We start from the raw sequence: 56358 nt of genomic DNA on the forward strand, positions 1-56358 counted from the left end.
AACCCACCCCGCCCGGCCAAGCGCGGCTTTTGCTTCTGGCTTCAGCGACCAACCCACAGCCACGAGGGGCTGTGCCGTTGGCTGAAAACTCAGTACCGCTTGATCCCCGGCACCGTGCAACCTTCAATCTGCGCATGCGCCGACACCGCATTCTCCTTCTCGCCCCGCGCCAGGCGTGACTGTTCGATCGTCGCCCAGTGCCGGCGGCACAGCGGCCCCGTCTTCGAGCCCAGATCCACCGCCTTGCGCGCGAACGTCTCCGCCTGTTCCCACTGCCCCTGCAGCAGTGCCAGTTCGGCACGCTCCTGCAGCACCGCCGGGTCGCTGGCCACGATTTCCAGCGCATGGTCCAAGCTGCTGGCGGCACCGGCCAGGTCGTTCGCCTGCCGCTGCGCCTGCGCGGTCACCCGCAGGTCTTCCACCTGCGAATCACGCAGCGGCTGCACCGACAGCTCCTTGTCGTCAGGACCTGCGGCCGCATCGACTGCCGCCAGGCGCTGTGCCGGCGTAGTGGTATCGACTGGCTTGACCACCGGCGGCGCGCTGGTCACACAGGCGGCCAGGGCCAGGCTGAGGCCGGTCAGGGCCAGGGGCTGCAGCAGGGATCGCATGTTCATCGGCTTCATCGGCTCGGGGGAGGAGTAGCGGCGGCGGGCGCTGCGGCAGGTTCGGCGGGCGCTTCCGGCTTGCGGTCCAGGCCGAACCAGCTACGCCAGCCACCGCCCTCCCCTTCAGCTTCGCCCGGCTCGCCCGGCGGCACTGCCGGCGCGCACGGCGCATACGCCGGTGCATAGCCCACCACGAACGGGAAGCGGCGTGCGCCCGGGCAGCCTTCATCGGTTGTGTTCAGACCCGTGGCCGCGACCGACTGCCAGTCCAGGCCTTTGTTGCTGACCCGCAATGGCGCACTCGGCAGGCGCTGGAAGATGCCCGACCAGACCCGCATCGCGCCGGTAGCGCCATACAGGCCGGCCTGCTGGTTCTGGTCGTTGCCGATCCAGATCACCGCCAGATGATCGCCGGTGTAGCCGGCATACCAGCTGTCACGGCCATCGTTGGTGGTGCCGGTCTTGCCGGCCGGCTGCAGGCGGCCGAGGCCATCGGCATTGAGCCGCTGCGCGGTACCACTGGAGACCACCTGCTGCAGGCCGACGCTGATCAGGTTGGCGGCAATTGAATCGCCTTCCTGTGCCGGCGCCGGGGTCTTGTCGTAGCGCTTGAGCAGCTTGCCCTGCGGATCGAGCACGCCACGCACCGCGTGCAGCGGCTGGATCTCACCGCCCGAGGCGAGGAACTGGTACAGCTGTGCCATCGCGTACGGGCTCTGGTCGGTCGAGCCAAGGATCACCGCCGGATTGGCCTCGGCCTTGATGCCCGCCAACACATGGATCAGCTGGGTCACGCGCTCGGGACCGACCTGCATGCCCACGCGCACCGTGGCCTGGTTGTAGGAGTGTGCCAGCGCGTCGATCAGGCGCACCGTGCCGTGGCTGCGGTTGTCCGCATTGCCCGGGCTCCAGTTGCGGCCGCGGCCGAGCTGCACCGTCACCGGTGAATCGTCGACCCAGCTGGCCAGCGAGTAACGGTCCGGCTGCGCCAGCGCGAGCAGGTACACGAATGGCTTGAGCAGCGAACCGACCGGACGCTGCGCCTCGATCGCGCGGTTGAAGCCGACCTCGGACACTTCACGGCTGCCGATCACCGCCAGCACGTCACCGTTGTGCACGTCGGTCAGCACCATGCCGGCCTGCAGTTCGGGCCGGCGCTTGCTTTCCAGCGACTTGATGGTGCGGGTCACCGCGCCTTCGGCATAGGCCTGCGCGGACGGCGACATGCCGGTCATGACGCTCAGGCCAGCGCCCTGCAGGGCAGATTCCGGGTAGTCATGGCCGAGCTGGCGACGGACCAGGTCAACATAGGCGGGGAAGCGGTTGGCCGCCACCAGTCCCGGCGTCTTCGGCACGCCCAGCGGGGCCTTCAGTGCGCGCTGGTACTCGGCGTCGTCGATCAGCGTGGCTTCGTGCAGTTTGCCCAGCACGAAGTTGCGACGGTCCAACGCACGTTCCGGATTACGCCGCGGGTCGTAGAAGGACGGGCCCTTGACCAGGCCGATCAGCAGCGCGATCTGCTCGGTCTCCAGCGACTGCAGGTCACGGCCGAACCAGAACTCGGCACCGGACGACATGCCATGGATCGCCTGGCTGCCGCGCTGGCCCAGGTACACCTGGTTGAGATAGGCCTCGAAGATGGTGCGCTTGTCATAGCGCGCTTCCATGATCAGGGCGTAGAGCACTTCGTTGAATTTGCGGGTGAGCGTCTGTTCCTTGCCGATGCCGAGCAGGCCGCTGCGGGCCAGCTGCTGGGTCAGCGTGGAAGCGCCCTGACGGCTCTGGCCACCGGAGCGGATGGTCACCCACACCGCGCGCGCGATACCGGACAGGTCGATGCCGTGGTGGCGGTTGAAGTCCTTGTCCTCCACTGCCTGCAGGCCGGTCACCAGCAGGTCCGGCGCCTCGTCCATGCGGATCAGGCGGCGTTCTTCCTGCTTCTGGCCGTACAGGGTGGCGATACGCGCCGGATCCAGCCGCGCCGCCTTCAGGGCCTTGCGGCTGTCGGCATCGCGCAGCGAGGCGACCGCACCATCGGCCAGCGACAACTCGAGCCGACGCGGGGCAACCCGGCCATCGACGTCGTTGTAGCCGCGGCTGGAGATGACAAAGCGCCCGCCATTCACCGCATAGGTGGCCGGCTCCTTGCCCTGGCCATCATCGCGGTAGGCGGAGGCGGCCAGCTCGGTCTTCAGCGTGGACGCATCCATCGCCTTGCCGGGAGTGAGCACCAGCGGCCGCGCATACACCCGCGTCGGGATCTGCCAGCGCAGTTCGCCGAAACGTTGGGTCACCTGCTGGTTCAGGTACAGCGTATAGGGAATGAGGAAACCCAATCCCAACGCGACCGCAGCCATGCTCCAGGTGATCAGCCGGCGCCGCCACAGCGGGCCGTTGTCCTGCTGGTCGTCGTCGTCGAAATCGTCGATGTCGTCGGAATCGTAGCGTCGGGGCACGGGAATGCGAGAATGTAGAGTCTGGCGAGTCTACCCCAGCCGCTGCGGCTGGCGAATTCTCCCGGGTTCCCCTGCTTAAGCTGGAGTTGCAACCGGATGGCGATGTCCCTGGCCGAGATCCGATACCTGATCAACCGCCTGTCGGGCCTGGCCCGCCGGAGCCTGGCCAGCCTGCGTACCCGTGGCTGGCGGGCGACCTGGCAGCGCATCCGCGTGCATGCCCAGCGCGCCGTGCCCGCGCCACGCACGCCGCTGTTCCTGCCGCCGGCACAGGCGTTCGCTCCCTTCACGGTGCCGTTCAGCGAAACACCGGAAGCGAGCATTGTCATCCCCGTCTACAACCACGTCGATCACACCCTGGCCTGCCTGCGCGCCTTGGCGGCGCATCCACCGCAGGCCACGTGCGAGATCCTGGTAGTGGATGACGGCAGCACCGACGCCACCGTGCAGTGGATGCCGCAGGTTGCCGGACTGCGCTATGAAGTGCGCGAGTACAACGGCGGCTTCATCGAGGCCTGCAACGATGGCGTATCGCGCGCACGCGGTCGCTACGTGGTGCTGCTCAACAACGATACGGTGCCGCAGCCGGGCTGGCTCGACGCGCTGCTGGACACGTTCTCCAGCACGCCCGGCGCCGGCCTGGTCGGTAGCCAGCTGCTCTACCCGGACGGCCGGCTGCAGGAATCGGGCGGGGTGATTTTCGCTGATGGCAGTGGCTGGAGTTACGGCCGTTTCGAGGCAGCGGACGACCCGCGTTTTGCCAGCCTGCGCGACGTCGACTACTGCTCCGGCGCAGCGCTGATGCTGCCGCGCGACCTCTGGCGACAGCTGGGCGGCTTCGATACCCGCTACAAGCCGGCCTACTACGAGGACACCGACCTGGCCTTCCGCGTGCGTGCGCAGGGCCTGCGCGTCCTGGTTCAGCCGGCCAGCCGGGTGGTCCATGACGAAGGCACCAGTAACGGCACCGACACCGGCAGCGGCGTGAAGGCCTACCAGGTGCGCAACCAGGCCATCTTCGCCGACCGCTGGGCCACCGAGCTGGCCCGCCGCCCGGCGGTGGGCGAAGTGCCGTCACCGGCGCTGCTGCTGCGTGGCCGGCGCCAGGTGCTGATCCTGGACGAGGCAGTGCCGCAGCCGGATCGCGATTCCGCGTCGCTGCGCCAGGTGAACCTGATCCGCCTCCTGCTGCAGGGCGGGGCCCATGTGGTGTTCGTTCCCACCCGCCGCGAACACGGCGGCGCCGCCACCGACGCGCTGCAGCGGATGGGTGTGGAAGTCTGGTATGCACCGTTCCTCGATGGCGTCGCCAGCTGGCTGCGCACGCATGGTGGACGCTTCCACGTAGCGCTGCTGGTCCGCCACCATGTTGCCCACGAGTGCCTGCCGCTGCTGAAGCGCTATGCGCCGCAGGCGCGCACCGTGTTCGACACGGTGGACCTGCACTACCTGCGCGAACGTCGTGGTGCCGAAGTGGCCGGCGATGCGGGACTGCTGCGCGCTGCCGAGCGTACCCGCGCCAGCGAACTGGCGGTGATGGAGCAGTGCGACGTCACCGTGCTGGTCAGTTCCGCCGAGCGCGAGCAGCTGCAGGCCGACGCGCCAACGGTGCGGGTGGAGCTGATCTCCAACCTCCATGACATCGCCGGTGCCGGCAAACCGTTCGAGCAGCGTCATGACCTGGTGTTCGTCGGCGGCTTCCGCCACCCGCCGAACCTGGACGCGATGGAATGGTTCATCGGCGAAGTCTTCGCCGGCATCCGCGCCCGCCTGCCCGATGTGCGCCTGCACTGCATCGGCGCTGCCGCGCCGGAATCCCTGCTGGCCCTGGCCGCGCGCCAGCCCGGCGTGCAGATGCACGGCTTCGTCGAGGACATCACTCCCTACATGGATGGCGCACGCATTTCCATCGCGCCACTACGTTTCGGTGCCGGCGTGAAAGGCAAGATCAACCTGAGCATGGCCCATGGCCAGCCGGTGGTAGGTACCCCCTGCGCGGTGGAAGGGATGCACCTGCGCCCGGGCGAGGACGTGCTGGTGGCCGATGATGCGGCCGGCTTCGCCGATGCGGTGGTCCGCCTGTACCAGGATCCGCAGCTGTGGCGGCAACTGTCCGAAGCCGGCCTGGCCAACATCGCAGAGCACTTCTCCCTCGACGCTGCGCGCGCAACCGTGCAGCGGGTGTTTTTCACCTAATCAGGGAGACCGCCGGCACGGCGCAGGCGCTCTTCGAACGCCGGCAGCTCGGCCAGGTCCGGTTGCAGCAAGCGGGCTTGTTCGGCGGCATGCGCTGCGAAAGCCAGGTCGCCGCTGCCGAGTCGCTCGCTGCCGATGGCCAGCCAGCGCTGGGCCAGGCGCAGGCGTGCCGAGGGGAGCCCGGCCGCAGTCGGCGACAGGGTCTGCCACGCCTGCAGGCAGGCCCCTGCCGCCTGTACGCGGTTCTGCCGGAGGTTGTCGTCGAAGCAGCCGCGACTGGCGGGCAGCAGCCGCGCCGCAGCAGCCTTCACCCGAGCATCGCGCGGCGCCAGTGACTGCGCTTCGCGCAATGCGTCGAATGCACTGTGGCCGGGGGGACTGATCCATTGCCCGGAACGTTCGGCGCGCTCGATGCTGCGCAGGTGGTCGCGCAGTTGGCGCTCGCGCTGCGTGTTGCTGGCCGCCGGCTGCTGCAGCGCCTTCTGCGCCTGTTGTGCGCGCTGCAGGCGTTGCGCGAGCTGCTGTTGCGCGGCCGGCGAAGCGCCCAGCTCCTCCGCCAGCGCGGCATCGGCCCGCGCCGCCTCGAACCGGAAGTCGTCGGCCTGCGTCTGGCTGCGTGCCAGCACCGCCTGCAACGTCTGTTCACGGCCGCGCTGGGCGCTGGCATCATCGGCCGCCACTGCCAGAACGGCGAGAAATCCCTTTGCTGCGGACTCCAGCTGCCCGCGCTGCAGGGCGCGCTGGGCCTGGCGCAGGCGCCGCTCGACGGCCTGCGCCAATGCTTCCTGGCTGGCGGGCAGATCAGCATGGCCGGCATCGAACTGGCGCGCACGCTGCAGTAGTGCGGCGGCCTCGGCCAGCTCGCCGCGTCCCGCCAGCGCGCGCGCCTGCTGCAGCAGATCGCTCAGTGCATCTTCGCGACCTTCCAGCGCGGGCAGATTGTCCGGCTGCAGCGACAGGATGCGCTGGAACAGGGGCAGCGCGCTGCTGTCACCTTCATCCAGCCGGCCCGCAGCGAAGGCGTTGCGTGCCTGCGCCAGCAGTGCACCGATGCCGGCACCTGCGCTGCGCCGGGCCCGCAGCTGGCGCGCCACGGCGTCCGCCTCGCCCTGTGGTACCTGCAGTTCCCGGGCCAGCGCCAGCGCCTGCGCGCTGCCGTCGAGATCGTTGGCCTGCATCTTTTCGCGGGCCTGCTGCAGGGCCGCCGCGCCGGTACGGGCCAGGCCTTCGCGGGCCTGCGGACGATCTCCATCCAGCGCCAGCACGGCCTGGTAGCGCTCGCGCGCACCACTGCCATCGGCGGCACTCAGCCGCCCGGCCGCCAGTGCGCCATCACCTTCGGCCAGCAGCTGCTCGATCCGAGGCTCATCCCAGAACCAGTCGGCCAGCGGCTTGCGCAGCAGCACCAGCAGCACAAACACCGCCAGCGCCGCGACCAGCGCCCAGCGCCACACCCGGCGCGCGTGGCGTGCCTGCAGCCACCACCAACGGCCTTCGCGGCGGACGCGGTCCAGCGCAGGAAGTTCAGCGCCATGCGGGCGATGCGGGGGCTCGCGTTCCATGCGTGCAGGGTAGCCGGGGCAGCGTGAAGCTCAGCCGAGGCGACGCGCCTCGCTCACGCCGGGCAGCGCGTCCAGCTTGCCCAGCAGGGTCGACAGCTGGCCGTAGTCACTCACCTTCAGCCGCAGGCGCAGGTGGGCACGGCCACTGTTGCGCACGTTGTCACTGTGGATGTCCAGCACGTAGGCGTCTTCCTGGGCGATCAGGTTGGTGATGTCCTTCAGCAGCCAGCGGCGATCGACCGCATCGACCACGACGTCCACCTCGTAGCCGCCCCCGGCCTGGCCCCACTCCACCGGCAGGATGCGCTGCGGGCTGGTGGCCGCCAGACGGGCCAGCGCAGCGCAGTCTGCACGATGCACGGTGACACCGCGGCTACGGGTCAGGTAGCCGACGATGGGTTCGCCGGCCACCGGCTGGCAGCAGCGCGCCAGTTGCACCAGCAGGTTGCCCACGCCCTGTACGGTGAACTTGGACTTGCCCAGGTTCTCGCGGCGCGCGGTCGGCCGCGGCAGGCTCGGCGCGGGCGCCGGTTGGCTTGCTGCACGTTCGGCTTCCAGCAGGGCACGGCTGACCTGGTTCGGCCCGGTATCGCCCAGCGCCACCTGGATGTAGAGGTCGTCAACGCTGTCGGCATGGAACTTCTTCGCCGCGATGGCCAGGTCCGAGTGCTGCAGCCCCAGGCGCTTCAGCTCGCGCTCGAGCAGTTCGCGCCCGGCCTGCACGTTGCGCGCGCGGTCCAGCTTGTGGAACCAGCTGCGCACCTTCTCGCGCGAACGGTTGCTGGCCAGGAAGCCGTTGGCCGGCATCAGCCAGTCGCGGCGCGGGTCGGCCTCCTTGCCGGTCAGTATCTCGACCCGGTCGCCACTGCGCAGACGGTAAGTCAGCGGTACGATGCGGCCATTGACCTTCGCGCCACGGCAGCGGTGGCCAACCATGGTGTGCACCTGATAGGCGAAATCGAGCGGCGTGGCGCCCTGCGGCAGGTCCAGCACCTCGTCCTTCGGGCTCAGCGCATAGACCCGGTCCTCGGTCAGTTCGGCATCGAGCGCCCCGGCCAGTTCGTTGCCCTGCCCGTCCTGGGCCTGCTCCAGCAGCTGGCGCATCCAGGTGATCTTGCGGTCGAAGGACTTCTCCGCGCCCTTGCCGCCTTCCTTGTACTTCCAGTGCGCGGCCACGCCCAGCTCGGCCTGCGAATGCATCTCGTGGGTACGGATCTGCACTTCAATGGTGCGCCCTTCCGGACCAACCACGGCGGTATGCAGCGAGCGATAGTCGTTGGCCTTGGGCCGGGCGATGTAATCGTCGAACTCGCTCGGCACCGGTGCCCACAGTGCATGCACCACGCCCAGCGCGGCATAGCAGGCGGCGACATCGTCGACCATTACCCGCACCGCACGGATGTCGTACAGCTGGTCGAACGCCAGCCGCTTCTTCTGCATCTTCCGCCAGATGCTGTAGATGTGCTTCGGGCGGCCACTGACCTCGGCCTTGATGCCCTGCGCAACCAGCTCGCGCGACAGCACCTTCTTGACATTCTCGACGTAGCGCTCGCGGGCGATGCGGGTTTCGTCGACTTCCCGCGCAATGCGCCGGTAGGTCTCCGGCTCCAGGTGGCGGAACGCCAGGTCCTCCAGCTCCCACTTCAGCTGCCAGATGCCCAGGCGGTTGGCCAGGGGCGCGTGAATGTCGCGTGTCAGCTGGGCCAGCGCGCGGCGCTGCTCGTCGTCCAGCTTGTCGGCCGCGCGCATCCTCGCGAGCTGGCGCGCCAGCAGGATCGGCACCACGCGCAGGTCGCGGATGATCGCCAGCAGCAGCCGGCGCAGGCCCTCGCTGTTGCGTCCGGCCTCACGGCCGGCGTGCAGTGCCCACACCGGGTCGGCCGCATCCTGGCCGTCGAGCAGGCCGATCACCGCCGCCTTGTGGTTGCCCAGCGGCAGCTGGTCCAGGCTGGTACGCAGGCCCGGCAGGTCAAACAGCAATGCTGCCACCACCGCGCCTTCGTCGGCCGAGAGCATCGCCAGCGCATCGAGGGTATCGCCCAGCACCGACCAGGTGGTACGCATCTGGTGGTCGCAATCCGGCGCTTCCCAGTGCTCGCGCAGGGCCTGGCGCAGCGGGGCAGGCAGCACCGCTGCCGAGGGACGGTTCAACAAGGCATCCAGGCCGGGGACGGAAGCGCGGTTCACAGCATCAAGCAGGCAAGACAGAGGCCTCTACACTAGCGCCGGCGCCGTTCAGGGACAATGACCGTGGCCACCATCCCCCGGCATGAAGACATGCCGCTACACTCGCGGGCAAACCCAGGAGAGTCCCGTCATGTCCCCGATCGTCCCGCGTTTCCGCCTACGGCTGCTGGCTTGTGCCGCACTGTTGCTGTCCCTGTCGGCGCCTGCGCTGGCCCAGCGCGTGGTGGAGGGTGACCTGCAGCAGCAGATGTCACCGGCCGAATTCAAGGCTGCTGGCCTGGACAAGCTCAGTGCGCAGGAACTGGCCACGCTCAACCGCTGGCTGCAGGGCAAGGTCGAGGCGGCCACGACCCAGGCAGTTGCAGCGGTACGGGAATCGGCGCGCGAGGAAGGCCGCCAGGAAGTGATCGTGAAGAATCGCGGCTTCTTCGATTTCGGCAGCAGTGAGCCGATCGTCGGCGTGCTGCAGGGTGAGTTCCGCGGGTTCGGCAAGGGCCGCGTCTACGTGCTGGACAACGGCCAGGAATGGGAGCAGATCGATGCAACCACCCTGGCAGGCGTGCGCAGGCAGTCGCCCGCCGTCAGCATCAAGCCCGGTGTGATGGGCGTCTGGTACCTGAAGGTCGACGGTGTGAACACCCAGCCGAAGGTGCGTCGTACCAAGTAACGACGCCCATCGTGTAGAGCCGAGCCCACGCTCGGCTGCGATCTGCACGGGAAGATGACGAGGCATCAAAAAAGCAGCCGAGCATGGGCTCGGCTCTACGTCATCACATCATCGGAGTCACGCCTGGCGCAGTGCGGCTACCCGCTGCGCCAGCTTCTTCGCCGAGATGCCGGTCCGCGCGCCCAGCTCCTGCGCGAACAGCGACACCCGCAGCTCTTCCAGATCCCAGCGCAGCGCCTGCCATTGCGGGTGCTCGCGCAGGCCCTGCTGCTCAGCCACTTCCAGCGCTTCCAGGAACGGATGCAGTTCCAGCATGCGCGCCTGATCGCGCGGCGGATCACGCTTGGCGCGCTCGGTACGCAGGATCATCGCTTTCAGATAGCGCGGATACTGCGCCAATGCGTCGGCCGGTGTATCGCGCAGGAAGCCTGGATGGATCAGCCCGGCCAGCTGCGCCTCCATGTCGTCCAGGTTGCCGCGCGCCCAGCCCATCAGCGGCGCTTCCAGCATCGGCTTCAATTCGGCCACCAGCGCCAGGATGGTCTCGGCCAGCTTCAGCCGCGACATGGCCTCACCGAACAGCGCCTTGGCCGCATGCTCGCGGCGCTGCTCGAAGGCCGCCGCATCGCGTATGTCTTCCAGGCCTTCAGCCAGTACGGCGTTCATCGCCGCATCAACCAGGTCGCCACGAAGGCGTTCCTGCGATTCGATCGCCGCATACAGCAGGCCCGTCTTGGCACCCACCGGCAACTGCTTGCGTGCCTGCTTCATCTTCTCGGCTAGCGCGATCTCCAGCAGGCGGCGCACACCCAGCGGATGAGCCGCCTGCGCCTGCTGCCGATCAGCGAAGATGCGCAGCGCCACGCTGTCGCCCTCGTCCAGCAGCGCCGGATAGGCCGGCACGCCGGCTTCGCCGGGCACCTGCAGCGGAATCGGCGTGGCCGGGAAGGTACGCAGGCCATCAGCCGCCATTTCACGTCCGGCGCGTGCAGCGAAGGCGTCGCCCGCGCGCCCACCGAACTTCGCGCGCAATGCGTCCAGGTCGCGCGAGGTGGCCAGCACCCTGCCCTGCTCGTCGCGCAGGCGCAGGTTCATGTGCAGGTGCGGTTCGATCGAGCCGGGCTCGAAATCGAGCGCGGTCACCGTGGCGCCTGTCGCGCGTGAGAGGAAACGCGCCAGTTCGCCGGTGATGGCATCGGCACTGGGTTGCGGGAACGCCTCGTAGAACGCGCGACCAAAGTCCGGCGCCGGCACGTAGTTGCGGCGCATCGCCTTGGGCAGGCTGCGAATCAGCGCCGCAGCCTTGTCGGCAACGAAGCCGGGCGCCAGCCAGCCCAGCTGCACCGGATCCAATGCGTTGAGCAGGTGCAGCGGTACGTCAAGGGTTACGCCGTCATCCTCGGCACCCGGCTCGAAGCGGTAATGCAGCGGCAATCGTGCCTGGCCCAGCGCGAGGTACTTCGGGTAGCGCTCCTGCTCACTGCCTTCGCCCGGCAACAGGTCGGCCAGCGACCAGTGCAGGGTCTTGCGCTGTTCCGGCGCAAGACCCTTCCACCAGGCATCCAGGCCGGAGGCCGAATGGATCTGCGGCGGCACCCGGTCCAGGTACCAGCGTGCCTGCCAGTCTTCGTCGGCAACGATGCCGGCGCGGCGCAGCTTGGCTTCTTCCTCGCGCGCGACCTCCAGCACCTTCTGGTTGTCGGCGACGAAACTGGCGCGGGTATTGATCTCGCCGGTCACCAGTGCCTGGCGCACGAAGATGTCATGCGCCTCGCCGGGCGCGATGCGGCCGTAGTGGACCGGTTTCTTCGGTGCCAGCACCAGGCCGAACAGGCTGATCTGCTCGGACGCCAGCACCTGGCCCTGCGCGCGCGACCAGTGCGGGTCGAAGTGCTTGCGCAGCAGCAGGTGCGGCAGTTCGGCGATCACCCAGTCCGGCTCGATCGCGGCCAGGGTCATGCCCCATACCTTCTGCGTATCCAGCAGGTTGGCCACCAGCAGCCACGGCGGTGGCCGCTTGGCCAGCGCCGAACCGGGGAACGGCAGGAAGCGGCGCTGGCGCGGCGCCTGGAAATCGCCCTTCTCGGTGCGGTGGCCGATCTGCGTCGGCAGGCCCGCCACCAGCGCCCGGTGCAGGGTCTGGTAGGCAGCAGCGCGCACACGTTCGCTGAAACCGCCGCCAACCGGCGCCTGTTCCTTCTGCGCGCGCACGGCCACCGGCGCCGGTGCGGCCTCCGCCTTGCCTTCGCGGGCCAGGCGTGCAGCCCGGTGCAGCTGGCCCCGGGTCGCCTTCACCGCCGCCGCGTCATCGCGCGCCGGGGCCGGTGCAGTGCTGCCCGCCAGCAGCGGCGCCATCGATGCCTCGCTGGGCTCTTCCTTCCAGCCCAGTTCCTCGCACAGCAGGCGCAGCTGCCGGTGCAGCTCGCGCCATTCGCGCATGCGCAGGAAACCGAGGAAATGACGGCCACACCAGTCGCGCAGCTTGGACTGGGTCAGGTCTTCATGTGCCTGCCGGTAGGCATCCCACAGGCGCAGCACGCCGACGAACTCGGAGCGGCCGTCGGCAAACTGCGCATGCGCGCTGTCGGCCGCACCGCGCGCCTCGGGCGGGCGTTCGCGCGGATCCTGGATGCCCAGGAACGAGGCGATCACCAGCATCGGCCGCAGGCAGCCGGCGGCCTGCGCGGCCACCAGCATGCGCGCCAGCTTCACGTCCACCGGCAGGCGCGCCATCTGCTTGCCGATGGTGGTCAGGCGCCGTTCGGCATCGATCGCCCCCAGTTCGGTCAGCTGCTGCCAGCCATCGGCAACCGCGCGCTCGTCCGGTGCTTCCAGGAACGGGAACTCCTCGATGCGGCCCAGGCCCAGCTGCAGCATGCGCAGGATCACGCCGGCCAGGCTGGAACGGCGGATTTCCGGATCGGTGAACTCCGGCCGCGCCTGGAAATCCGCCTCGGCGTACAGGCGGTAGCAGATGCCTTCGGCGATACGGCCGCAGCGACCCTTGCGCTGGTTGGCGCTGGCCTGCGAGATCGGCTCGATGTGCAGGCGATCCAGCTTGTTGCGCGGGCTGTAGCGCTTGACGCGGGCGAAGCCCGGATCGACCACGTAGCGGATGCGTGGCACCGTCAGCGAGGTCTCGGCCACGTTGGTGGCCAGCACGATGCGCCGGTTCGGCCCGGGGTTGAACACCCGGTCCTGGTCCTGGTTGGACAGCCGCGCATACAGTGGCAGTACCTCGGTGTTGCGGTACTTTCGCCGTTCCAGCGACTGGTGCGCATCGCGGATCTCGCGCTCGCCCGGCAGGAAGATCAGCACGTCGCCGCGTGCATCCAAGCGGGTAATCTCGTCGACAGCCGACACGATGGCATCGTTGACGGTACGTTCGCCCTGGTCTTCACCCTCGCCTTCCAGCGCGCGGTAGCGCACCTCCACCGGGTAGGTGCGGCCCTCAACGCTGATCACCGGCGCATTGTCGAAATGCTGGGCGAAGCGTCCGGTGTCGATGGTGGCCGAAGTGACGATCAGCTTCAGGTCGGGGCGCTTGCGCAGCAGCTGCTTCAGGTAGCCCAGCAGGAAGTCGATGTTGAGGCTGCGCTCGTGCGCCTCGTCGACGATGATCGTGTCGTAGTTCGACAACCAGCGGTCGCTGGCAATCTCCGCCAGCAGGATGCCGTCGGTCATGAACTTGATGCGGCTGTCTTCGCTGACCTTGTCGTTGAAGCGCACCTGGTAGCCCACCAGCTGGCCCAGTTCACTCTGCAGTTCCTGTGCGACACGGCTGGCTACCGCACGTGCGGCAATCCGTCGCGGCTGGGTGCAGCCGATCATGCCGGCCTGGCCACGGCCGGCGGCCAGGCACAGTTTCGGCAGCTGGGTGGTCTTGCCCGAACCGGTTTCACCAGCGATCACCACGACCTGGTGGTCGCGGATCAGCCCGATGATGGCGTCGGCTTCACGCGCAATCGGCAGCTGCGGGTCCAGAGTAATGGACGGCTGCTGCTGCGCCCGCACCTGCCGGCGCTGCACCGACGCCTGCAAGGCCTGCTCGAAGGTGGCGGCCAGTGCCGCATCCTGTGGCTTGGCCTGGCAACGCGAGAGCATCCCCAGCAAACGGCCCCGGTCGCGGCTCATGGCGCCGTCGATGGCGGCGCGCTGTTGGCGCAGGCGGGGCGATGGATTTTTATCGATAGAGTTCATCAATCGGTTCGTTCAAAACTTTGAAAGCGACCAGTCATCACGACCGGTTTATTGTGAAGGCCAACGATTCCACAAGGAGGAACCCCATGGCGAAGACCAAGAGCACGACCAAGGCCAAGACCGGCAAGCAGAAGCTTGCGGCGGCGGCACCGTCGGCGCCGAACATCGATATCGGGATCACCCAAGGCGACCGCAAGAAGATCGCCGACGGTCTGTCGCGCTTCCAGGCCGATGCGTTCACGCTCTACCTGAAGACGCACAACTTCCACTGGAACGTGACCGGGTCGATGTTCAACTCGCTGCACACCATGTTCGAGACGCAGTACACCGAGCAGTGGGCGGCACTGGACGATGTGGCCGAGCGCATCCGCGCGCTGGGCTTCAATGCCCCGGGCTCCTACCGGGAATTCGCTGCGCTGACCTCGATCGTCGAGGAACCGGGCCTGACCGACAGTGCGGACTGGCGTGAAATGGTACGCCAGTTGGTGGTCGCCAACGAAGCGGTCTGCCGTACGGCGCGTGAAGTGCTGGAGGTGGCGGCCAAGGGTGACGATGCCCCGACCGAGGATCTGATGACCCAGCGGCTGCAGACCCACGAGAAGTACGCCTGGATGCTGCGCTCGCTGTTGCAGTAAGGGTTGGGGGTGTTCGGCAGGGCTTGCAGCCCTGCACCCGCCGAAGCCTTCAAGCCAGAGCCAGAGCAAAAGCCAGTTTCCTGAAGGTTGGCGGGGTGGGTCCGGTTGAGGGGGACGCCGTAAACCCGTCCATGGGGGCTTGGTCGCGGCATCCATGCCGCTCACACCCCCTCAACCGGACCCACCCCGCCTTCGACAGATTCCCGCGATCTGCCAAGGCATTGCTTGGGGTCAGATCCGTTTTCCGCAGGAAAACGGGTCTGACCCCATTTTGTTTGTCGATATCTGACAGATGTGTCGACCAAGGTCGACACCCACCAACGGCCGCGGGAAACTGTCGAAGGTGGGGCGGTGTCGGATTGCGGGGTGTCAGCCGCATGGATGCGGCTGCCAAGCCTACAGGGACGTACTTGCGGCGTCCCCGCAATCCGACACCGCCCCACCAAACCACGAATCACCCCAGAGCCGGCTGTTGCCTTTGACGTTGCACTGGCTTGCAGCGGGTGCAGGGCGCAGCCCTGCCGACTCCCCCGCCGGGGTAAACTAGCCGGATGGCTTCCCGTCCCGCGCACGACCTGCTCCAACGCGTCTTTGGTTACGACGATTTCCGTGGTCCGCAGCAGGACATCGTGGAGCATGTCGCTGCCGGTCACGATGCCCTGGTGCTGATGCCCACCGGCGGTGGCAAGTCGCTGTGCTACCAGGTGCCCGCCCTGCTGCGTGACGGATGTGGCATCGTCATCTCGCCACTGATCGCGCTGATGCAGGACCAGGTCGAAGCCCTGCGCCAGCTCGGCGTTCGTGCCGAGTACCTGAATTCCACCCTGGATGCCGAGACCGCCGGCCGCGTCGAACGCGAGCTGCTGGCCGGCGAGCTGGACATGCTCTATGTCGCCCCCGAGCGGCTGCTGACCGGCCGCTTCCTGTCGCTGCTGTCACGCAGTCGGATTGCCCTGTTCGCCATCGACGAAGCACACTGCGTGTCGCAGTGGGGCCACGACTTCCGCCCGGAATACCGCCAGCTGACCGTGCTGCACGAGCGCTGGCCGCAGATTCCGCGGATCGCGCTCACCGCCACCGCCGACCCGCCGACCCAGCGCGAGATCGCCGAGCGTCTGGATCTGCAGGAAGCGCGCCACTTCGTCAGCTCCTTCGACCGCCCCAACATCCGCTACACCGTGGTGCAGAAGGACAACGCCCGCAAGCAGCTGACCGATTTCCTGCGCGGCCACCGTGGCGAGGCCGGCATCGTCTACTGCATGTCGCGGCGCAAGGTCGAGGAGACCGCTGAATTCCTGTGCGGCCAGGGCTTCAACGCCCTGCCCTACCACGCCGGCCTGCCGCCGGAGGTGCGCGCTAACAACCAGCGCCGCTTCCTGCGCGAGGACGGCATCGTCATGTGCGCCACCATCGCCTTCGGCATGGGCATCGACAAGCCGGACGTGCGCTTCGTGGCGCATACCGACCTGCCCAAGTCGATGGAAGGCTACTACCAGGAAACCGGCCGCGCTGGTCGAGATGGCGAAGCTGCCGAAGCCTGGCTGTGCTACGGCCTGGGCGACGTGGTACTGCTCAAGCAGATGATCGAACAATCCGAGGCGGGCGAAGAACGCAAGCAGCTGGAACGGGGCAAGCTCGACCACCTGCTGGGCTACTGCGAATCCATGCAATGCCGCCGCCAGGTGCTGCTGGCCGGTTTCGGCGAGACCTATCCCCAGCCCTGCGGCAACTGCGACAACTGCCTGACGCCGCCGGCCTCGTGGGATGCGACCATTCCGGCGCAGAAGGCGCTGAGCTGTGTCTACCGCAGTGGCCAGCGCTTCGGCGTTGGCCACCTGATCGACATTCTGCGCGGCAGCGAGAACGAGAAGGTGAAGCAGCAGGGCCACGACAAGCTCAGTACCTATGCGATCGGCCGCGACCTGGATGCGCGCACCTGGCGCAGCGTGTTCCGCCAGCTGGTGGCCGCCAGCCTGCTGGAAGTGGACAGCGAGGGCCACGGTGGCCTGCGCCTGACCGATGCCAGCCGCGACGTGCTGACCGGTCGCCGCCAGATCAGCATGCGCCGCGACCCGGCCAGCAGCGCCAGCGGGCGCGAGCGCAGCGCGCAGCGCACCGGCCTGTCTGTGCTGCCGCAGGATCTGGCGCTGTTCAACGCGCTGCGCGGTCTGCGCGCCGAACTGGCCCGCGAACAGAACGTGCCGGCCTTCGTGATCTTCCACGACAGCACCCTGCGCAACATCGCCGAGCAGCGCCCGACCAGCCTGGATGAACTGGCACGGGTCGGCGGCATCGGCGGCACCAAGCTGAGCCGCTACGGCCCGCGCCTGGTCGAGATCGTGCGCGAAGAGGGGTAGCGCCGGGCGCCTGGCCAGGCGCCTCCCCATCGCCAACCGTGCGCTCGTCCCCCTGTAGAGCCGAGCCCACGCTCGGCTGCTTCTGCGTGAACGGCAGCCGAGCGTGGGCCGGCTCTACACTGGTGCAGGTCCAACCTTGAACCGCCCATTCAGCCGGAGGTGCATCCACGGCCGCTTGCGGCTAGATTAGCGCCATGTCCCTCGCCTCGACCCTGCTCCGTGTCGTGCTCATGCTCAGCCTGCTGCTCAACGGGCTGAACGCGGCCATGGCCAGTGGTCACGAGGAAATGGGCCGGATGGCCCACGCGGTAGCCGCCTTTGATGGCGGCGATGCCGACTGCCACCGCCACGCCGCCATGCAGGCCGACGAGGCCCCGCAGGCCAAGGCCCCCGCCCACGACGCCCACTGCCAGATCAAGGACTGCGTGCGCAGTTGCGCCCAGCACCCGCTGCTGGTGGTGCAGCCGTTGCCGTACCTGGCGGGCCCGGCACTGTCGCTGGCGCCGCAGCCGATGCCGACCACTGGCCGGCCGGCGCCGCCGCTGCCGCCCATCTCACGCCCTCCCATCGGCTGATTCCACACGCATCGTGCGCCCTGCGCACCGTAGCCGGCCACCTGCCGGCGTCTTTACGTGTCTGGAGTCACCACCATGAATACCCGCATTCCCCCCGGCCCGGGCGCTGTGCCCATGCCGTCGCGCCGCCTGTTCGTGCAGGGCCTGGCCGCCGGTGGCGTGGTTGCCGGCATCGCCGCTGTCGGCGTGCCGCAGCGCGCGCTCGCCGCCGCCACGGCCGCCCCGCGCCTGGCCGGCGCCCCGGCCGTGCTCAGCGATACCCGCATCGAACTGGCCATCGGCGAATCGCTGGCCAACTTCACCGGCCGCACCCGCCCGGCGATCACCGTCAACGGCTCGCTGCCGGCACCGATTCTGCGCTGGCGCGAAGGCCAGACCGTGGACCTGTTCGTGCGCAACACGCTGGAGCGCCACCCGACCTCGATCCACTGGCACGGCATCCTGCTGCCGGCCAACATGGACGGCGTGCCCGGCCTGAGCTTCAACGGCATCGGCCCCGGCGACACCTACCACTACCACTTCCAGCTGAAGCAGTCGGGCACCTACTGGTACCACAGCCATTCGATGTTCCAGGAGCAGGCCGGCCTGTACGGTGCACTGATCATCGATCCGGCCGAGCCAGCGCCGTACCACCACGACCGCGAGCACGTGATCCTGCTGTCCGACTGGACCGACATGGACCCGGGTGCGTTGTTCCGCCGCATGAAGAAGCTTGCCGAGCACGACAACTACTACAAGCGCACCCTGCCCGACTTCCTGCGCGATGCGAAGCGTGACGGCTGGTCGGCCGCGCTGTCCGACCGCGGCATGTGGGGCCGGATGCGGATGACGCCCACCGACATCTCCGACATCAACGCGCACACCTACACCTACCTGATGAACGGTACGGCGCCAGCCGGCAACTGGACCGGGCTGTTCCGCAGCGGGGAAAAGGTACTGCTGCGCTTCATCAATGGCGCCTCGATGACCTACTTCGATGTGCGCATTCCCGGCCTGAAGATGACCGTGGTCGCCGCCGATGGCCAGTACATCCATCCGGTCAGCATCGATGAATTCCGCATCGCTCCCGCCGAAACCTACGATGTGCTGGTCGAGCCCACCGGCCAGGACGCGTTTACCATCTTCTGCCAGGACATGGGCCGCACCGGCTTCGCTGCCGGCACGCTGGCGGTACGCCATGGCCTGCAGGCGCCGATCCCTGCACGCGACCCGCGCCCGTTGCTGACCATGAGCGACATGGGGCATGACATGGGCGGTGGCGGTCATGGCGGGCACGACATGACCGCGATGAAGGGCATGGAAGGCGGCTGCGGCGCCAGCATGGGCCACGGTGCGCATGGCGGCGGTGATGCCGCCAGCAAGGCGCCAAAGCACCCGCCCAGCGAGCGCAACAACCCGCTGGTGGACATGCAGAGTTCGGCCACCGAACCGAAGCTGGACGACCCCGGCATCGGCCTGCGCGACAACGGCCGCAAGGTCCTGACCTACGGCGCGATGCGCAGCCTGTTCGAAGACCCCGATGGCCGCGAGCCCAGTCGTGAAGTCGAGCTGCACCTGACCGGCCACATGGAGAAATTCTCCTGGTCGTTCGACGGCATCCCGTTCGCCAGCGCCGAGCCGCTGCGGCTGAACTACGGCGAGCGCATGCGCATCGTGCTGGTCAACGACACCATGATGCAGCACCCGATCCATCTGCACGGCGTGTGGAGCGATCTGGAAAACGCACAAGGCGAATTCCAGGTGCGCAAGCACACCATCGACATGCCACCCGGTACACGCCGCAGCTACCGCGTGCGCGCCGACGCGCTCGGCCGCTGGGCCTATCACTGCCATCTGCTGTACCACATGGAAGCGGGCATGATGCGCGAAGTGAGGATCGAAGAATGAGCCGCTCACTGCTTTCCCCAAGCCTGCTGGCGCTGGGCCTGGCTGCTGCAATGCCGGTGTTCGCGCAGTCGCACGCGGGCCATGACATGGGCACGATGAACGTGCCTGCGAAGAGCGCGAAGACCCCGGCCGAAACGGTCGATCATTCAAAGATGGATCATTCGGAGATGGACATGGGTGCGGCGGATCACGCCGGCATGGACCACTCCACGATGGACCACTCGAAGATGGACCATGGCGCGATGCAGCCAGCGGCGATGGACCATTCGCAGATGGACCACGGGGCGATGGGCCACGGCACGCCTGCACCCACCGAACCGCGCGAACCGATCCCGGTCCCGACTGATGCCGACCGCGCCGCCGCCTTCCCGCCGATCGCGCATGGCGCGATGGAACACGCGCCGGAGATCAACAGCCTGCTGCTGATCGACCGGCTTGAGCATTGGGATGGCAAGAGCAGCAACGGCCAGGCCTGGGAAGCCACCGGCTGGATCGGCGGCAACATCAACCGCCTGTGGCTGCGCACCGATGGCGAACGCAGCCGCGGCCGCACCGAATCGTCGTCACTGGAAGCACTGTATGGTCGCAGCGTGTCGCCGTGGTGGGACGTGCTGGTCGGCGTGCGCCAGGACTTCCGCCCGTCCGACTCGCGCACATGGGCGGCCATCGGCATCCAGGGTCTGGCGCCGTACAAGTTCGAAAGCTCGGCCACGCTGTACATGGGCTCCGGCGGCCAGGTGCTGGCCAAGGCCGAGGTCGAGTACGACGTGCTGTTGACCAACCGCCTGATCCTGCAGCCGCTGCTGGAAGCCACCGTTGCGGCCAAGGATGAACCGGAGTACGGCATTGGTCGCGGACTGAACAAGGTCGAAGCCGGGCTGCGCCTGCGCTATGAGTTCAGCCGTCGCTTCGCGCCGTACATCGGCATCAGCCACGAACGTACGTTTGGCGACACCGCCGACTATGCCGGTGACCACGCGCGCGACACGCGTTGGGTGGCGGGCGTGCGCATGTGGTTCTGAGCAGCGGTTCGTGAGCAGTGGCCAGCCCCGGCAGCCGCCGGGGCCGGCTACACTGCGCCACGTTCCAATGCAGGCACCGCCATGTCGTTGCAGATCCGCCGCGCCACCCTTGCCGATGTCGATGCGCTGTCGGCGATCGCCATCGCCACGTACAACGAAACCTGGGGCGATTCCTATCCGCCGCAGGAGCTGCACGATTTCCTGCAGGCGCACTACAGCAGCGAACCGCAGCGCATCGAACTGTCCGACCCACGCAGTGCCATCTGGCTGTTGCTGGACGGTGATGCCGTGGTCGGCTATCTGGCCGCCGGTGCCAACACCTTGCCGCACACGGATGCACGCGAGGGTGACATCGAGCTGAAGCGGTTCTACATTCTGGCTGCACACCAGAACGGCGGCCATGGTGCACGCATGATGGACGCGTTCATGGCCTGGCTGGACCAGCCGCAGCGCCGCACCCTGTGGGTGGGCGTATGGGAAGAAAACTTCGGCGCGCAGCGCTTCTACGCGCGCTATGGCTGCAGTAAAGTGGGCGAGTACGACTTCATCGTCGGCGATACCCATGACCGCGAGTTCATCCTTCGGCGGCCGTGATCACGTCTTTGTAGAGTCGAGCCATGCTCGGCTATTGGCGGCAACAGCCAGTCGAGCATGGCTCGACTCTACAGAGAGCGAAGCGCCTAGAAGTCGAACAACTCGGAGAGGAAGCTCTCCTTCTTCCTTTTCTTGTAGCCGTGGCCACGGTTGTCCTCGTAGCGCTGGCCGAGGTGGCGGGTATCACGGTGCATCACCGGTGGCGGCGCGGACGCCGGCTGAGCCTGCACGGGCGCTGGCGGCGGTACGGCAGCACCGGCGCCCGCACGTTCGATGATCTTGTCCAGCTCGCCACGATCCAGCCACACACCTCGGCAGCCAGGACAATAGTCGATCTCGATGCCATGGCGTTCGGCCATCTGCAGGGTCTGGGTCTTGCACACGGGGCACAGCATCGGCATTGCTCCTGTCGGTCTGGTAACGACTGTACCTGCCCTGTGATGACTGTGCGGCAACACATGACCGATGGCACAGGGACTTCCGGCGCGTGCCAGCGTCCCTCGCCATCTTCCACACTGCAAGCTGGTTCCGCAGGGAGTGCGTGCATGACCGTCCTGTCCCGCCGGCCCAGCGCCGCGCGCCTGCTGCTGGTGCTGTTCGGCGTTGGCGTTGGCCTGAATCTGCGCGACATCGCAGCCGCCGCAGGCACGCCGATTCCCGCCTTGCCCATTGCTTACGGCGGCAGCCTGCTCGACAACGCGCTGGCCGTGCTCGTGGCACTTCTGCTGGCCGCGCTGCTGCGGCCACGCGGGATGGGCCTGATGGCCAGCCTGGGGCTGCGCGGCAACGGCTGGAGCGGCCCGATGTGGGTACTGCTGGCCAGCCTGCCCTGCTGGCTGGGCCTGGCGCTGCTCGGTACACCGAACAAGGCACTGACCGTACTGGATGCCACCATGCTGGCGGTGCTGTTCCCGCTGGCCGAGGAAGTACTCTTCCGCGGCCTGGGCTTCGTGCTGCTGGTGAAGATCGTGCGCGGCCCCTGGCCATGGCTTGCACTGCCGCAGGTGCTGCTGTTCGGCATGGTGCACTGGCTCGGCTTCGGCGGGTTCGACGGTGGCGGCATCGCGCTGTTCGTCGGCGCAGTGATCGCCCTCGGTGGCTTCATCTTCGCTTGGCTCGACCACCTCGACGGCGACACGCTGTGGTGCGGCCTGGCCCTGCACGTTTCGATGAACCTGGCCTGGAATGTGTTCAGCCTCGACGACGCCGTCGCTTTGGGCTGGCAGGCCACCGGTCTGCGCATCGGCACCGCCCTGCTCGCGGTCGCGGTGCTGGCCTGGCACGTGCGGCTCCGGCGCCAGATAAGCCTGTAACGCCCGCTTAGCCTGCCGTGCACGTCGGGATCACTACTGGCTTGCGCATACTTGCGCGCCATTTCACCGTTGCTGTCCGGAGTTGTCGCGTCATGTTGCTGTCCAAGCGCCACGTCGAACCCCGCGTCCTGCTCATCGAGGACGCCGAGGAAACCCGCGAACTGAGTCGGCTGGCGCTGGAAAGCCAGGCCTGCCACGTGGCGGGCGTGAGCTCTGCCGAAGCGGCATTGGGCCTACTGGCCGCCGGTGAGCGTTTCGACTTGCTGTTCACCGACGTGAATCTGGGTGCAATCAGTGGCATTGAAGCCGCCAACCGGGTCCGCGGCCTGTATCCCCAGCTGCCGATCCTGGTGACGTCGGGCATGGACCAGCACCAGGTGCTGCCGCAGCTGCGCGACGGCATCCATTTCCTGCCCAAGCCGTACAACATGAGCGAGCTGCTCGACGCCATCCGGCTGTGCTTCCGGCATGCCGATGTGGGCGTATTGACCGGGCCGGATGCACAGGCGGCCTGAGGCGTTCATCCATGCATGGCGTGCATCTACTGCAATGGCCCTGTAGATCCACGCCATGCGTGGATGGCGCCCATCATCAACCGCTGCTGTACGGCCCGCTACCCGGGAACACCTTCAGCAGCGCACGGGTGATCGTGTCCGGGTAGACGGTGAAGTGATCCTCGTCATCGATCACGATGTTCTCCACCTTGAATGATCGCCCGCTGCTGCGCAGCTGCTCGGCGAATTCGGCGTTGTGGCGCAACATGTCGTTGCGGGTGAAGTAGCGCGCTTCGGGCTTGACCGTTTCAAAGCTGCCGATCGACAGCACCACCGTGGTCGGCTGCGTGGGCGCCTTGGCCTCGGCCTGCATGCGCGGCACCCGATGGTTGTCGAACCACAGCGACGGGCTTGACAGGATGTAGCTGTGAAACATGTCCGGGCGCGTGGTCAGCACGTAGGCACCGAACAAGCCACCATAGGAATGACCGGCATAGGCGCGCCGCGCCGGATCGGTGCGGTAGCGCGCATCGATCATCGGCAGTACCTGCCCAGCGAGGAAATCGCGGTAGTGCGCCGCGCCGCCGTAGCTGACGTCGTCGCTGTAGTCACGCGGATCGGTGCGCGCCGGATCGCTGGGCGTGTAATCGCGCGAGCGGCTCTGCTTGGACGTCAGGCCTTCCTGCGGCGGCAGCCCGACCAGGATGAAATCCTCCAGGTTCACGCCCTTCTGCCCCACCATGTTGCGCACGCTGCGCACCAGCGGGAAGCTGTACAGCGCATCGGTCACGTACAGCACCGGATAGCGCTTCTCCGGATGCGCCGCGTAGTCAGCCGGCAGTGCTACCCAGACCGGATAATCGCGGCCGATCGGATCGTGCACGCGCAGCGCTTCGGTATCCGGCAGCACCACGCCCGACACTGCGGCGGCCGGGCTCTCCTTCGCTTCATTCTGCGTTGCCGGTGGCGCCACCGACATCGCACAGCCATTCACGGCCAGGCAGGCCGCCATACTCCATCCACGCACACGCTGCATCCACACTCTCCCATTGCGGGCGGCGCACCGGATGGCGCCGCTGCCGCATCCTTGCATGGTGCGCAATCCACTGCCAGTGCGGTCAGGGCGAGGCCGGCGGCGCCGGGAACAGTGTGCGCAGCGCCTGCAATGCGGCCGGATGATAGATCGTAGCGTGGGTTTCTTCCGGCAACGGCAGGTACTTCACCAGCGGCGACGGCGAAGCCTGCTGCAGCAACTCGGCCAGTCGTGCAGTGGATGCGGCCAGCTCCGGCTGCCCACTGCTGGCCAGGAATACGCGCGGCTGCGCACGCGTCACTGCCGGCAGCTGTTTGGCTGCGCCGGCCAGCATTGCGCCACGGTTCCACCACAGGCTGGGGTCCAGCGCGATGTAGCTGTTGAACAACGTTGGCTCCTGCAGCAGCGTCTCGACCACGAACAGGCCGGCCAGCGATTCACCGATCAGCGCGCGCTCGTCGGTGGTCGGGTAGCGCTGGCGCACCTGCGGCATCAGCTCTTCGCGCAGGAACGCGCGGTAGGCCGCCGAACCACCAATGCGCGGCGCGATCTTCCGGTCCTGCGGGTCGTTGCTGGGGCCGGTCATGTCGCGGCGGCGCTCGGTGTTCTCGATGCCAACCAGCAGGAACGGACGCATGCTGCCGTTGCCGCTCAGCACCTGCACCAGCCCGGCCACATGCAGGAAGTCCTCACCGATGCCGCCATCGGCCATGTACAGCACCGGCAGCGGCGCCTTCGGATCCAGGCCCCACGGCTGCGGGCGGTAAACATTGATGCGGCGGGTTTCGCCCAGCGCCTTCGACCCGATGGTGAAGGTCTCGCCGATGACCAAAGGCGAGGCGGCAGCGGGCGGCGCGGTTTCTGCAGCCATCAGCGGCGCGGCGGAGACAGCGGACAACAACAGCGACAGCACGATCAGACGCATGGGGCGGTCCATATTGGGAAAGCGCTGAGAATAGACCGCCGGAGGCACTGTCGTTCGCGGCACTTTGCCGATCGACCGGAACTGGAGCACCATGGAGTCGGTGATGGTCATGCAACGCGCACCATGGCTCACGGACTGGTCACCGCCACGCTCATATCCACAAGGAGGTTCCCATGTTGAGTGTATTGATCGCCACCGCCCTTGCCGCCGCCTCACCTCAGGCCAGCAGCACTCCGCCAGCATCCGCAGCATATGCGGACTGCCTGCTCGCCCACCTCCAACCGGGATTGTCCGACCACGCGATCCCGCTGCTGCAGCAGGCCTGCGTCGCGAAGCATCCGGAGAGCTACGTCGCATATTCAGAACTGGAACGCCGGATCAGCGCGCAGCGCCGGGCTGACTTTGACGCGGCTCAAGCGGAAGCCGTGCGTTCCGCGAATGCGGCAGCGACGGCCGCACAGCAAGCTGCCGACGCGGCGACCGCAAAAGCCAAGGGAATGCGGACGAAGTAGAGGCCCTGGACCAGGCAACAAAGAAGGCACCGCATTGCGATGCCTTTCTGAATGACCTGGGTCATGGGATGCAGTGGTTGGCCGTGAAGGATTCGAACTTTCGGCCGAAAGATTAAAAGTAACTGGGTAACTTCATTACTTTCAATGGATTACGCCGCCAGTCGTTCCACTTCAATCTTTAAGGCGGGCGCTTGTAAGCCTTGAGCTACAACGGGCGCAGGAATTTTGCGGAACGGATTTCCTCCCCCTCCAGTTGCCTCAACAAGGCCTAGCCCATCCCCCCGAATGACGAATCCTGGTCGGCCTTGGCCAGCCGGTTGCCCCGGACCCTCCCCTGCCATTCCAGAATCTTGGCGACGTCCCGACGCCCCCCCCCGCCGTGACCGATGACCCAAATGCCGGAAGTGGCCGAGGTGGGCCACGATCGCACCGTCATCAACCTCAAGAGCGAATGGTTGGACACCTGGCTCAACCCCGACCCTGAACATATGGATGAGCTGCAAATGGCGATGGACGATCCGCAGCGTCCCTACTACGAACACACGTTTGAACAGGCCGCGTAAGAAAGCAAAAAGCCCTGCAATGCAGGGCCTGTTGCAACCTAAAATCGGTGTTGACTGGCGCGGCTACTGCCCGCTGCATGGAAGTGCCCTTTCAAGGCGATGCGGAAGCAAATCCTCTCACTCGGGCAACCGTGCCTTATAGGGGGCGAGCTTGACGAAACCGTCCCGATCCAAGCCGACAATTTTTGATGTGAGCGCGTACTGATTGAGATAGATCTTCACCGGACGATCCTCGATCGTTGCCCAAGGGCGAGCAACGCCGTAGGCAACCGCGTCCTTTTCGCCATCGGTGCGAAACTCAAGCCGCTCGTGCCGATAGTGCAAACCCATGACCTCGGCGTCGTCACCGCCACCACAAGCCATGATCAACTCGCGCTCGGAACCGGCGCTGAGGGCTTTGAAGTCATCCAGGACGAATGGCGGCAGTTCATCAAACCACTTCACCCTTCGCTGCTCTCGGCTCAATAGCACGCGATCCGCAACCGCGTCCATCACCTGACGCAGCGCTGCAATTTCCCTGCCCTGCTGGGCCGACTGCTCACCCAGCTCACGGATCACTTTCTCTCTGGATGACGCAATGTTGAACAAAACTGCGAGCACAAGCAGCAGAACGAACACCCCCACGATACTAGCCATAGAACCCCCTTTCGTTAGTAGCCCAGTCTAGCGGGTCAATGGGTGGAAGCCACGCTCAGGCGGATATGATGACAATCCCAGCAGGGCGGGCGTGGTGGACACGGAGTGCGCGATGGATACGGATGAATTGACGGATAGGCAGCTGCTGGACCTCCACTGTCTGGTCATGGAAGCGCTTCGACAAAGAGGCGTCGTGCGCTCATCAAACAATCCCGTGGCGGACTACACGGAAACATTGGTGGCGCGTGCCCTCAACGCAAAATTGGCCGTGGGCTCCCAGGCCGGTTTTGATGCAGTTGGCCAGGACGGGACGCGGTATCAGATCAAAGGCAGGCGACTAACCGCAACCAACCGCAGCACACAGTTGAGCGCGTTGCGGAACTTGGCGTCTGATCCATTCGACCACCTCGCAGCCGTGGTCTACAACAGCTCTTTGAAAGTTGAATACGCCGCCCTTATTCCATTGGACGTAGTGAAAAGGGTTAGCCGCTACAACTCGCACACAAACGCTCACACGCTTCACGTTCGCCGCTCGCTATTGAACGAACCGGGAGTGGTCGATATCACCATGCAAATCGTCAAGGCAATGGACGCATGAAGGCTCAATTGGATTTCAACGACTATCCGGACATTACTGAGGGCGACATATTTTGGCGGCCACCGCCAAGCGCACTGCAACAAGTGCCTCAGCTCTACGAGAGGGCGACATCCGCCCTTTATATGCTCTTTCTTTCGGGCGGCTCAGATATCCCAATTCGCGACGGGGTGCCAGCCGCCCTCCACGTAGCAATGCACGTGCGGGCCGCGCTGACCGAATTCGTGGGCATAGAAGAAGCAATGAATAACGCAGGACACGCCTATAGGATTACGAGCAGCACAAGTCCACTTCTTCATTTCATGCGGATGCTTCGCAACTATCAAATCCACATTGGTAGCCAGCCAATGGCAAGAAAGACCGTGGATATAATCTTCGGCGGCAAGGATGCCGTCATCGAAGTCGCCACTATCGACAACCTGCACGCCGACGACTTCATGCAGCTGGACACTATGAGGAAGTACAACTCATACAGCCGGAATGAAGTGGAGCGAATGATTGACTTGTTTCGCGAGCAGCAGGAGCGGCTGGGTGTGTACGAAATTCTTAGGCAAGGGACCAATCGCCTAATCTATGAAGTGCTTCAGCACATCTAAAGACGCGTATACGAACACCCCCACAGTACAGACATCAGGGTGCACAATCATTCCACTGAAGCTTGTGAGTTACGTCTCAGTGCCCGAGGGGAGACAGTGCTAGGCTCGCGCATCGATGCATGTCAACGCCTCGATGATTTGTTACAGACTCTGGAGATGTCGTATGAAACGGAAGATTCTAGGATGCTCCGCAGCACTTCTTGTATCCACCTGTGCTTTGGCGCAGGTGCCTGACGCTGACACGCAGGAAGGCAAGGAGATGCAGATTCAGGTTCACAGCTATATGAGTGAACACCCCTCAGTCTCGATAGACGAAGCAATCACGCGCCTAGCGGTTCAAGGTGAGGTGATGTCGGATATTGAAGCGTTGCGTATCGAGTTCGCAGATCGTCTGACGGAACTGTCGATCAAAGACGCGCCAGATCAACACATCCTGGTGCAACTCAAGGGGCCAGATCCAGTCGCGGATCGAACGATCAACACCGAGAGCGCGACGACCCGCGTGGTGTTCGAGGTTGGTCACAAGTACACCCAGGACGAGTTTTACGTGCTCCTTGCTAAGCACAGACCTCTTTTTCACAGCGCCATACCAGGCATCACGGGGACGACTGGGTTTCCAGGCGAAGAACGGGTGCTGATTGACATAAACGGCGACAGCCGCCAAGCAGAAGAGTTGAAGGATACAATCAAGAAGCTTGAAAGAGTCACCGGTCTCAAGATTGACGTCCGCCCCAACATGCCGAAGTCAGTCAACGCGGAGTATGTTGTTGGCGGCGCCCCCTCCAATCCAACAATAGCTACTGCACCTCAGGATTTAACGTTGCGATCCTCGCGCCGGACATAGCGCAGCGCGCTGGCACTCATCCCAATGATCGCCAGGGCACGGCGCTCGCTTGCCCCGCGCTGCACCCACTGCCGCACCAGCGCACGCCGCACCGGCGGGTCCGCTACTTTTCTCGCAGCGCGTCCTTGATCAGATCGTTCTCGAACAGCTGCTCGGCCAGCAACTTCTTCAGCCGGACGTTCTCGGCTTCCAGGTCCTTCAACCGCTTGGCGTCGGGCACGCTCATGCCACCGAACTTGCTGCGCCACAGTTGGTACGAGGCCTCGCTGAAGCCATGTCGACGGCACAGGTCCTTCACCGCCATGCCGGCCTCTGCCTCGCGTGGGAAGCCGATGATCTGTTCTTCGGAAAAGCGTTCTTCATGTCCAATCTCCGGCTTGTCGGGGATTGAACTCCAAATCGCCGTGCTACTCAAAACCTGAGGGACGTCGGGGGCACAAGAGCGCCGCCATGCGCGATAGATACGATCATCGCTTGCCTGTCGTGAAACCTGCATCTCTCCCGAAGTGTTCGGTAGGGTTTTCAGGAGCAAAAGAAAAAGGCGCCCCACAGGACGCCTAAGTCATTGATGCAATTGGTGGGCCGTGAAGGATTCGAACCTTCGACCAAAAGATTAAAAGTCTTCTGCTCTACCGACTGAGCTAACGGCCCATTGCACTGCCCCAGCCTTTCGGCGGGGTGGGCATTCTACCCTACTTTGCCGGGCCGGGTGAAACCCCGCTGCGTCGAGGTTGCCGGCCAGCGGCCAGCACTACCCGATCTGGCGAGCCCGCTTAAACCTTCCGGGCCTCACGCGCATCCCAGCTGTGATTCCCGCCCGGAGCCACGGATGCGCCTGCCCTTCTGCCTCATTGCCGCCCTTCTGCTGCCCTGCAAGGCACTGGCCGCCCCGCCCCAGGTCGTCACCGACGACATCGGCCGCTTCTGGGCCACCTATGACGCGGTGCGCGCCGAGCCCGACGTTGAACGCCAGGTCGCACTCGTGCAGGAACGCTACATCGATCCAGGCAGCCCCGGCCTGCATGCGCTGATGCAGGTGCGCCGCTACACTGCCCGCGAATACGCCGAGGCCATGCGCGCGTGGCCGCGCTTCTGGACGTCGGTACGCCCATTGACCGCCAACGCGCAGCAGGCCAGCGCCACCCTGGAACGGGATCTTTCCAAATTCCGGGCGCTCTACCCGGCTTTGCGCCCGGCCACCATCACCTACGCAGTCGGCGTGCTGCGCACCGGCGGCACCACGCTGGGTGACAAGGTGCTGATCGGTGCGGAGATGGCGCTGGGCGATGAGCGCGTGGACGTGAGCGAGTTGCCGGCGAAAATGCGCGATCGCCTGCGGATCTTCTACGACAGCCGTCCGGGGGCGAACAATGCGCAGAACAACCTGCACGAGTACGTGCATACCCAGCAGCGCGAGACTACCGGCAGCCTGGCGCAGTACGCGGTGCGCGAAGGCGTGGCGGAGTATGTGGCCGAACGGCTGAGTGGGCGCCGGCCGGCGTTGCCACTGTACAGCTACGGGCCCGCGCACGAGGAGGAGATCCGCGCGCGTTTTGTCGCTGAAATGGACGGCGATGACCTGGACAACTGGCTGTGCAACAACGGCCGCAATCCATTCGGGGTGAGTGATGTGGGGTACTACGCCGGGTATCGCATCGCGCAGGAGTACATGCGCCAGCAGGCCGACGAGAAAGCCGGTATCGCGCGGATGATCGAGTTGGACTATGCCGATCCGAAGGCGGTGCGGGCGTTCATCGAGGCATCGGGGTGGTTGCCTGATGAGGCTGCCGGCCAGCGGCCGGCACTACCAGACTCCAGCCGCCGGTAGCGCCGGGACAGAGAGTGCGAACCAACGGTTCGCACCCACCATTGGGGCATCAGCCCCATCACCTCAAGCGTACAGCGTGGGGTCCGGCACGCCGGCTTCGGTGAAGCCCTGCGCGCGCAGGCGGCACGCATCGCAGTGGCCGCAGGCGGCGCCGTTGGCGTCGGCGTTGTAGCAGGACACGGTCAGGCCGAAGTCCACGCCCAAGCGCACGCCTTCGCTGACGATCTGGCCCTTGCTGAGGAACTGCAGCGGCGCGTGTACCTTGATGCCCGCACCTTCCACACCCGACTTGGTGGCGAGGTTGGCCAGCGCCTGGAACGCGGCCACGAACTCGGGGCGGCAGTCCGGATAGCCGGAATAATCCACCGCATTGACGCCGCAGAAGATGTCGTTGGCGCCGAGCACTTCGGCCCAGCCCAGCGCCAGCGACAGCATGATGGTGTTGCGCGCCGGTACGTAGGTGACCGGAATGCCGGCGCCGCCGGCCTCGGGCACGTCGATGTCATCGGTGAGCGCCGAGCCACCGATGCTGCGCAGGTCCACGTCCACGGTCTTGTGCGCGACCACGCCCTGGGCCTCGGCCACGCGGGCGGCGGCATCCAGTTCGGAGGTGTGGCGCTGGCCGTAGCGCACGCTCAGGGCATGCACGGCGAAGCCCTGTTCCTGGGCCATGGCGATGACGGCGGCTGAATCCATGCCGCCGGAGAGAAGCACGACTGCCTTCTTCATGGGTAAAACATCCGGTTGGGAGGGGAAAGCCAGCACGCTGTCCCGCGCCGGAGTTACATCAGGGAACGTTGCCTGGGCTCATCGGCCCGGCTCGTCGTTCCACAGGATTTTATGCAACTGCATCTGGAAGCGCACCGGCAGGCGGTCTTCGACGATCCAGTCGGCCAGCTGGCGCGCGGTGATCTCGCCCTTGCTGGGCGAGAAGAACACGGTGCAGCGCTTCACCAGCTCGTGCTCGGCGACCAGGGCCTTGGCCCAGTCGTAGTCCTCGCGGCTGCAGATGACGAACTTGATCTGGTCGCGTGCGGTCAGCAGCGGCAGGTTCTCCCAGCGGTTGCGCGCCACTTCGGCCGACCCCGGGGTCTTGATGTCGACCACGCGCGATACACGCGGGTCCACCGCGCTGACGTCCAGCGCGCCGGAGGTTTCCAGCGAGACGTCCATGCCGGCGTCGCACAGCTTCTGCAGCAGCACCAGGCAGCGTTTCTGCGCCAGCGGCTCGCCGCCGGTCACGCAGACGTGGCGCACGCCCTGGGCCAGCACCTCGGCCACGATGTCGTCGATGTCCCACCAGGTGCCGCCATGGAAGGCATAGGCCGTATCGCAGTACTGGCAGCGCAGCGGGCAGCCGGTCAGGCGCACGAACACGGTCGGCCAGCCGGCGGTATCGGCTTCGCCCTGCAGCGAGGTGAAGATCTCGGTGATCTTCAGGCGTGGCAGGGGCGACTGCACAATCTCACTGGGCGTGGCGGCGGCGCTGGACGGGGTAACGGCGGTCATGGCGGGCACTTCTTGGTGGGACACGTGGCGGGTGGGCTACCGTGGCCGGTAACGAAAGCAGCCGAGCGTGGGCTCGGCTCTACAACAACAACCGGGCGGGCATGGCCCAGCCGGTAACGAAAGCAGCCGAGCGTGGCTCGGCTCTACAACAGCAACCGGGCGGGTTTGCCAGTCCGGAAACGAAAGCAGCCGAGCATGGGCTCGGCTCTACAGGGCACACATTGTACGCCCGGTCAGCGGATCAGCGGATCTGCTTGCCCAGGCGGATGGACTGCAGACGGTCCTGCGCGGTGCGCGCGGCGTCCGAGCCAGGGTACTGCGCCACGACGGTCTCCAGCGTCTGCTGGGCCTGGTCTACCTTGCCCTCGCCGTACTGCGAGAGGCCGATCTTGAGCAGGCCGCCCGCGGCCTTGTCGTGGGTCGGATAGCGCGAGAGCAGTTCACGGAACTGGGTCTCGGCCATCGGGAAATTGCGGGTGGCGTAGTAGCTCTCGCCCAGCCAGTACAGCGCGTTCGGCGCGTAGACGCCATTCGGGTACAACTCCAGGAAGCTCAGGAACAGCTGCGCCGAATCGTCGTACCTGCCGGCCTTCAAGGCATCGAAGGCAACGTTGTAGGAGGTGCGCTCGTCACCGGTGGCGGCGAGGCTGCCGGCATCACCATGAACGGAAGGCGGCCGCTCGGAAGTGGCCGCCGCTGCGGGTTTTGCCGGGGCCGGTGCGGCCTTGGGCGCGCTCGCCGGAACGGGCGGCAGGGCCGGGGCGGCGTTGCCCCCTTCCAACCGGTTCAGGCGGCTGTCCAGATCCAGGTACTGGTCCTGGGCGGACTGCTTGAGCTGGGCGTTGTCGTGCTGCAACTGCTCGATCGAGGCCTGCAGGCTGGTGACCTGCTGCCGCAGCTGATTGATCTGGTTCAACAGGTCCTGGTTGGCGCTGTTGTTGTACATCTGCTGCTCGAGCGCGCCGACACGGTCAGCCAGGCTCTGTCGCTGTGCGTGCGCCGGTGCGGCAGCCACGAGGGCTGCCGCAACGACCAGCATCAGTTTGATGCCAATGCGCATGGATTACTGCGCGGTGTAGACGATTTCGACGCGACGGTTCTGCGACCAGCAGGACTCGTTCGACTCGGTGCAGACCGGACGCTCTTCACCGTAGGACACGACGGTCAGCTGCGAAGCCGAACCACCGTTGGCCTGCAGGGCCGAGCTGACGCCGTTGCCACGACGCTCACCCAGGGCCTGGTTGTACGCGCGCGAACCGCGCTCGTCGGTGTGGCCCTGCAGGGTGATGCGCGAGGACGGACGGTCACGCAGGTACTTGGCGTGGCAAGCCATGATGGCCTGGAATTCCGGCTTCACGTCTTCCTTGTCCAGGTCGAAGTAGACCACGCGCTGGCGCAGGCAAGCGTCGGTGTCCAGGTCGCCCGGGCCGTACAGGCCGGAGGTCGACGGACCGGTCGGGGTGGTGGTCGAGGTGCCGGTGTCGACCGGGGCTGCCGGCTCTTCCTTCACCTTCTTCGAGCAACCGGCCAGGACGGCCACAGACAGCAGGGAAACAAGCAGAACGCGGGTGGACTTGTTCATGGCGATACCTTTGTGGCTCCTAAGCCGATGAGGGGTTCAAGACAACGAAAATATTAACACTCTTTTAGCGCTGGGTACGGTATGGGGACCATGCCGGTTCGCGCACATCACCGTCAGCCAGGACCAGGCGCTGGCGAACCCGCGCATCGGCCGAAACGGCATACAACACACCACGGCCACCTTCGCGGGCGGCGTACAGCACCATGCTTGCGTTGGGCGCAAAGCTCGGCGATTCATCCAGCGAACCCGGGGACAGCGTGCTCCAGCGGGGCGACCCCAGCGAGCTGTCCATCATCGCGATCTTGTAGCTGTTGCCAGAACCCTGGGCGACGACGATCTTCTTGCCGTCGTAGGACACCGACGGCTTGGCATTGTAGTTGCCCTGGAAGGTCACGCGCTCGGCGCTGCCGCCGCCGGCACCGACCTTGTAGACCTGCGGACGGCCGCCGCGATCGGAGGTGAAGTACACCGCGCTGCCGTCCGGTGCCCAGGTCGGCTCGGTATCGATGGCGAAGTGGTTGGTCAGCTGGGTCAGCTGCTTGCTCCCCAGGTCCATCACGTAGATTTCCGGGTTACCTGAGCGCGACAGGGTCAGGGCCAGCTTGCGGCCGTCCGGCGAGAACGCCGGGGCGCTGTTGATGCCGCGGAAGCTGGTGACCAGCTCGCGCGCACCGGTACCGATGTTCTGGATGTAGATGGCCGAATTGCCACGCTCGAAGCTGACGTAGGCCAGCTTGCTGCCATCCGGACTCCACGACGGCGACAGCAGCGGCTCGGCCGAACGCACGATGGTCTGCGGGTTGAAGCCGTCGGAGTCGGCCACCATCAGCGCATAGCGCATGGCGTCGCCCTTGCCGCTGGCAGTCACGTAGGCGATGCGGGTCCAGAAGGCGCCGCGGATGCCGGTGATCTTCTCGTAGATGGCGTCGGCCATCTGGTGGGCGACGTCGCGCATGGCGTTGCCGCGGGCAGTCATCGCCAGGCCCAGCAGGCGCTCGCCCTTGGGCACGTCGAACAGTTCGTATTCGACGCGGTAGGCACCGGCACCGGCGTCGAGTACGCGACCGACCACGATGTAGTTCTGCTTCAGCGCGCGCCAGGTGGCGAACTGGATGTCGCCGCCACGCACCGGCTTTTCGACGATCTGCGCTTCCGGCAGCGTGCGGAACTGGCCCGAACGCTCCAGGTCGGCACGGACCACGCCGGCGACGTCGGTCTGCGGAGCGGCCGACGAACCCTGGTAGGGCATCGGCACGATGGTGATCGGCAGCGCGGAGGCATTGCCGCCGATGATGTCGATATCCAGCCCCTTCTGCTGCGCGACGGCAGCAAAGGGCAGCAACAGGGCCGCAAACACGGCAAGCCAGCGAGGCATCTTTTTCATGGAGCGCTCAATAGGGGAAACCGGAACGAGGGATAGCAAAGCAGGAGTGAACCGCTTCGCAATCATGAACCAAGGGTACGTGAATTCCGGGTCAGTTCCAGCCCGTCCTCTCACGCACCGTTAACGTCGTGGCTAACATCGCACCTGCCTGCCCCGGTCACTCCGCCCAGCGGGGCGGTGTTCGACAGAAGCCTAAAGCCTGCCCGGCCGAAACCGAGCACACCAGAGGCAAGCGCGACATCCATGGGCAGGAGTGGCCCGAGCCCCCCCCTGCCCTGCCCGCCTCAGCGATCCTGGGCGGTAAAAGTGAAGTTGAGCGTGCGCGCGAACACCGACTCGAAGCCGCGGTACGGCAACGGCTGCGCATTGAGCACGGCGGCCTCGATCGAACGCTTGCCGGCCTCGTCGTACGGGCAGTTCGGGCTGACCTTGGCCTGCATCACTGTGCCACCCGGAATCTGGGTGATGGTGATCTGGCAGCGCTGGCCCAACGGCACCGTATCCGGACGCACCCACTGCGACAGCACCTTGGCCTGGATCGCGGCAGCGTACTTGGCCGATAGATCGTCGCTGTTACCGCCACCACCGGCGGCTGGCTGGGATGCACCGCTGGAACCGGCGGCGGCACTGCCGGCAGCATTGCGCGCGGCGGCGACCTCGCGCAGCTTCCGCTCGGCCAGCTTGGCTTCCTTCTCGGCCTGCTCGCGGCGGGCACGGATCTCGGCGATCTTCTTCTGCTTCTCGGCCTCGGCCTTGTCAGCCGCGACGCGCTCCTGCTCGGCCTGCTTCTTCTTCTCGTCCGCTTCCTGCTGCTTGGCCAGGCGCAGCTTCTGCTCCGCTTCTTCCTGGCGCTTGCGTTCGGTCAGGTCGATCTGCTCCTGGCGGCGCTTGGCTTCCTGTTCCTGCTTGGCCTTCTCCTGCGAGATGGCCAGTGCGCTCACCGCTTCCTGGTCCTTGGTGTCCGGCTGCGCGACGCGCTCCTGCGCCTGTTGCTGCTGGGGCGTGGGCGCGTCCTGCGGGCGCGGCTCGGGAATCGGCTGCGGCGGCGGAATGGTGTCTTCCGGCACCGGGATCGGCTCGGCCACCGGCGGCGGCAGGTCTTCCAGCTTTTCCGACTGGCGCAGGGCCTGGCGCGCGGCGGACGCCTCAGACGCGGACAGCGCCAGGCTGGCCTCCACCGAAGGGTCACCGGCAGCGGCATCGGTATTGCGCTCGGGTGACCAGAACCAGGCCACGATGAAGACCAGCGCGACCAGCAGGTGCACCAGCAGTGCCAGTGCCAGGGGCAGGCCCCAGCCGGGTTCGCGCTGCTGCGAAGGTGGCAGGGCGTCAGCGTGCATCGGTGGCCAGGCCTACCTTGTCTACCTTGGCGCGCTTGATCACATCCATCGCGGCGATGACCTTCTCATAGGCCACGGCACGGTCGGCGGCGACGATCACGCGCACGCCCTTGTCCTGGGCGGCAATGCCAGCCAAGCGGCCTTCCAGTTCCTCGGCCGACACGGCGGCCGGTTCCTTGGCGTCGGGCAGCTTCAGGCTGAGCTGGCCGTCCTGGCGCACCGAGACGATCACCGGGTCCTGCTTGCTTTCCAGCGCCTTGGCGTTGGATTGCGGCAGGTCGACGTCGAAGCTCAGGGTGAGCAGCGGCGCGGTGACCATGAAGATGATCAGCAGCACCAGCATGACGTCGATGTAGGGGACGACGTTGATTTCCGATTTCAGCTTGCGGCGCTTTCGGCGGCCGATGGCAGCGGACATGGCTTGGACTCCCGGGTCAGGCGCTTACTCGTCGCCAGCGCTCTGGCGCTGCAGGATGGAGCTGAACTCTTCGGCGAAGGTCTCGAACCGCACCGACATGCGCTCCACGCGGGTGGTGAAGCGGTTGTAGGCCCACACCGCCGGGATCGCCACGAACAGGCCGATGGCGGTGGCGAACAGCGCTTCGGAGATGCCCGGCGCGACGGCGGCGATACCGGCCTGCGCACCGCTGCTGATCATGTCGTGCATGGTCACCATGATGCCGAACACGGTACCGACCAGGCCCACGTACGGGGCAGTCGAACCGATGTTGGCCAGCAGTTCCAGGTTGCGCTCAAGCTGGTCCACTTCGCGGGTGTAGGTGGTACGCATGGCACGCTGCGCGCCTTCCAGCTGCGCACGGCCGTCCAGGCGGCGCTTGTCGCGCAGGCGGGTGTATTCGCGGAAACCGGCTTCGAAGATGGCTTCCAGGCCGGTCACGCTGCGGCTGCGGTCGGTGGCGGCGCTGTACAGCTTGCCCAGGTCGGCGCCGGACCAGAAGCGGTTCTCGAACTCGTCGGCTTCGCGGGTGGCCTGCTTGAACACGCGTGCCTTGCGGAAAATGATCACCCAGCTGACGAACGAGCCGACCAGCAGCAGCAGCACGATGATCTTCACCGGCAGGCTGGCCTTGGCCATCAGTTCGAGGTAGTTGATGCCGCCGCCGGTGGTGGCCTGGGCAAGGGTCTGTGTCGCGGCGTTGCTGACGTCGGCCGGCAGTGCCTCGGTGACCGTGGCCTGCAGGGCCAGGAGCGTTGCGATCATCCGTTGTTCCTCAGTGTTCGGATTCGGGGTGGAGGTGGGGTTGCAGCACGGCAAGGACGGCCTCGTCCATGCCACGCGGGCGGAAACTGGCCGCGTCCAGTGCGGCGATGCGGACCTGGGCCGACAGCAGCAACTCGCCGTCGCGCAGGATCTGCTGGTCGAAGACCATGCTGGCCTTCTTCAGCTGGACCAGACGGGCGCTCACCTGCAGGGTGTCATCCAGCCGTGCCGGCCTGATGAAATCCATCTGCATCGAGCGCACCGCGAAGACCATCCCATGCTCGGCGCGCATGCGCTCCTGGCCGTAGCCGAGCGCACGCATCCATTCGGTCCGGGCCCGTTCCATGAAGGCCACGTAGCGGGCGTGGTAGACCACGCCGCCTGCGTCGGTATCTTCCCAGTAAATGCGTGTCGGCCAACTGAATAGTGGCTCAACCAACATCGGGAACCTCCGCGAACAGGTCCTGCGGCGGGTTCTTCGGCTTCAGGCCCATGTGCCGGTAAGCCTTGTGGGTGGCCATGCGGCCACGCGCGGTACGCACCAGGAAGCCCTGCTGGATCAGGTAGGGCTCGACCACGTCTTCCAGCGTGCCACGCTCCTCGGACAGGGCCGCGGCCAGCGATTCGATGCCGACCGGGCCGCCATCGAAGTAGTCGACCATGGTCCTGAGCAGGCGCCGGTCGAGCTCATCAAAGCCCTCCGGGTCGACCTTCAGCATCTGCATCGCAGCCTGTGCCACGGCCTCGTCGATGTGGCCGCCCGCCTTTACCTGCGCGTAGTCGCGCACGCGGCGCAGCAGGCGGTTGGCGATACGCGGGGTGCCACGCGCGCGGCGCGCGATCTCCCCTGCCCCATCGGCGGTGCAGTCGATGGCCAGGATCGCCGCCGAACGGCGCACGATGCGGGTCAGCTCTTCGACGCTGTAGAACTCCAGCCGCTGGACGATGCCGAAGCGGTCACGCAGCGGTGCGGTCAACAGGCCGGCACGGGTGGTGGCACCGATCAGGGTGAACGGCGGCAGGTCGATCTTGATCGAGCGGGCAGCGGGGCCCTCGCCGATCATGATGTCGATCTGGAAATCTTCCATCGCCGGGTACAGCACTTCCTCCACCACCGGCGACAGGCGATGGATCTCGTCGATGAAAAGCACGTCGTGCGGCTGCAGGTTGGTCAGCAGCGCAGCCAGGTCGCCAGCCTTCTCGATCACCGGGCCGGAGGTCACGCGCAGGGCCACGCCCAGTTCGTTGGCAATGACGTGGCTGAGCGTGGTCTTTCCCAGGCCGGGCGGCCCGAAGATCAGCACGTGGTCGAGCGCGTCGCCGCGCCCCTTGGCCGCTTCGATGTAGATCTCCATCTGCTCGCGCACCGGGGCTTGGCCGAGATAGTCGGCCAGGCGCTTGGGGCGGATGCTGGCGTCGGCGGCGTCATCCTCGCGGGTGGCGCCGGCGCCGATGATGCGGTCGTCGGTCATGTGCTGATTATGCGGCAAAAGTGCGGGGTTCGGCCGGGCTGCGCCCGGCGCCCGCAGAGGCAACGGCAACATCCAGAGCAACAGCCGAAGCGGGCTTCCTGGGGAATGGCGGGGTGGGTCCGGTTGCGGGGGACGCCGTAAATACGTCCATGTAGGCTCGGTCGCGCCATCCATGGCGCTCACGCCCCCGCAACCGGACCCACCACCCCGCCTTCGACAGTTTCCTGCGGTCTGTCGGAACGGCGTTCTGCTTTGGTGGGGGCCGACCGTTGGTCGGCACGGTAGATCCACGCCATGCGTGGACGGATCTCTGGAGGATCGACGGTGGAGATTAAATCTCCACCTGCGCGCCGAGTTCCACCAGCCGGTTACCCGGAATCCGGAAGAAGCCGGTCGCCGGCGCGGCATTCCGGTGCATCAGCGCGAACAGCTTGTCGCGCCAGATCGGCATGCCGCGGTTGGCGGTGGCGACGATGGTTTCGCGGCTGGCGAAGAAGGTGGTGTCCATCGGGTCGAAGTAGATGCCGCCGTGGTCGCACGAGCGCATCAGCGCCAGTGGGACGTCCGGGGTCTCCATGAAGCCGAAGCGCACATAGACCCGGTAGAACTCGTCGCCCACCGATTCGATCTTCAGCCGCTGCCCTTCCATCGCATACGGGATCGGCAGGGTTTCCACATGCAGGAACACGTTGCGGTCGTGCAGCACTTTGTTGTGCTTGAGGTTGTGCATCAGTGCGTGCGGGGCCACGGTCGGATCCGCAGTGAGGAACACGGCGGTGCCCGGCACGCGTACCGGCGGCGCCAGCATCAGGCCCGGCAGGAAGGTATCCAGGCGGATGCCGTCCTTGCGGATCTCATCGCGCAGCAGCTCGCGGCCCCGGCGCCAGGTACGCATCATGGTGAACAGGAAGATGCCCAGCACTACCGGGAACCAGGCGCCCTGCAGCAGCTTGGCGCCGTTGGCGATGACAAAGCCGAGGTCGATGATGAAGAACACCACGCACAGGGGCAGCAGCCAGGCGCGTGCCTTCGGCCACAACGAGCGGGCCACCAGGGCCAGCAGCAGGGTATCGATCAGCATGGTGGCCGACACCGAGATGCCGTAGGCCACGGCCAGGTTGGACGAGCTGCGGAAGGCCAGCACCAGGCCGATCACCATCACCGCGATGCCCCAGTTGATGCCCGGGATGTAGATCTGGCCGATGGTGTCATGCGAGGTGTGCTTGATGCGCATGCGCGGGATGTAGCCCAGCTGCATCGCCTGGCGCGAGACCGAGAACGCACCGGTGATGACCGACTGCGAGGCAATCACCGCCGCCATGGTGGCCAGGATGATCATCGGGTACAGCGCCCACGACGGCACTGCCTCAAAGAACGGGTTCTTCAGCGCCTCGGGATGGTTGAGCACCAGTGCGCCCTGCCCCAGGTAGTTCAGCACCAGGCACGGCAGCACGAAGAAGTACCAGGCATGGCGGATCGGCTTGGCACCGAAGTGGCCCATGTCGGCGTACAGCGCTTCGCCGCCGGTCACCGCCAGTACCACCGCACCGAGGATGAAGATGCCGTGCCAGCTGTGCTCCATGAAGAAGCGGATCGCCCACCACGGGTTGAAGGCTTTCAGCACTTCCGGCGCATCCACGATGTTGTAGATGCCGATCGCCGCCAGCGAAATGAACCAGACCGACGTGATCGGGCCGAACGCCTTGCCGATCTTCTCGGTGCCGAAGCGCTGCGCCGCGAACACCATCAGCAGCACCACCACCGTGATCGGCACGATGAAGGCATGCAGGCCGGGCGCGGCCACCTCCAGGCCTTCGACGGCGCCCAGCACCGAAATCGCCGGCGTGATCACGCCGTCGCCGAAGAACAGCGAGGCGCCGAAGATGCCAAGGATGCCCACCACGTAGGCCGAGCGCGACCCGTTGCGCAGCGTGCGCTGGGTCAGCGCCATCAGCGCCATGATGCCGCCCTCGCCGTCATTGTCGGCGCGCATGATGATGGTCACGTACTTCAGCGTGACCACGATGTTCAGTGCCCAGAACGCCAGCGAGAGCACGCCCAGTACCGTGTCGTGGTCGCTGTTGAGCCCGTAGTGCGGCGAGAACGCCTCCTTCAGGGTGTACAGCGGGCTGGTACCGATATCACCGAAGACCACGCCGATCGCACCGATGATCAGCGCCAGGCCTCCGGCGGGAGGAGCGTGACCGTGGCCGCCGGGGGCAGCTGCGTGCGGGGTTTGACTGCTGGACATGGGACTCCTGGCGAGGCTCAGGCGGTTCGTTGAGAGAAAGGAAGCCGACTCAGCGCAGCGCGGACTGCAGCGCCTTGCGGATCACGGTGGCCACTTCATCGCCTTCAGTGAAGGCGTCGCGGGCCATGCGGGCCGCTTCAGCAGGCTTGTAGCCCAGCTGCTGCAGCGCCACGGTGGCATCGGAAAGCGGGTCGGCCGCGGCCGGGCCGCTGCCGGTGGGCAGCGCGCCGCCGGCACCGAACTGGGCGGCGCGGTCGCGCAGTTCCAGCACCATGCGCTCGGCGGTCTTCTTGCCGATGCCCGGAATGCGGGTCAGCGCGGTGATGTCACCGGCCTGGACCATGCGCGCGAATTCCTCGACGGTGACCCCGGACAGCACGGCCAGCGCGATCTTCGCGCCGATGCCACTGACCTTCTGCACGTCGCGGAACAGCCGCCGTTCGCCCTCGCGCAGGAAGCCGTACAGCGAGACGCTGTCTTCCTTCTGCGCGTAATGGGTGTACAGGGTGACCTCGCGGCCGAGTTCGGGCAGGTCATAGAAGGTGCTCATCGGCGCCTCCAGCTCGTAGCCCACTCCGTTCACGTCCACCACCAGCCACGGCGGCGCCTTGTAGGCGACGATGCCGCGCAGTCGACCGATCATTGCGTGCAGCTCCTCATTTGCGGCCCCACGCCTGGCGGGCACTGAGCCCCAGGCGGTTGGCCGTTGCCCTTACGTGGGCATGGGTGATCGCCACCGCCAACGCGTCGGCCGCGTCGGCCTGCAGCTTGGTTTTCAGGTTGAGCATGAGCCCGACCATGTGTTGAACCTGTTGCTTTTCGGCACCACCACGACCGACCACCGCCAGCTTGATCTCGCTGGCGGCATATTCATGCACCGGCAGGTCACGCAGCACAACGGCGGAAATCGCCGCGCCCCGGGCCTGGCCCAGCTTCAGCGCCGAATCGGGGTTGCGGGCCATGAACACGCGTTCGATGGCCACTTCCTGCGGCTGGAACTCGCGGCACAGGTCGGCCAGGCCGAGCACCAGCAGCTTCATGCGCTGCGGGAAATCGTCCGCGCCCAGCAGCACCAGCGGCTGGTGGTGCACGTAGGTGACGCGCCCGGCGGCGTCGACATCGATGATGCCGACCCCGGTCCGCTGTGAACCGGGGTCGATGCCGAGGATGCGGGTCATGCTGCACTCCTGGCAGGGTGGAACGGGGTGCGCTGGCAGGCGTATGGGCTCATGACTGTCCGCGGTGACCGTTCAACGGCCCGCGCCCAGGCCGTCGAGGACGGCTCAGGCGTAGGCGTCGGCGCCCAGTTCGGCGTTGGAGTACACGTCCTGCACGTCGTCCAGATCTTCCAGCATGTCCAGCAGCTTCTTGACCTGCAGGGCGACCTCGCCCTCGACCTTGATGTCGTTGTCCGCGCGGAACGTGATTTCCGCGTGATCGGCGACATGGCCGGCGGCGGTCATCGCGTCCTTGACCGCGTTGAAGGCGTCAGGGCTGGTGACCACGTCGATCGAGCCGTCGTCCGGATAGACCACGATGTCATCGGCGCCGGCCTCGATGGCGGCTTCGGTGATGGCCTCCTCGTCGGCGCCCGGGGCGAAGCTGAGCACGCCCAGGCGCTTGAACATGAAGGCCACCGAGCCTTCGGTGCCCATGTTGCCGCCGCACTTGCTGAACGCATGGCGGACATCGGCCACGGTGCGCACGCGGTTGTCGGTCAGGCAGTCGACGATCACGGCCACGCCACCGGGGGCGTAGCCCTCGTAGCGGACTTCCTCGTAATCGACGCCTTCCAGTTCACCGGTGGCCTTCTTGATGGCGCGCTCGATCACGTCCTTGGACATGTTCACGGCCAGGCCCTTGTCCACCGCCACGCGCAGGCGCGGGTTGTTGTTGGGGTCGCCTCCACCGCCGCGCGCGGCGACGCCGATCTCGCGGATGATCTTGGTGAAAATCTTGCCGCGCTTCGCGTCGGACGCGTTCTTGCGGGCTTCGATGGAGGGGCCTCTACCCATGGGTGCTACCGTCTGGCTGCTTCAGGATCAAGGCGCGGATTCTACCTGATCGGGCGCTGCAACCGTGTCTAGGCCCGATGGATGCCGCTGCGCTCGCCGGGCATGGCCCGGCGAAGAGCGTGCGAACCAACGGTTCGCACCCACCCTGGTGTCGTTCGCACCCACCCTGGTGCCGTTCGCACCCACCCTGGCAGGCCGTTCGCTCCCACCAACTTACGCGGCGGCGGCGTCGCGGCTGTGGTCGAAACGGCCATGACGCAGGAAATGCGCGGTCTGCCGCGCGGCGTCGGGCGATACCACCAGGCCGCTGTGGCTGGTGCGCACCACGCAATGGTCGGCCAGCCCCGGCAGGCGGGTCTCGGCCAGTGCCACGGTGCCGTCGGAGGCATCGTCGATGGCACCCAGCAGGCTGCCCAGCCCATGCGGTACCGAGCCGGCGATCAGGCCAACCTCCGCCCGGCCCTGCCAGTCCGGCAGGCCATCGAGCAGCAGCTCGCTGCTGCGGCCCAGCGCCAGGCCCCAGCCGTGCTCGGACAACGAGCGTGCGGTACCACTGCCGCGCAGCGGCGAACCAAGGCAGACCACGCGCTGCACCGGCAGCTGCGGATTGCGCCGCAGCGCTTCCAGCGCCAGCAGCCCGCCCAGGCTGTGGCCGACCAAACTCAGCGGGCCGGCGTCGGCCAGCCGCTCCAGCAGCTGCGGTACGGCCACGTCCGGGCCACCGAACACCGAGGAATAACCAAACGCGTGCACCTGGAAGCCGCGCGCGCGCAGGCGCCAGGCCAGCGGCCCGACCCAGGCGCGGGCATTCCAGATGCCATGCAGCAGCAATACGGGGGGAGTCATGCAAACAGCCTGGCGGTCAGCGGGGCAGGAACGTACGGTGATTGAACACGCGCGCGCAGCAAGCGGCAGTGAACATCAGGCCGCGCGCGGTGCGCGGCGCAGGATGAATTCGAGATCGTTCGTGTCGCCCACCGGGAACAGGTATTCGCCGGCCTTCTCGAAACCGTAGCGGGCGTAGAAGCGCTGTGCGCCGAAGTTCTCCGACCACACGCCCAACCACAGGGTGCGCGGGCCCTCGTGTTCCAGCCAGGCCAGCGCGGTTTCCAGCAGGCGGCTGCCCCAGCCGCAGCTTTGCTGCGTCTTGATCAGGTACAGGCGCTTGAGTTCGCCGTCACCGGGCTTCACGTCCGGGTGCGGCAGGCCGCAGGGGCCGGCGGCGGCATGGCCGACCGCCTCCCCATCCAGTTCCAGCAGCCACACCGCGTAATCGGGGTGGGCCAGGATCACGCGCTGGCGCTCGACCGCGTAGGCCTCCTCCAGGAAGGCCTGCAGGTCCTGCGGCGGGTACAGATGGCCGAAGGTTTCAGTGAACGTGCGGGCGGCCAGCGCCGACAGGGTCGGCGCGTCGTCCACAGTGGCGCGGCGGATCGAATACATGCAGGAAGTTGACGCCAGGGCGAAGCAGGGGTCAAGCCTTTTCAGGCGACTCCGCTTCTTCTTCCCCGTCCTCTTCCTCGTACTCCTCTTCGTCCTCGTCCTCTTCTTCCTCGCCTTCCTCGTCCTCGTCGTACTCTTCCTCTTCGTCGTCCTCGTAATCCTCGACGCCGAAGTCTTCACCGTCCCAACGGCCTTCGCCGTCGGCGACGAAGGTCAGGGCCATCGCCGCCGGGTTGGTGCCGACGCGGACCAGCCAACCACCGAACACCCGTGCACGCTCGGTGACCAGGTTGGCCTCGGAGCCTTCATTGCCCAGCTTTTCCCACTCCAGCGAAAACGCAAACTCGGTCATTGCCTGGATCTCCTGATCAGTTGGTCTTGGGGCGAACCTGGATGTGCACTTCGGCCAGCTGCGCGTCGACGATCGGCGACGGCGCGTCGGTCATCAGATCCTGTGCACCGGTAGTCTTCGGGAACGGGATGACGTCGCGGATCGATTCGGTGCCGGCCATCAGCGCGGCGATGCGGTCGATGCCGAAGGCGATGCCACCGTGCGGCGGCGCGCCGTAGTTCAGCGCGTCGAGCAGGAAGCCGAACTTGGCGCGGGCCTCTTCGGCACCGATGCCGAGCAGCTCGAACACCGCGCTCTGCATGTCCGGACGGTGGATACGGATCGAACCACCGCCGATCTCATTGCCGTTGAGCACCATGTCGTAGCCGCGCGAAACGGCGGTACGGGCGTTGGCGCGCAGGTCGGCGATGTCGTCCACGGCCGGTGCGGTGAAGGGGTGATGCAGGGCGACGTAACGCTGTTCTTCCTCGTCCCATTCGAACATCGGGAAGTCGGTGACCCACAGCGGCGCCCAGCCGTCGGCGACCAGGCCGAAGTCCTTGCCGGCCTTCAGGCGCAGCGCGCCCATGAAGTCGGAGACCTTGTTGTAGCCACCGGCACCGAAGAACACGATGTCGCCGTTGCCGGCGCCAACATGGGCCACCAGCGCAGCGAAGGAGGCCTCGCTGAAGAACTTCTGGATCGGCGAGCTGATTTCGCCGTTGTCGGCGATCTTGATGTAGGCCAGGCCCTTGGCGCCGTACTTGGCGGCGTGCGCGGCGTACTCGTCGATCTGCTTGCGGCTCAGCGCTGCGCCGCCCGGGATCCGCAGCGCGGCGACGCGGCCTTCGGCATCGTTGGCCGGGCCGGTGAACACTGCGAACTCGCTGTCCTTGACCAGTTCAGCCACGTCGACCAGCTCCAGCGCGATGCGCAGGTCCGGCTTGTCCGAACCGTAGCGACGCATCGCCTCGGCCCAGGTCATGCGCGGGAAGCTGGCATCCAGCTGGACGTCGACCACTTCCTTGAAGATGGCGCGGATCATGTCTTCGACGAAGTCCTGCACGTCGCGCTCGCGCACGAAGGCGAATTCCATGTCCAGCTGGGTGAACTCCAGCTGGCGGTCGGCACGCAGTGCTTCATCGCGGAAGCAGCGCGCGATCTGGTAGTAACGGTCGAAGCCGGCCACCATCAGGATCTGCTTGAACAGCTGCGGGCTCTGCGGCAGGGCATAGAACTCGCCCGGGTGCATGCGCGCCGGCACCAGGAAGTCGCGCGCGCCTTCCGGGGTGGCCTTGGTCAGGATCGGGGTCTCGATGTCCTGGAAGCCCTTCTCGTCCAGGTGGCGGCGCAGGGCCTGCACCAGCTTGATGCGGGTGCGCTGCATGCGCTGCATTTCCGGACGGCGCAGGTCCAGGTAGCGGTACTTCAGGCGGGTTTCCTCGCCCGGGTTCTCGTGCGCGTGGAACGGCAGCGGCGCGGCCTTGTTCAGCACGGTGATGGCGGTGGCGATCACTTCCACCTTGCCGGTGCGCATCTTGTCGTTCACCGCGTGGCGTGCACGCACCACGCCTTCCACCTGCAGCACATCCTCATAGCCCAGCGACGCGGCCACGGCGAACACGTCGGCGTTGTCGACTTCCACGGTCACCTGCACGATGCCTTCATGATCGCGGAGATCGATGAAGCAGACGCCGCCCTGGTTACGGGCCACGTCGGTCCAGCCGGCGAGGGTGACAGTCTGGCCAATCAGGGTCTCATCGACCAGGCCGCAGAAGTGGGTACGCATGGGGGAAGCTCCGCTGGAGAACGCCGGCACCGGATGGGGGCCGGAAAGCCTCGTATTCTGCGGCCGAGGCCCCGGCCGGGGCAAATCCGGCCAGTCACACTGGCTTGATCGCCTCCCTCCCTATAGTCGGGCACCTACCACCGTATGGGATGCCGCCATGAAACCGCTGTCCCTGGCCAGCCTGGCCGTAACCCTCAGCCTGGGTGCGCTGGGCACCCTGGCCCTGCCCACCCCTTCCGCGCATGCGCAGAGCGGCGTGGTCCGCTGCGAAAGCCAGAACAACCGCGAACGGGTCTGCAACACCGGCTGGCGCAATGCGCAGCTGGTCCGCCAGCTGTCCGGCAGCGCCTGCGACGAAGGCCGCACCTGGGGCAGCCGTAACGGCAGCATCTGGGTCAACAACGGCTGCCGCGCGGAGTTCGTCGAGGCCCGTGGCGGCTGGGGCGGCGGCAACGGGGGCGGCTGGGGCGGCAACAACGGCCGGCCCGGCGAGACCATCCGCTGCGAGAGCCAGAACAACCGCGAGCGCAGCTGCCCGGTCGGCTGGCGCAATGCCCGCCTGGTCCGCCAGTTGTCCGGCAGCCCTTGCGACGAGGGCCGTACCTGGGGTGTGCGCAACGGCGCGGTATGGGTCAGCAATGGCTGCCGCGCCGAATTCGCCGAGGCGCGCGGCTGGGGCGGTGGCGGTGGCGGCTGGGGCGGTGGCAACAGCAACTATTCCGTCACCTGCAGCAGCAACAACAACCGCTCGCAGACCTGCAACTGGGATGAGCGCCAGGGCCGGCCGGTGCTGCAGCAGCAGTTGTCGGGCAGCGCCTGCCAGGAAGGCCGCAGCTGGGGTTACTCGCGTGGCCAGGTGTGGGTGAGCAACGGCTGCCGGGCGCGTTTCGGCACGCGGTGAGGGGTAGCGCCGGGCCATGCCCGGCGAGCGCAGTGGCGCGGTCAACTGCAGAAAAACCCGCCGGGCACGGCCCGGCGCTACCGGGCTGGCTGCGCGGCCTCATCACCCCAAGGCGGCGGTGGCAGGTCGACCGGCCTGCTCAGATCGAACTGCACGCGGAAGCGGCGGCCGTCCGGGCGTGTCAGCTCGTAGACGAAGGTCTGGTCGGGATCGATCTCCATCGCCCACGTGTTGTGGGTCGACGCCAGCATGTCGGCGCGGCGGAACATCGCCACCGACTCCGTATCGGCCGGGAACTGCTGGCGCTCGGCGGTGCCCGGTGGCGTGCTGTCGCCACCGTAGAGGGTGATCGCGTCGGGGCTGCCATCTTCGTGGCGGTGGTCGTGCTTCAGCCGCAGCCCGTTCGGCGTGCGGGTCAGCACCCAGGTCCGCGAGTGGTCATCACCCACGTGGAACGGGATGCGCAGCTCATGCGCCGGGTCGGCGCAGCCACGCACATGCATGACCAGGCGCTGCCCGGCGAACGGATCCTTGCCGGTCGGTGCCGGCGAGTCCTCCACCACCTTGCCGGCGTAGGCCTGGCCGCAATGTGCAGCGATGGCGGCCATGAAGGCGTCGGCCGGTGCGGTCGCCAGATCATGGGCGACCGTATCGGAGCGCTGCGTGCACGCAGCGAGGCTGAGCAGGAGGGCGGCGGTAGTGGCAACGGCAATCGATCTCATGCCCCAACCCTAACGGCCATGGACGATGGGCGCAAACCGCGCGCCAGTCCCGCTCAGCGCTCGGCAGACGGTGCTGTCGGCAGTGCTTCGGTCGCCGCCACCGGTGCGGCCTCGCCCTGACCGGCCGGCTCCTGCTCCACCGGATCAACGTCAAACGGGGTACGGAACACCAGCGAAGGCAGCAGCGTAGTCAGCGCCGCGTACAGCAACAGCGCACCGAACAGCACCGCCGGGATCTGGAAGCGCTCGCGCATGATCGCCGCCAGCACCAGGGTGAAGATCAGCGTCGGTGCCAGCGCCAGCGAGACCCGCAGGCTGCTGCGGAAGCTCTCGCCGAACATCACCCGGCGCTGCAGCCAGACCACGCCGATGCGCAGCGGCAGCACCACCAGGGTGATCACGATGCCCAGCCCCAGCGCCTCGAAGCTGAGCGCTTCGCTGGGAACTTTGGTGCCGGCGTTGAAGAAGTAGAACGGCACGAAGAACGAGGCGAACAGGCGCAGCGCGTGCAGGTTCTCGTGCGAGGCCAGCAACGGCATGCGCTGGTGCAGCAGGCGCGCGACCAGCCCGGCGATGAACGCGCCAACCAGGTAGTACACGCCCAGCAGGTAGGTGATGTAGGCCGCCACCATGCCGACCATCACCAGCAGCGAGAATTCCGAGCCGGGCGCATGCGGTGCCACCCAGCGACCCAGCGCGATGAACAGCAACGGCAGGCCGACCATCATCGCCAGCAGCGCCAGGCTGGACAGCGCCATATGCCCCGGATCGCCGGCCTGCAGCACGATGAACAACGCCGCCAGCGCCAGCAGTTCGCCGGCGATGGCCTTGCTGGTCACCCAGAACCGCTCGTCCTCGCTCAGGCCCAGCCGCGACAGCGAATCCATGATGAAGCCCGTGGACGGCGTCAGCAGCGCCAACGCCAACAGGCCAGCGGCCTGCCACGGCAGCCCCGCATAGCGCCAAGCCAGCCAGCCCACCCCGAACAGCGTGCCGGTACGGATGACCAGATGTGCCAGCAGCGGCCACATGCCCCGGCGCAGCGCCTGCAGATCCACTTCCAGGCCGGCGAACAGGAACAGCGAGGAAATGCCCAGGGTGGCCAGCAGTCCGATCACCGCATCATGTGCCTGATCCCCCAGCCAGAGCATGCCGATGATGCCGAACAGCAGGCAGGTCAGTGGTGCGGGCAGGCTGAAGCGCTGCAGCGCGCGCGGGATTACCAGCAGCGCGAAGATCAGCAGCAGGTAGATCAACTCATGGCTCATCGGGGTCTTCCGTGGGGTTCGAACGCGCGCAGGATGCGCGCGCCGAACCGATCCGGCAAGCGACGTTTGAATGACCCCGGTTACCTCACCCAATCAGTCGATCGGCGATCCGGCCCACCTGGGCCAGCACCTGGGCGCGCTGCTCGTTGCTGATCGCACTGGCCTGCAGATAGGCGGTCAGCACCCACGGTGCGCCGCCTGCCCGCGGCCACAACACGGCAATATCGTTGCGCGCGTCCTCGCCATTGCTGCCGGTCTTGTCGCCCACCCGCCAGCGCTTGCCCAGTCCCGCGCGCAGGCAGGCGTCACCGGTCTCGTTATCGATCAGCCAGTCGGCCAGCTGCTGCCGCGATGCCGGCTGCAGCACTTTCCCCAGCACCACACGCTGCAGCGAACCCGCCATCGCAGCCGGGGTGGTGGTGTCGCGCGGGTCGCCTTCGGCGAAGCTGTTCATTTCCGGCTCCAGCCGGTCGCTGCGGCTGACCGCATCGCCGCTGGCGCGCAGGAACGCGGTGACCGCTGGCGGCCCGCCGACCACATCAAACAACAGGTTGGCAGCGGTGTTGTCGCTGGTGATGATCGTGGCACGGCACAGATCGCGCACGGTCATGTCCTTGCCGGCATGACGGCGGGTGACCGGTGCGTGCGAGAGCAGATCGGCGTCACGCACCGGCACCCGCCGGTCCAGCAATGCCGGCATGCGCTCGGCCTGGCTGAGCACGGTCGCGGCCAGCGTGCTCTTGAAGGTGCTGCACATCGGGAAGCGCTCGTCCTGGCGATGACCGATGCGGCGACCGCTGGCAGTGTCCAGCAGGGTCACGCCGAGGCGTCCGGCGCAGGCCTTTTCCAGCGCGGCGAAGTCAGTGGCGGCGGTAATGGCGGCATCGGTGGGTGCGTTGGCGGTGGTCTTGCCCGCAGCACGTGCCAGCAGCGGCAGGGCAAGCGGGGAAGCCACGGCGGCACCACTGAACTGCAGGAATCGGCGACGGGCGAGCATACGGGTTCTCCTGGGGACCGCTCGATTATTGAAGCCGCTATCGGGGGCGACCAGCGCAAAAAATCAACAGGAGGCATGAAGCGAATTAATGCCTGACGCATTCAACCCCTTAATTTTCCGAAATCCATGGTTGAAGCGTTAGGATCAGCCATCACTCCAGCTCACGACTGCGCGATGTTGCACCCTACCCTGCCCCTGAACGCGCTGCGCGCCTTCGAGGCCGCCGCCCGCCACCAGAACTTCACCCGTGCCGCGCTGGAACTGTGTGTCAGCCAGGCCGCGCTGAGCCACCAGATTCGCGGGCTTGAGGACCGGCTCGGCATCCGCCTGTTCCATCGCCTGCCGCGCGGCGTGGCGCTCACCGAAGAAGGCGCGGCGCTGTATCCGGTGCTCAACGAATCGTTTGAACGCATCTCGGCCAGCATCGCGCGTTACACCGGCGGACCTGCGCGTGAAGTGCTGACCCTGGGCGTGGTCGGCACCTTCGCCACCGGCTGGTTGCTGCCACGGCTGGCCGCGTTCGAGGCAGCGCACCCGGACATCGAGCTGCGCCTGCAAACCCACAACAACCGCATCGACCTGGCCGGCGAAGGCCTGGACCTGGCCATCCGGTTTGGTGATGGCGACTGGCAGGGCCAGGCCTGCACGGCGATCCTCGACGCGCCGTTCGCGCCGCTGTGCGCGCCGGCACTGGCGCGGCGCCTGAAACAGCCGCGCGACCTGGGCACGCTGCCGCTGCTGCGCTCCTATCGCAGCGACGAATGGCCGCGCTGGTTGCAGGCGGCAGGCGTCAGTGGCGTGGAAGCCCGCGGGCCGGTGTTTGATTCGTCATTGACAGTGGCGATGGCCGCGGTCGGCGGCGCCGGCGTGGCGCTGCTGCCGCTGCGCATGTTCGAGCAGGAGCTGGCCGAAGGCCGCCTGCTGCAGCCGTTTGGCACCACACTGGAGCTGGGACGCTACTGGCTGACGCGGCTGCGCTCGCGTGCAGAGCGCGAGCCGGCAAAGCGGTTCCGCGAGTGGCTGCAGGCGCAGGGATGAAACGCAGGGAACGTGGGTAGCGCCGGGCCATGCCCGGCGGCTTTTGCGATCCGTTGCGCTCGCCGGGCATGGCCCGGCGCTACCGATGGCATCAGGACTCGAGCAGTTCCATCCAGGCGGCTTCGGCCTTTTCCAGCTGCGCCGCGGCGGTTTCGCGGTCACGGCCAAGTACCGCCATGCGCGTGGCATCGGCGTAGTTGGCCGGGTCGGCCAGCTGCCGGTCCAGCTCGGCCAGTGCACCTTCCAGCTCGGCCACCTTGGCCTCGGCCGCGGCCAGCTTGTGCGGGTTCACCGGCTTCTTCTGCACCACCTGCGCCACCGGGGCGGTCTTGACCACCACCGGCTCTTCCACCTGTTCCATGCGCGCCTTGGTGCCCTGCGCCTGCGGGCGGGTCCGCAGCCACGCGGCGTATGCATCCAGGTCACCGTCGAACGGCTCGACCACGCCATCGGCCACGCGCCAGTAGGTATCGCAGACCAGGCCGATCAGGTGTCGGTCATGCGAGACCATCACGATCGCGCCTTCGAAGGTGGCCAGCGCTTCGGCCAGCGCTTCGCGCATTTCCAGGTCAAGGTGGTTGGTCGGTTCGTCCAGCAGCAGCACGTTCGGCTGCTGCCAGGCGATCAGCGCCAGCGCCAGGCGCGCGCGCTCGCCGCCGGAGAAACCATCGACCGGCTCGAACGCACGGTCGCCGGGGAAATTCCACTTGCCAAGGAAATCGCGGAACGACTGGTTCGGCGCATCCGGGGCAATCTCGCGGAAGTGCTCCATCGGCGACTGGCCTTCGTGCAGCGACTCCACCGTGTGCTGGGCGAAGTAGCCGATCTTCAGGTCCGGGTGCGCCATGCGCTCACCGACGATCGGCGCCAGTTCACCCACCAGGGTCTTCACCAGGGTGGTCTTGCCGGCGCCGTTCGGGCCGAGCAGGCCAATGCGCTGGCCCGCTTCCAGGCCGAAGCCGACGTTGTGCAGGATCACCGCGTCCTGACCATAGCCGGCCTCGACGTGATTCAGGCGGATCAGCGAGAACGGCAGCTTGGCCGGCGGCGCGAACTCGATGCGGAACTCGCGTTCGGCGCGCACCGCTTCGGTGCCGGCCAGCTTGGCCAGGCGCTTCATGCGGCTCTGCGCCTGCGCGGCCTTGCTGGCCTGCGCCTTGAAGCGGTCGATGAAGCTCTGCAGGTGGGCGCGCTCGGCCTGTTCCTTCTCGTGCGCGATCTGCTGCTGGCGCAGCTGTTCGGCGCGCTGGCGCTCGAAATCGGTGTAGCCGCCCGGGTAGAGCTTGGCGCCGCCGCCGTGCAGGTGCAGGGTGTGGGTGGCCACGTTGTCGAGGAACTCGCGGTCATGCGAGATCAGCAGCAGGGTGCCCGGGTACTTCAGCAGCCACTGTTCCAGCCAGTACACCGCGTCCAGATCGAGGTGGTTGGTCGGTTCGTCGAGCAGCAGCAGGTCGCTGGGCATCATCAGCGCACGGGCCAGGTTCAGGCGCACGCGCCAGCCACCGGAGAACGAGGACACCGCGCGGTGGTGGGTCTCGGCCGGGAAACCAAGGCCGTGCAACAGCTTGCCGGCGCGCGCTTCGGCGTCGTAGGCGCCCATCTCGGCCATCTTCGTGTGTGCGTTGGCCACCGCCTCCCAGTCTTCGCGGGCGGTCGCCTCGGCCTCTTCGGCCAGCACCGCGGCCACCTCGGTATCGCCGCCCAGCACGAAGCTCAGCGCCGGGTCCGGCAGCGACGGGGTTTCCTGGGCCACGCTGGCGATACGGACCTTGCCGGGCAGGTCGACGTCACCCTTGTCGGCCTCCAGTTCGCCCTTCACCGCCGCGAACAGGCTGGATTTGCCAGCACCGTTGCGGCCGACCACACCTACCCGGTAACCGGCGTGCAGGGTCAGGTCGACATTGGACAACAGCAGCCGCTCGCCGCGGCGCAAGGCGAAATTACGAAGGGAGATCATCGGGGGAGGGGTCCATATAACCGGATGGAATGTGCTGGTGAGCACTGTTCCTGCGACGTAATTCTAGCGTTAACGAATACTTGACGCGCCCCGGGATGCGCAGTGGCCGACGTTCCTCTCTCCCACGTCCTGGCCGCGCGCGTCCCGGGTCTCCTCCCCGCCGGTGCCGGTCCTGGCTAAATGGTTGCTGCTGCAACGTTTTTTTCGATGACCGGCATTTGACAGGCACTGAATATCCCGTTAATTGCTGTATTGCGCACCGCAACAACCGCCGTCCGCCTCACCCCCGTGATGTCGATTCCGGTGCCGCCCCCGCCAACCGGAGCCCCATCCCGATGACCCGCAAGACCAGCCTGATCGCCGCCGCCGTCGCTGTCGCACTCGGTGGCTCTCCGTTCGTCGCCGCCGCCCAGCAGGCCGGCACCGCCGCCAACACCCTGGACACCGTGATCGTCACCGGCACCCGCGTGGCCGACCGCACCGTCGCCGAATCGCAGTCGCCGATCGACATCATCACCCCTGAAGTGCTGCAGTCCACCGGCACCAGTGAACTGGCCACCGCACTGTCGCGCGCCCTGCCCTCACTGAACTTCCCGCGCCCTGCCCTGACCGACGGCACCAGCGGCGTGCGCCCGGCGCAACTGCGCGGCCTGTCGCCAGACCAGGTGCTGGTGCTGGTCAACGGCAAGCGGCGCCACACCTCGGCGATGATCAACGTCAACGGCAGCATCGGCCGTGGCTCGTCGGCGGTGGACATCAACGCGATCCCGATCGCCGCGATCGAGCGCGTGGAAGTGCTGCGCGACGGCGCGTCGGCGCAGTACGGCTCGGACGCCATCGCCGGCGTCATCAACATCGTGCTCAAGGGCAGCGGCCGTGGCGGCAGCCTGGCCGTGGACTACGGCCAGTACTCGGCCGGTGACGGCAACAAGTACCAGCTCTCCGGCGACACCGGCGTCGAGTTCGGCAACGGCCGCGGCCGGGTGCACGTGGCCGGCCAGATCAGCCAGCAGGACGAGAGCAACCGCGCCGGCCCGTACCGCGGCACCACGCCGAACACCGGCAACTTCCCCAGCATCGGCCAGAAGACCTTCATCGTCGGCGACCCGCGCGTGGATGCCACCGCCGCCTCGGCCAACGCCAGCTTCGACTTCAGCGACCACGTGACCGGCTACGCCAGCGCGCTGCTCAGCAACCGCGACATCACCTCGTTTGCGTTCTACCGTTCGCGCAACCACAGCGGGCAGAGCGCGCTGCTGGCGCAGACCTACCCGGACGGCTACGTGCCGGAGATCAACCAGTACTCCAAGGACCGCTCGCTGGTGGCCGGGGTCAAGGGCAACACCGACAACGGCTGGACCTGGGACCTGAGCCTGAACCACGGCGAGAACACCCTCGACTTCCACACCCGCAACAGCATCAACTACAGCCTCGGCGCCACCAGCCCGCGCTCGTTCTACGACGGCACGCTGAAGTACCAGCAGGACATCTTCAATGCCGACCTGACCAAGTCACTGGACTGGGGCCTGGCCTACCCGGTCACGCTGTCCTTCGGTGGTGAGTACCGCAAGGAAAAGTGGGACCAGAACCCGGGCGAGCTGAACTCGTACACCGGCAGCGGCGCGCAGGGCTTCGCGGGCTTCACCCCGACCAATGAAGTGCATGCCGACCGCCACAACTACGCGGTCTATGCCGGCCTGGAAGCGGACCTGACCGAGAAGTTCTCGGCCGGCATCACCGGCCGCTACGAGGACTACTCGGACTTCGGCGACCGCTTCTCCGGCAAGCTGTCGGCGCGCTATGCATTCACCGACAAGGTCGCGCTGCGTGCCACCGCCTCCAGCGGTTTCCGCGCGCCCTCGCTGGCGCAGCAGGGCTACCAGGCGGTGACCAGCCAGTTCCTCAATGGCGTGTTCGTCGAGCGTGGCACCTTCCCGACCACCAGCCCGGCCGCGCAGGCGCTGGGCGCCTCGCCGTTGAAGGCCGAAACCTCCACCTCCTACAGCCTGGGCCTGGTGCTGCAGCCGGTCGACCGCCTGTACATCACCGTCGATGCGTACCAGATCGACATTGATGACCGCATCGCGCTGTCGTCCAGCATCACCACCAACGCCGCCACCAGCGCGCTGCTGGGCACCCTCGGCCTGCCGCAGGTGACCGCGTTCTCGTACTTCACCAACGGCCTGGATACGCGCACCCGCGGCGTCGACTTCGTGTCCAGCTATACGGTGCCGTTCAACGCCAGCAGCCTGGAGCTGACCGCCGCCTACAGCTACAACGACACCGAAGTGCGCCGTGTCGGCGGCACCCCAGCGGTGTTCGGCACGCTGGGCCTGACCCAGTCGCTGATCGGCCGTGATGAGATCGGTCGCATCGAGGACAGCTACCCGCGCGACAAGGCGATCCTGAGTGGCACCTGGCGTTCGGATCACTGGGAACTGGGCCTGGCCGCCACCCGCTACGGCAAGTTCACCGTGCGCAACTCGGCCACCGCGCTGCGCGACCAGACCTACGGCGATGCCTGGGTGGTGGATGCCTCGGCCAGCTACAAGCCGAGCAGCAACTGGACCCTGACCGTGGGCGCCGACAACCTGCTGGACAAGTACCCGGACCGCACCGAAGACCTGCAGAACTCCACCTTCGGCATGCTGCCCTACAGCAACTACTCGCCGTTCGGCTTCAACGGCGCGTATGTGTACGGGCGGATCAAGTACACCTGGTAAGGGGTAGTGCCGGCCGCTGGCCGGCATACCCTGTGGGGTCAGAGCCCTTTTCCTGCTGGAAAAAGGGCTCTGACCCCATTTTCCTGCAGGGTTTGCTGCATCTGGCCCATTAGGTGAAAATCGGGACAT

General features: G+C 66.7%; 50 protein-coding genes, 1 tRNA gene and 1 pseudogene. 19 read left to right on the forward strand and 33 right to left on the reverse strand.

Annotation, left to right across the window (positions count from 1 at the left end):
- Nucleotides 1-89: 89 nt before the first annotated feature.
- Nucleotides 90-611, reverse strand: a complete 522-nt coding sequence (locus O0J15_RS06455) for a hypothetical protein (protein ID WP_026347035.1) — start codon at nt 609-611, stop codon at nt 90-92.
- Between the two features lie 11 nt (nt 612-622).
- On the reverse strand, nt 623-3064 hold the full coding sequence (mrcB, locus tag O0J15_RS06460; protein ID WP_021203724.1) for a penicillin-binding protein 1B: 2442 nt from the start codon (nt 3062-3064) through the stop codon (nt 623-625).
- Between the two features lie 96 nt (nt 3065-3160).
- Here mrcB and O0J15_RS06465 point away from each other — a divergent pair, with 96 nt between their 5' ends.
- Nucleotides 3161-5260, forward strand: coding sequence for a glycosyltransferase (locus O0J15_RS06465; protein WP_134731866.1), 2100 nt, complete (start codon nt 3161-3163; stop codon nt 5258-5260).
- Here O0J15_RS06465 and O0J15_RS06470 read toward each other — a convergent pair.
- Both O0J15_RS06470 and O0J15_RS06475 read right to left on the reverse strand, forming a co-directional pair.
- Entirely contained in the window at nt 5257-6822 is a 1566-nt protein-coding gene (locus O0J15_RS06470) for a hypothetical protein (RefSeq protein WP_134731868.1), read from the reverse strand. The genes O0J15_RS06465 and O0J15_RS06470 overlap by 4 nt on opposite strands.
- A gap of 30 nt (nt 6823-6852) precedes the next feature.
- The gene (locus O0J15_RS06475; protein ID WP_019660106.1) at nt 6853-9009 is read right to left on the reverse strand and encodes a bifunctional (p)ppGpp synthetase/guanosine-3',5'-bis(diphosphate) 3'-pyrophosphohydrolase; all 2157 of its coding nucleotides are present in this window, start codon (nt 9007-9009) and stop codon (nt 6853-6855) included.
- A gap of 130 nt (nt 9010-9139) precedes the next feature.
- Here O0J15_RS06475 and O0J15_RS06480 point away from each other — a divergent pair, with 130 nt between their 5' ends.
- Entirely contained in the window at nt 9140-9676 is a 537-nt protein-coding gene (locus tag O0J15_RS06480; protein WP_019660107.1) for a hypothetical protein, read from the forward strand.
- A gap of 117 nt (nt 9677-9793) precedes the next feature.
- Here O0J15_RS06480 and hrpA read toward each other — a convergent pair whose 3' ends face one another.
- Nucleotides 9794-13876 carry an ATP-dependent RNA helicase HrpA gene (gene hrpA, locus O0J15_RS06485; protein ID WP_308305332.1) on the reverse strand — a complete coding sequence of 1361 codons (4083 nt, stop codon included), beginning with the start codon at nt 13874-13876 and terminating at the stop codon, nt 9794-9796.
- A gap of 86 nt (nt 13877-13962) precedes the next feature.
- On the opposite strand from hrpA, the gene O0J15_RS06490 reads away from it, so the two are divergent.
- The 6 genes from O0J15_RS06490 to O0J15_RS06515 all read left to right on the forward strand — a co-directional run bounded on the left by O0J15_RS06490 (nt 13963) and on the right by O0J15_RS06515 (nt 20946).
- Nucleotides 13963-14511, forward strand: a complete 549-nt coding sequence (locus tag O0J15_RS06490) for a Dps family protein (RefSeq protein WP_019660109.1) — start codon at nt 13963-13965, stop codon at nt 14509-14511.
- A 551-nt stretch (nt 14512-15062) separates the two neighbouring features.
- Nucleotides 15063-16868 (forward strand): DNA helicase RecQ, encoded by a 1806-nt coding sequence (gene recQ / locus O0J15_RS06495; RefSeq protein WP_308305333.1) that lies wholly within the window; start codon nt 15063-15065, stop codon nt 16866-16868.
- 194 nt (nt 16869-17062) lie between these two features.
- Entirely contained in the window at nt 17063-17443 is a 381-nt protein-coding gene (locus tag O0J15_RS06500; RefSeq protein WP_308305334.1) for a CopL family metal-binding regulatory protein, read from the forward strand.
- A gap of 75 nt (nt 17444-17518) precedes the next feature.
- Complete coding sequence (locus tag O0J15_RS06505) at nt 17519-19330, forward strand: copper resistance system multicopper oxidase (protein WP_308305335.1); 1812 nt, start codon at nt 17519-17521, stop codon at nt 19328-19330.
- Nucleotides 19327-20352 (forward strand): copper resistance protein B, encoded by a 1026-nt coding sequence (locus O0J15_RS06510; RefSeq protein WP_155029987.1) that lies wholly within the window; start codon nt 19327-19329, stop codon nt 20350-20352. The genes O0J15_RS06505 and O0J15_RS06510 overlap by 4 nt, the downstream gene beginning before the upstream one ends.
- An 81-nt stretch (nt 20353-20433) precedes the next feature.
- Nucleotides 20434-20946, forward strand: coding sequence for a GNAT family N-acetyltransferase (locus tag O0J15_RS06515; RefSeq protein WP_134731880.1), 513 nt, complete (start codon nt 20434-20436; stop codon nt 20944-20946).
- Nucleotides 20947-21032: 86 nt separating this feature from the next.
- Here O0J15_RS06515 and O0J15_RS06520 read toward each other — a convergent pair whose 3' ends face one another.
- The gene (locus O0J15_RS06520; protein ID WP_308305337.1) at nt 21033-21341 is read right to left on the reverse strand and encodes a zf-TFIIB domain-containing protein; all 309 of its coding nucleotides are present in this window, start codon (nt 21339-21341) and stop codon (nt 21033-21035) included.
- 150 nt (nt 21342-21491) lie between these two features.
- Between O0J15_RS06520 and O0J15_RS06525 the strand changes: the two genes are divergently transcribed.
- Nucleotides 21492-22259: a CPBP family glutamic-type intramembrane protease gene (locus O0J15_RS06525; protein WP_308305338.1), complete on the forward strand. Its 768-nt coding sequence runs from the start codon at nt 21492-21494 to the stop codon at nt 22257-22259.
- Between the two features lie 92 nt (nt 22260-22351).
- Nucleotides 22352-22774, forward strand: a complete 423-nt coding sequence (locus O0J15_RS06530) for a response regulator (protein ID WP_021203157.1) — start codon at nt 22352-22354, stop codon at nt 22772-22774.
- A 76-nt stretch (nt 22775-22850) separates the two neighbouring features.
- On the opposite strand, the gene O0J15_RS06535 is transcribed toward O0J15_RS06530, so the two are convergent.
- Together O0J15_RS06535 and O0J15_RS06540 are read right to left on the reverse strand one after the other, a co-directional pair.
- Nucleotides 22851-23789, reverse strand: a complete 939-nt coding sequence (locus O0J15_RS06535) for an alpha/beta hydrolase-fold protein (RefSeq protein ID WP_308305339.1) — start codon at nt 23787-23789, stop codon at nt 22851-22853.
- Nucleotides 23790-23871: 82 nt separating this feature from the next.
- Entirely contained in the window at nt 23872-24711 is an 840-nt protein-coding gene (locus O0J15_RS06540) for an alpha/beta hydrolase (RefSeq protein ID WP_058981528.1), read from the reverse strand.
- 173 nt (nt 24712-24884) lie between these two features.
- Between O0J15_RS06540 and O0J15_RS06545 the strand changes: the two genes are divergently transcribed.
- Together O0J15_RS06545 and O0J15_RS06550 are read left to right on the forward strand one after the other, a co-directional pair.
- The gene (locus tag O0J15_RS06545) at nt 24885-25223 is read left to right on the forward strand and encodes a hypothetical protein (protein ID WP_111102131.1); all 339 of its coding nucleotides are present in this window, start codon (nt 24885-24887) and stop codon (nt 25221-25223) included.
- A gap of 395 nt (nt 25224-25618) precedes the next feature.
- Nucleotides 25619-25786: a hypothetical protein gene (locus tag O0J15_RS06550; RefSeq protein WP_308305340.1), complete on the forward strand. Its 168-nt coding sequence runs from the start codon at nt 25619-25621 to the stop codon at nt 25784-25786.
- A 117-nt stretch (nt 25787-25903) separates the two neighbouring features.
- Here the strand turns inward: O0J15_RS06550 and O0J15_RS06555 are convergent, their stop codons facing one another.
- Nucleotides 25904-26404, reverse strand: a complete 501-nt coding sequence (locus tag O0J15_RS06555; RefSeq protein ID WP_258391583.1) for a hypothetical protein — start codon at nt 26402-26404, stop codon at nt 25904-25906.
- Between the two features lie 130 nt (nt 26405-26534).
- On the opposite strand from O0J15_RS06555, the gene O0J15_RS06560 reads away from it, so the two are divergent.
- The 3 genes from O0J15_RS06560 (at nt 26535) to O0J15_RS06570 (ending at nt 28457) form a co-directional block, all read left to right on the forward strand.
- A complete protein-coding gene (locus O0J15_RS06560; protein ID WP_111175744.1) occupies nt 26535-27020 on the forward strand; it encodes a hypothetical protein in 486 nt (161 codons plus the stop codon).
- The gene (locus O0J15_RS06565; protein ID WP_308305341.1) at nt 27017-27613 is read left to right on the forward strand and encodes a hypothetical protein; all 597 of its coding nucleotides are present in this window, start codon (nt 27017-27019) and stop codon (nt 27611-27613) included. The genes O0J15_RS06560 and O0J15_RS06565 overlap by 4 nt, the downstream gene beginning before the upstream one ends.
- Nucleotides 27614-27776: 163 nt before the next feature.
- Complete coding sequence (locus tag O0J15_RS06570; protein WP_180877695.1) at nt 27777-28457, forward strand: hypothetical protein; 681 nt, start codon at nt 27777-27779, stop codon at nt 28455-28457.
- On the opposite strand, the pseudogene O0J15_RS06575 reads toward O0J15_RS06570, so the two are convergent.
- Nucleotides 28433-28761, reverse strand: a pseudogene (locus O0J15_RS06575) (transposase); the annotation flags it as partial. The gene O0J15_RS06570 and the pseudogene O0J15_RS06575 overlap by 25 nt on opposite strands.
- Before the next feature lie 271 nt (nt 28762-29032).
- A tRNA-Lys gene (locus O0J15_RS06580) sits at nt 29033-29108 on the reverse strand.
- 178 nt (nt 29109-29286) lie between these two features.
- Here O0J15_RS06580 and O0J15_RS06585 point away from each other — a divergent pair.
- Nucleotides 29287-30285, forward strand: coding sequence for a DUF2268 domain-containing putative Zn-dependent protease (locus tag O0J15_RS06585; protein WP_308305342.1), 999 nt, complete (start codon nt 29287-29289; stop codon nt 30283-30285).
- 63 nt (nt 30286-30348) lie between these two features.
- On the opposite strand, the gene queC is transcribed toward O0J15_RS06585, so the two are convergent.
- From queC to aspS, 18 genes are all read right to left on the reverse strand, one after another.
- On the reverse strand, nt 30349-31014 hold the full coding sequence (gene queC / locus O0J15_RS06590) for a 7-cyano-7-deazaguanine synthase QueC (RefSeq protein WP_308305343.1): 666 nt from the start codon (nt 31012-31014) through the stop codon (nt 30349-30351).
- Between the two features lie 78 nt (nt 31015-31092).
- Nucleotides 31093-31794 carry a 7-carboxy-7-deazaguanine synthase QueE gene (queE, locus tag O0J15_RS06595; RefSeq protein WP_019660124.1) on the reverse strand — a complete coding sequence of 234 codons (702 nt, stop codon included), beginning with the start codon at nt 31792-31794 and terminating at the stop codon, nt 31093-31095.
- A gap of 241 nt (nt 31795-32035) precedes the next feature.
- A complete protein-coding gene (ybgF, locus tag O0J15_RS06600; RefSeq protein ID WP_019660125.1) occupies nt 32036-32854 on the reverse strand; it encodes a tol-pal system protein YbgF in 819 nt (272 codons plus the stop codon).
- Nucleotides 32855-32857: 3 nt separating this feature from the next.
- Complete coding sequence (gene pal, locus O0J15_RS06605; protein ID WP_005418510.1) at nt 32858-33376, reverse strand: peptidoglycan-associated lipoprotein Pal; 519 nt, start codon at nt 33374-33376, stop codon at nt 32858-32860.
- 64 nt (nt 33377-33440) lie between these two features.
- Nucleotides 33441-34760, reverse strand: coding sequence for a Tol-Pal system beta propeller repeat protein TolB (gene tolB, locus O0J15_RS06610; RefSeq protein WP_019660126.1), 1320 nt, complete (start codon nt 34758-34760; stop codon nt 33441-33443).
- Between the two features lie 284 nt (nt 34761-35044).
- Nucleotides 35045-36100 carry a cell envelope integrity protein TolA gene (tolA, locus tag O0J15_RS06615; RefSeq protein WP_164145339.1) on the reverse strand — a complete coding sequence of 352 codons (1056 nt, stop codon included), beginning with the start codon at nt 36098-36100 and terminating at the stop codon, nt 35045-35047.
- Nucleotides 36090-36518 (reverse strand): protein TolR, encoded by a 429-nt coding sequence (gene tolR / locus O0J15_RS06620; RefSeq protein ID WP_006438804.1) that lies wholly within the window; start codon nt 36516-36518, stop codon nt 36090-36092. Before tolR ends, tolA begins: the two co-directional genes overlap by 11 nt.
- 24 nt (nt 36519-36542) lie before the next feature.
- Entirely contained in the window at nt 36543-37322 is a 780-nt protein-coding gene (tolQ, locus tag O0J15_RS06625) for a protein TolQ (RefSeq protein ID WP_005410752.1), read from the reverse strand.
- Nucleotides 37323-37332: 10 nt separating this feature from the next.
- On the reverse strand, nt 37333-37764 hold the full coding sequence (gene ybgC, locus O0J15_RS06630) for a tol-pal system-associated acyl-CoA thioesterase (protein WP_019660128.1): 432 nt from the start codon (nt 37762-37764) through the stop codon (nt 37333-37335).
- Nucleotides 37754-38794 carry a Holliday junction branch migration DNA helicase RuvB gene (gene ruvB / locus O0J15_RS06635; protein WP_019660129.1) on the reverse strand — a complete coding sequence of 347 codons (1041 nt, stop codon included), beginning with the start codon at nt 38792-38794 and terminating at the stop codon, nt 37754-37756. The genes ybgC and ruvB overlap by 11 nt, the downstream gene beginning before the upstream one ends.
- Before the next feature lie 331 nt (nt 38795-39125).
- A complete protein-coding gene (locus O0J15_RS06640) occupies nt 39126-41045 on the reverse strand; it encodes a potassium transporter Kup (protein ID WP_308305344.1) in 1920 nt (639 codons plus the stop codon).
- Nucleotides 41046-41094: 49 nt separating this feature from the next.
- Nucleotides 41095-41688, reverse strand: a complete 594-nt coding sequence (gene ruvA, locus O0J15_RS06645) for a Holliday junction branch migration protein RuvA (RefSeq protein ID WP_019660131.1) — start codon at nt 41686-41688, stop codon at nt 41095-41097.
- A 13-nt stretch (nt 41689-41701) separates the two neighbouring features.
- Nucleotides 41702-42223 carry a crossover junction endodeoxyribonuclease RuvC gene (gene ruvC, locus O0J15_RS06650; RefSeq protein WP_019660132.1) on the reverse strand — a complete coding sequence of 174 codons (522 nt, stop codon included), beginning with the start codon at nt 42221-42223 and terminating at the stop codon, nt 41702-41704.
- 105 nt (nt 42224-42328) lie between these two features.
- Nucleotides 42329-43060, reverse strand: coding sequence for a YebC/PmpR family DNA-binding transcriptional regulator (locus O0J15_RS06655; RefSeq protein WP_019660133.1), 732 nt, complete (start codon nt 43058-43060; stop codon nt 42329-42331).
- 213 nt (nt 43061-43273) lie between these two features.
- Nucleotides 43274-43906, reverse strand: a complete 633-nt coding sequence (locus O0J15_RS06660; RefSeq protein WP_019660134.1) for a triacylglycerol lipase — start codon at nt 43904-43906, stop codon at nt 43274-43276.
- A 75-nt stretch (nt 43907-43981) separates the two neighbouring features.
- Entirely contained in the window at nt 43982-44503 is a 522-nt protein-coding gene (locus O0J15_RS06665; protein WP_021203144.1) for a GNAT family N-acetyltransferase, read from the reverse strand.
- Nucleotides 44504-44534: 31 nt separating this feature from the next.
- A complete protein-coding gene (locus O0J15_RS06670) occupies nt 44535-44855 on the reverse strand; it encodes a hypothetical protein (RefSeq protein ID WP_019660136.1) in 321 nt (106 codons plus the stop codon).
- Between the two features lie 16 nt (nt 44856-44871).
- The gene (gene aspS / locus O0J15_RS06675) at nt 44872-46623 is read right to left on the reverse strand and encodes an aspartate--tRNA ligase (RefSeq protein WP_111098900.1); all 1752 of its coding nucleotides are present in this window, start codon (nt 46621-46623) and stop codon (nt 44872-44874) included.
- A gap of 157 nt (nt 46624-46780) precedes the next feature.
- On the opposite strand from aspS, the gene O0J15_RS06680 reads away from it, so the two are divergent.
- The gene (locus tag O0J15_RS06680; RefSeq protein ID WP_308305345.1) at nt 46781-47524 is read left to right on the forward strand and encodes a DUF3011 domain-containing protein; all 744 of its coding nucleotides are present in this window, start codon (nt 46781-46783) and stop codon (nt 47522-47524) included.
- Nucleotides 47525-47601: 77 nt separating this feature from the next.
- Here O0J15_RS06680 and O0J15_RS06685 read toward each other — a convergent pair whose 3' ends face one another.
- The 3 genes from O0J15_RS06685 to blaL2 form a co-directional block, all read right to left on the reverse strand.
- Nucleotides 47602-48246, reverse strand: coding sequence for a hypothetical protein (locus O0J15_RS06685; RefSeq protein WP_019660139.1), 645 nt, complete (start codon nt 48244-48246; stop codon nt 47602-47604).
- A 53-nt stretch (nt 48247-48299) separates the two neighbouring features.
- Nucleotides 48300-49514: a cation:proton antiporter gene (locus tag O0J15_RS06690; RefSeq protein WP_019660140.1), complete on the reverse strand. Its 1215-nt coding sequence runs from the start codon at nt 49512-49514 to the stop codon at nt 48300-48302.
- A gap of 85 nt (nt 49515-49599) precedes the next feature.
- Nucleotides 49600-50511 carry a L2 family extended-spectrum class A beta-lactamase gene (gene blaL2 / locus O0J15_RS06695; protein ID WP_308305346.1) on the reverse strand — a complete coding sequence of 304 codons (912 nt, stop codon included), beginning with the start codon at nt 50509-50511 and terminating at the stop codon, nt 49600-49602.
- Between the two features lie 174 nt (nt 50512-50685).
- On the opposite strand from blaL2, the gene ampR reads away from it, so the two are divergent.
- Entirely contained in the window at nt 50686-51549 is an 864-nt protein-coding gene (gene ampR, locus O0J15_RS06700) for a LysR family transcriptional regulator AmpR (protein WP_021204719.1), read from the forward strand.
- A 91-nt stretch (nt 51550-51640) separates the two neighbouring features.
- Here the strand turns inward: ampR and O0J15_RS06705 are convergent, their stop codons facing one another.
- Nucleotides 51641-53506 carry an ABC-F family ATP-binding cassette domain-containing protein gene (locus O0J15_RS06705; protein WP_111098903.1) on the reverse strand — a complete coding sequence of 622 codons (1866 nt, stop codon included), beginning with the start codon at nt 53504-53506 and terminating at the stop codon, nt 51641-51643.
- Nucleotides 53507-53841: 335 nt separating this feature from the next.
- Between O0J15_RS06705 and O0J15_RS06710 the strand changes: the two genes are divergently transcribed.
- The gene (locus O0J15_RS06710) at nt 53842-56229 is read left to right on the forward strand and encodes a TonB-dependent receptor (RefSeq protein WP_308305347.1); all 2388 of its coding nucleotides are present in this window, start codon (nt 53842-53844) and stop codon (nt 56227-56229) included.
- Nucleotides 56230-56358: the final 129 nt, after the last annotated feature.

The organism is Stenotrophomonas sp. Sm10 (genome assembly GCF_030985515.1).
Classification (GTDB): Bacteria; Pseudomonadota; Gammaproteobacteria; order Xanthomonadales; family Xanthomonadaceae; genus Stenotrophomonas; species Stenotrophomonas hibiscicola.

Excerpts from the sequence above, each read along its gene's own strand:
- O0J15_RS06455 (WP_026347035.1), bottom strand. The coding sequence starts at position 611 with ATGCGATCCCTGCTGCAGCCCCTGGCCCTGACCGGCCTCAGCCTGGCC.
- O0J15_RS06465 (WP_134731866.1), top strand. The coding sequence starts at position 3,161 with ATGGCGATGTCCCTGGCCGAGATCCGATACCTGATCAACCGCCTGTCG.
- O0J15_RS06470 (WP_134731868.1), bottom strand. The coding sequence starts at position 6,822 with ATGGAACGCGAGCCCCCGCATCGCCCGCATGGCGCTGAACTTCCTGCG.
- O0J15_RS06480 (WP_019660107.1), top strand. The coding sequence starts at position 9,140 with ATGTCCCCGATCGTCCCGCGTTTCCGCCTACGGCTGCTGGCTTGTGCC.
- hrpA (WP_308305332.1), bottom strand. The coding sequence starts at position 13,876 with ATGAACTCTATCGATAAAAATCCATCGCCCCGCCTGCGCCAACAGCGC.
- O0J15_RS06490 (WP_019660109.1), top strand. The coding sequence starts at position 13,963 with ATGGCGAAGACCAAGAGCACGACCAAGGCCAAGACCGGCAAGCAGAAG.
- recQ (WP_308305333.1), top strand. The coding sequence starts at position 15,063 with ATGGCTTCCCGTCCCGCGCACGACCTGCTCCAACGCGTCTTTGGTTAC.
- O0J15_RS06500 (WP_308305334.1), top strand. The coding sequence starts at position 17,063 with ATGTCCCTCGCCTCGACCCTGCTCCGTGTCGTGCTCATGCTCAGCCTG.
- O0J15_RS06505 (WP_308305335.1), top strand. The coding sequence starts at position 17,519 with ATGAATACCCGCATTCCCCCCGGCCCGGGCGCTGTGCCCATGCCGTCG.
- O0J15_RS06510 (WP_155029987.1), top strand. The coding sequence starts at position 19,327 with ATGAGCCGCTCACTGCTTTCCCCAAGCCTGCTGGCGCTGGGCCTGGCT.
- O0J15_RS06515 (WP_134731880.1), top strand. The coding sequence starts at position 20,434 with ATGTCGTTGCAGATCCGCCGCGCCACCCTTGCCGATGTCGATGCGCTG.
- O0J15_RS06520 (WP_308305337.1), bottom strand. The coding sequence starts at position 21,341 with ATGCTGTGCCCCGTGTGCAAGACCCAGACCCTGCAGATGGCCGAACGC.
- O0J15_RS06525 (WP_308305338.1), top strand. The coding sequence starts at position 21,492 with ATGACCGTCCTGTCCCGCCGGCCCAGCGCCGCGCGCCTGCTGCTGGTG.
- O0J15_RS06530 (WP_021203157.1), top strand. The coding sequence starts at position 22,352 with ATGTTGCTGTCCAAGCGCCACGTCGAACCCCGCGTCCTGCTCATCGAG.
- O0J15_RS06535 (WP_308305339.1), bottom strand. The coding sequence starts at position 23,789 with ATGCAGCGTGTGCGTGGATGGAGTATGGCGGCCTGCCTGGCCGTGAAT.
- O0J15_RS06540 (WP_058981528.1), bottom strand. The coding sequence starts at position 24,711 with ATGCGTCTGATCGTGCTGTCGCTGTTGTTGTCCGCTGTCTCCGCCGCG.
- O0J15_RS06545 (WP_111102131.1), top strand. The coding sequence starts at position 24,885 with ATGTTGAGTGTATTGATCGCCACCGCCCTTGCCGCCGCCTCACCTCAG.
- O0J15_RS06550 (WP_308305340.1), top strand. The coding sequence starts at position 25,619 with ATGCCGGAAGTGGCCGAGGTGGGCCACGATCGCACCGTCATCAACCTC.
- O0J15_RS06560 (WP_111175744.1), top strand. The coding sequence starts at position 26,535 with ATGGATACGGATGAATTGACGGATAGGCAGCTGCTGGACCTCCACTGT.
- O0J15_RS06565 (WP_308305341.1), top strand. The coding sequence starts at position 27,017 with ATGAAGGCTCAATTGGATTTCAACGACTATCCGGACATTACTGAGGGC.
- O0J15_RS06570 (WP_180877695.1), top strand. The coding sequence starts at position 27,777 with ATGAAACGGAAGATTCTAGGATGCTCCGCAGCACTTCTTGTATCCACC.
- O0J15_RS06585 (WP_308305342.1), top strand. The coding sequence starts at position 29,287 with ATGCGCCTGCCCTTCTGCCTCATTGCCGCCCTTCTGCTGCCCTGCAAG.
- queC (WP_308305343.1), bottom strand. The coding sequence starts at position 31,014 with ATGAAGAAGGCAGTCGTGCTTCTCTCCGGCGGCATGGATTCAGCCGCC.
- queE (WP_019660124.1), bottom strand. The coding sequence starts at position 31,794 with ATGACCGCCGTTACCCCGTCCAGCGCCGCCGCCACGCCCAGTGAGATT.
- ybgF (WP_019660125.1), bottom strand. The coding sequence starts at position 32,854 with ATGCGCATTGGCATCAAACTGATGCTGGTCGTTGCGGCAGCCCTCGTG.
- pal (WP_005418510.1), bottom strand. The coding sequence starts at position 33,376 with ATGAACAAGTCCACCCGCGTTCTGCTTGTTTCCCTGCTGTCTGTGGCC.
- tolB (WP_019660126.1), bottom strand. The coding sequence starts at position 34,760 with ATGAAAAAGATGCCTCGCTGGCTTGCCGTGTTTGCGGCCCTGTTGCTG.
- tolA (WP_164145339.1), bottom strand. The coding sequence starts at position 36,100 with ATGCACGCTGACGCCCTGCCACCTTCGCAGCAGCGCGAACCCGGCTGG.
- tolR (WP_006438804.1), bottom strand. The coding sequence starts at position 36,518 with ATGTCCGCTGCCATCGGCCGCCGAAAGCGCCGCAAGCTGAAATCGGAA.
- tolQ (WP_005410752.1), bottom strand. The coding sequence starts at position 37,322 with ATGATCGCAACGCTCCTGGCCCTGCAGGCCACGGTCACCGAGGCACTG.
- ybgC (WP_019660128.1), bottom strand. The coding sequence starts at position 37,764 with ATGTTGGTTGAGCCACTATTCAGTTGGCCGACACGCATTTACTGGGAA.
- ruvB (WP_019660129.1), bottom strand. The coding sequence starts at position 38,794 with ATGACCGACGACCGCATCATCGGCGCCGGCGCCACCCGCGAGGATGAC.
- O0J15_RS06640 (WP_308305344.1), bottom strand. The coding sequence starts at position 41,045 with ATGTCCAGCAGTCAAACCCCGCACGCAGCTGCCCCCGGCGGCCACGGT.
- ruvA (WP_019660131.1), bottom strand. The coding sequence starts at position 41,688 with ATGATCGGTCGACTGCGCGGCATCGTCGCCTACAAGGCGCCGCCGTGG.
- ruvC (WP_019660132.1), bottom strand. The coding sequence starts at position 42,223 with ATGACCCGCATCCTCGGCATCGACCCCGGTTCACAGCGGACCGGGGTC.
- O0J15_RS06655 (WP_019660133.1), bottom strand. The coding sequence starts at position 43,060 with ATGGGTAGAGGCCCCTCCATCGAAGCCCGCAAGAACGCGTCCGACGCG.
- O0J15_RS06660 (WP_019660134.1), bottom strand. The coding sequence starts at position 43,906 with ATGACTCCCCCCGTATTGCTGCTGCATGGCATCTGGAATGCCCGCGCC.
- O0J15_RS06665 (WP_021203144.1), bottom strand. The coding sequence starts at position 44,503 with ATGTATTCGATCCGCCGCGCCACTGTGGACGACGCGCCGACCCTGTCG.
- O0J15_RS06670 (WP_019660136.1), bottom strand. The coding sequence starts at position 44,855 with ATGACCGAGTTTGCGTTTTCGCTGGAGTGGGAAAAGCTGGGCAATGAA.
- aspS (WP_111098900.1), bottom strand. The coding sequence starts at position 46,623 with ATGCGTACCCACTTCTGCGGCCTGGTCGATGAGACCCTGATTGGCCAG.
- O0J15_RS06680 (WP_308305345.1), top strand. The coding sequence starts at position 46,781 with ATGAAACCGCTGTCCCTGGCCAGCCTGGCCGTAACCCTCAGCCTGGGT.
- O0J15_RS06685 (WP_019660139.1), bottom strand. The coding sequence starts at position 48,246 with ATGAGATCGATTGCCGTTGCCACTACCGCCGCCCTCCTGCTCAGCCTC.
- O0J15_RS06690 (WP_019660140.1), bottom strand. The coding sequence starts at position 49,514 with ATGAGCCATGAGTTGATCTACCTGCTGCTGATCTTCGCGCTGCTGGTA.
- blaL2 (WP_308305346.1), bottom strand. The coding sequence starts at position 50,511 with ATGCTCGCCCGTCGCCGATTCCTGCAGTTCAGTGGTGCCGCCGTGGCT.
- ampR (WP_021204719.1), top strand. The coding sequence starts at position 50,686 with ATGTTGCACCCTACCCTGCCCCTGAACGCGCTGCGCGCCTTCGAGGCC.
- O0J15_RS06705 (WP_111098903.1), bottom strand. The coding sequence starts at position 53,506 with ATGATCTCCCTTCGTAATTTCGCCTTGCGCCGCGGCGAGCGGCTGCTG.
- O0J15_RS06710 (WP_308305347.1), top strand. The coding sequence starts at position 53,842 with ATGACCCGCAAGACCAGCCTGATCGCCGCCGCCGTCGCTGTCGCACTC.